The organism is Aquabacter albus (assembly GCF_040049275.1).
In the GTDB taxonomy this organism is placed as follows: domain Bacteria; phylum Pseudomonadota; class Alphaproteobacteria; order Rhizobiales; family Xanthobacteraceae; genus Aquabacter.
This window is the reverse complement of the sequence record NZ_JBDZDT010000006.1, coordinates 225,811-282,575: the sequence shown is the minus strand read 5'-3', so window position 1 is coordinate 282,575 and position 56,765 is coordinate 225,811. Positions and strand designations below refer to the sequence as shown.

Annotated in this window: 52 protein-coding genes (2 of these 52 only partly in view); 38 read left to right on the top strand and 14 right to left on the bottom strand. The window is 66.0% G+C overall.

Features of this window, described 5'->3' with window-relative positions; translation table 11 throughout:
- The 25 genes from ABLE91_RS16925 to ABLE91_RS16805 form a co-directional block, all read left to right on the top strand.
- Nucleotides 1-625: the 3' end of a terminase gpA endonuclease subunit gene (locus ABLE91_RS16925; RefSeq protein WP_348932540.1), read on the top strand. It extends 1,301 nt beyond the left edge of the window; only the last 625 of its 1,926 coding nucleotides appear in the window; its start codon lies off the left edge, out of view; its stop codon occupies nt 623-625.
- A 9-nt stretch (nt 626-634) separates the two neighbouring features.
- Nucleotides 635-2,323, top strand: coding sequence for a phage portal protein (locus tag ABLE91_RS16920; protein WP_348932537.1), 1,689 nt, complete (start codon nt 635-637; stop codon nt 2,321-2,323).
- A 2-nt stretch (nt 2,324-2,325) separates the two neighbouring features.
- The gene (locus ABLE91_RS16915; RefSeq protein ID WP_348932535.1) at nt 2,326-2,601 is read left to right on the top strand and encodes a hypothetical protein; all 276 of its coding nucleotides are present in this window, start codon (nt 2,326-2,328) and stop codon (nt 2,599-2,601) included.
- 10 nt (nt 2,602-2,611) lie between these two features.
- Complete coding sequence (locus ABLE91_RS16910) at nt 2,612-3,661, top strand: head maturation protease, ClpP-related (RefSeq protein ID WP_348932533.1); 1,050 nt, start codon at nt 2,612-2,614, stop codon at nt 3,659-3,661.
- Between the two features lie 3 nt (nt 3,662-3,664).
- Entirely contained in the window at nt 3,665-4,048 is a 384-nt protein-coding gene (locus ABLE91_RS16905) for a head decoration protein (protein ID WP_348932530.1), read from the top strand.
- Between the two features lie 11 nt (nt 4,049-4,059).
- Entirely contained in the window at nt 4,060-5,070 is a 1,011-nt protein-coding gene (locus ABLE91_RS16900; RefSeq protein ID WP_348932528.1) for a major capsid protein, read from the top strand.
- Between the two features lie 8 nt (nt 5,071-5,078).
- Entirely contained in the window at nt 5,079-5,474 is a 396-nt protein-coding gene (locus tag ABLE91_RS16895) for a hypothetical protein (protein ID WP_348932526.1), read from the top strand.
- On the top strand, nt 5,474-6,199 hold the full coding sequence (locus ABLE91_RS16890) for a hypothetical protein (RefSeq protein WP_348932524.1): 726 nt from the start codon (nt 5,474-5,476) through the stop codon (nt 6,197-6,199). The genes ABLE91_RS16895 and ABLE91_RS16890 overlap by 1 nt, the downstream gene beginning before the upstream one ends.
- A gap of 23 nt (nt 6,200-6,222) precedes the next feature.
- Complete coding sequence (locus ABLE91_RS16885; protein WP_348932523.1) at nt 6,223-6,441, top strand: hypothetical protein; 219 nt, start codon at nt 6,223-6,225, stop codon at nt 6,439-6,441.
- Nucleotides 6,441-7,946 carry a hypothetical protein gene (locus ABLE91_RS16880; RefSeq protein WP_348932521.1) on the top strand — a complete coding sequence of 502 codons (1,506 nt, stop codon included), beginning with the start codon at nt 6,441-6,443 and terminating at the stop codon, nt 7,944-7,946. The genes ABLE91_RS16885 and ABLE91_RS16880 overlap by 1 nt, the downstream gene beginning before the upstream one ends.
- A 15-nt stretch (nt 7,947-7,961) precedes the next feature.
- Nucleotides 7,962-8,336, top strand: coding sequence for a phage tail tube protein (locus ABLE91_RS16875; RefSeq protein ID WP_348932518.1), 375 nt, complete (start codon nt 7,962-7,964; stop codon nt 8,334-8,336).
- Complete coding sequence (locus ABLE91_RS16870) at nt 8,333-8,671, top strand: hypothetical protein (RefSeq protein ID WP_348932517.1); 339 nt, start codon at nt 8,333-8,335, stop codon at nt 8,669-8,671. Before ABLE91_RS16875 ends, ABLE91_RS16870 begins: the two co-directional genes overlap by 4 nt.
- Nucleotides 8,672-8,757: 86 nt before the next feature.
- Nucleotides 8,758-10,971, top strand: coding sequence for a phage tail tape measure protein (locus tag ABLE91_RS16865; protein WP_348932515.1), 2,214 nt, complete (start codon nt 8,758-8,760; stop codon nt 10,969-10,971).
- Between the two features lie 510 nt (nt 10,972-11,481).
- Nucleotides 11,482-12,066 (top strand): DNA circularization N-terminal domain-containing protein, encoded by a 585-nt coding sequence (locus ABLE91_RS16860; RefSeq protein ID WP_348932513.1) that lies wholly within the window; start codon nt 11,482-11,484, stop codon nt 12,064-12,066.
- The gene (locus ABLE91_RS16855) at nt 12,063-12,644 is read left to right on the top strand and encodes a hypothetical protein (protein ID WP_348932511.1); all 582 of its coding nucleotides are present in this window, start codon (nt 12,063-12,065) and stop codon (nt 12,642-12,644) included. Before ABLE91_RS16860 ends, ABLE91_RS16855 begins: the two co-directional genes overlap by 4 nt.
- A 3-nt stretch (nt 12,645-12,647) precedes the next feature.
- Nucleotides 12,648-13,697 carry a phage baseplate assembly protein gene (locus tag ABLE91_RS16850; RefSeq protein WP_348932509.1) on the top strand — a complete coding sequence of 350 codons (1,050 nt, stop codon included), beginning with the start codon at nt 12,648-12,650 and terminating at the stop codon, nt 13,695-13,697.
- On the top strand, nt 13,698-14,177 hold the full coding sequence (locus tag ABLE91_RS16845) for a phage baseplate assembly protein domain-containing protein (protein ID WP_348932507.1): 480 nt from the start codon (nt 13,698-13,700) through the stop codon (nt 14,175-14,177). It abuts the gene before it with no gap.
- Complete coding sequence (locus tag ABLE91_RS16840; RefSeq protein WP_348932504.1) at nt 14,177-14,677, top strand: phage GP46 family protein; 501 nt, start codon at nt 14,177-14,179, stop codon at nt 14,675-14,677. Before ABLE91_RS16845 ends, ABLE91_RS16840 begins: the two co-directional genes overlap by 1 nt.
- A complete protein-coding gene (locus ABLE91_RS16835) occupies nt 14,667-15,749 on the top strand; it encodes a baseplate J/gp47 family protein (RefSeq protein ID WP_348932502.1) in 1,083 nt (360 codons plus the stop codon). Before ABLE91_RS16840 ends, ABLE91_RS16835 begins: the two co-directional genes overlap by 11 nt.
- Complete coding sequence (locus tag ABLE91_RS16830) at nt 15,742-16,452, top strand: hypothetical protein (RefSeq protein ID WP_348932501.1); 711 nt, start codon at nt 15,742-15,744, stop codon at nt 16,450-16,452. The genes ABLE91_RS16835 and ABLE91_RS16830 overlap by 8 nt, the downstream gene beginning before the upstream one ends.
- 12 nt (nt 16,453-16,464) lie before the next feature.
- On the top strand, nt 16,465-17,736 hold the full coding sequence (locus tag ABLE91_RS16825) for a hypothetical protein (RefSeq protein ID WP_348932499.1): 1,272 nt from the start codon (nt 16,465-16,467) through the stop codon (nt 17,734-17,736).
- Nucleotides 17,733-18,329, top strand: a complete 597-nt coding sequence (locus tag ABLE91_RS16820) for a DUF4376 domain-containing protein (protein WP_348932497.1) — start codon at nt 17,733-17,735, stop codon at nt 18,327-18,329. The genes ABLE91_RS16825 and ABLE91_RS16820 overlap by 4 nt, the downstream gene beginning before the upstream one ends.
- Nucleotides 18,330-18,431: 102 nt before the next feature.
- Nucleotides 18,432-19,316, top strand: a complete 885-nt coding sequence (locus tag ABLE91_RS16815) for a peptidoglycan-binding protein (protein WP_348932495.1) — start codon at nt 18,432-18,434, stop codon at nt 19,314-19,316.
- 60 nt (nt 19,317-19,376) lie between these two features.
- Entirely contained in the window at nt 19,377-19,748 is a 372-nt protein-coding gene (locus tag ABLE91_RS16810; RefSeq protein WP_348932494.1) for a hypothetical protein, read from the top strand.
- Between the two features lie 92 nt (nt 19,749-19,840).
- Nucleotides 19,841-20,191, top strand: coding sequence for a hypothetical protein (locus tag ABLE91_RS16805; protein WP_348932492.1), 351 nt, complete (start codon nt 19,841-19,843; stop codon nt 20,189-20,191).
- 680 nt (nt 20,192-20,871) lie between these two features.
- On the opposite strand, the gene ABLE91_RS16800 is transcribed toward ABLE91_RS16805, so the two are convergent.
- The 4 genes from ABLE91_RS16800 to ABLE91_RS16785 form a co-directional block, all read right to left on the bottom strand.
- On the bottom strand, nt 20,872-21,111 hold the full coding sequence (locus ABLE91_RS16800) for a CsbD family protein (protein WP_348932490.1): 240 nt from the start codon (nt 21,109-21,111) through the stop codon (nt 20,872-20,874).
- 61 nt (nt 21,112-21,172) lie between these two features.
- Entirely contained in the window at nt 21,173-22,186 is a 1,014-nt protein-coding gene (locus ABLE91_RS16795) for an alpha/beta fold hydrolase (protein ID WP_348932489.1), read from the bottom strand.
- Between the two features lie 1,036 nt (nt 22,187-23,222).
- Nucleotides 23,223-23,444, bottom strand: a complete 222-nt coding sequence (locus ABLE91_RS16790) for a hypothetical protein (RefSeq protein WP_348932488.1) — start codon at nt 23,442-23,444, stop codon at nt 23,223-23,225.
- Nucleotides 23,445-23,637: 193 nt separating this feature from the next.
- A complete protein-coding gene (locus ABLE91_RS16785) occupies nt 23,638-24,021 on the bottom strand; it encodes a MarR family transcriptional regulator (RefSeq protein WP_348932487.1) in 384 nt (127 codons plus the stop codon).
- Between the two features lie 1,115 nt (nt 24,022-25,136).
- Between ABLE91_RS16785 and ABLE91_RS16780 the strand changes: the two genes are divergently transcribed.
- Both ABLE91_RS16780 and ABLE91_RS16775 read left to right on the top strand, forming a co-directional pair.
- Nucleotides 25,137-25,841: an SOS response-associated peptidase gene (locus tag ABLE91_RS16780; protein ID WP_348932485.1), complete on the top strand. Its 705-nt coding sequence runs from the start codon at nt 25,137-25,139 to the stop codon at nt 25,839-25,841.
- A 78-nt stretch (nt 25,842-25,919) separates the two neighbouring features.
- Nucleotides 25,920-26,141, top strand: coding sequence for a hypothetical protein (locus ABLE91_RS16775; protein WP_348932483.1), 222 nt, complete (start codon nt 25,920-25,922; stop codon nt 26,139-26,141).
- 699 nt (nt 26,142-26,840) lie between these two features.
- On the opposite strand, the gene ABLE91_RS16770 is transcribed toward ABLE91_RS16775, so the two are convergent.
- Nucleotides 26,841-27,089, bottom strand: a complete 249-nt coding sequence (locus tag ABLE91_RS16770; protein WP_348932481.1) for a hypothetical protein — start codon at nt 27,087-27,089, stop codon at nt 26,841-26,843.
- Between the two features lie 974 nt (nt 27,090-28,063).
- Here ABLE91_RS16770 and ABLE91_RS16765 point away from each other — a divergent pair.
- Entirely contained in the window at nt 28,064-28,231 is a 168-nt protein-coding gene (locus tag ABLE91_RS16765) for a hypothetical protein (RefSeq protein ID WP_348932480.1), read from the top strand.
- Between the two features lie 35 nt (nt 28,232-28,266).
- Here ABLE91_RS16765 and ABLE91_RS16760 read toward each other — a convergent pair whose 3' ends face one another.
- Entirely contained in the window at nt 28,267-28,482 is a 216-nt protein-coding gene (locus tag ABLE91_RS16760; protein WP_348932478.1) for a hypothetical protein, read from the bottom strand.
- 478 nt (nt 28,483-28,960) lie between these two features.
- Nucleotides 28,961-29,458, bottom strand: a complete 498-nt coding sequence (locus tag ABLE91_RS16755) for a recombinase family protein (RefSeq protein WP_348932477.1) — start codon at nt 29,456-29,458, stop codon at nt 28,961-28,963.
- A gap of 677 nt (nt 29,459-30,135) precedes the next feature.
- Here ABLE91_RS16755 and ABLE91_RS16750 point away from each other — a divergent pair.
- Nucleotides 30,136-37,107, top strand: coding sequence for an autotransporter-associated beta strand repeat-containing protein (locus tag ABLE91_RS16750; RefSeq protein ID WP_348932475.1), 6,972 nt, complete (start codon nt 30,136-30,138; stop codon nt 37,105-37,107).
- A 171-nt stretch (nt 37,108-37,278) separates the two neighbouring features.
- Here the strand turns inward: ABLE91_RS16750 and ABLE91_RS16745 are convergent, their stop codons facing one another.
- Nucleotides 37,279-39,045 carry a thiamine pyrophosphate-binding protein gene (locus tag ABLE91_RS16745; RefSeq protein ID WP_348932473.1) on the bottom strand — a complete coding sequence of 589 codons (1,767 nt, stop codon included), beginning with the start codon at nt 39,043-39,045 and terminating at the stop codon, nt 37,279-37,281.
- 34 nt (nt 39,046-39,079) lie between these two features.
- The gene (locus ABLE91_RS16740; RefSeq protein WP_348932471.1) at nt 39,080-40,057 is read right to left on the bottom strand and encodes a tripartite tricarboxylate transporter substrate binding protein; all 978 of its coding nucleotides are present in this window, start codon (nt 40,055-40,057) and stop codon (nt 39,080-39,082) included.
- A gap of 173 nt (nt 40,058-40,230) precedes the next feature.
- Between ABLE91_RS16740 and ABLE91_RS16735 the strand changes: the two genes are divergently transcribed.
- Nucleotides 40,231-41,028, top strand: coding sequence for an IclR family transcriptional regulator (locus ABLE91_RS16735; RefSeq protein ID WP_348932469.1), 798 nt, complete (start codon nt 40,231-40,233; stop codon nt 41,026-41,028).
- A gap of 339 nt (nt 41,029-41,367) precedes the next feature.
- Here ABLE91_RS16735 and ABLE91_RS16730 read toward each other — a convergent pair whose 3' ends face one another.
- On the bottom strand, nt 41,368-42,840 hold the full coding sequence (locus ABLE91_RS16730) for a protein adenylyltransferase SelO (RefSeq protein WP_348933004.1): 1,473 nt from the start codon (nt 42,838-42,840) through the stop codon (nt 41,368-41,370).
- Nucleotides 42,841-43,815: 975 nt separating this feature from the next.
- Here ABLE91_RS16730 and ABLE91_RS16725 point away from each other — a divergent pair.
- Genes ABLE91_RS16725 through ABLE91_RS16710 form a run of 4 tightly spaced genes read left to right on the top strand, consistent with a single transcriptional unit; the run spans nt 43,816 to nt 49,243 of the window.
- A complete protein-coding gene (locus ABLE91_RS16725) occupies nt 43,816-45,318 on the top strand; it encodes an efflux RND transporter periplasmic adaptor subunit (RefSeq protein ID WP_348932466.1) in 1,503 nt (500 codons plus the stop codon).
- Between the two features lie 15 nt (nt 45,319-45,333).
- A complete protein-coding gene (locus ABLE91_RS16720; protein WP_348932464.1) occupies nt 45,334-45,876 on the top strand; it encodes a hypothetical protein in 543 nt (180 codons plus the stop codon).
- 5 nt (nt 45,877-45,881) lie between these two features.
- Nucleotides 45,882-49,007, top strand: a complete 3,126-nt coding sequence (locus ABLE91_RS16715) for an efflux RND transporter permease subunit (protein ID WP_348932462.1) — start codon at nt 45,882-45,884, stop codon at nt 49,005-49,007.
- Nucleotides 49,008-49,021: 14 nt separating this feature from the next.
- Nucleotides 49,022-49,243 (top strand): RNA-binding protein, encoded by a 222-nt coding sequence (locus tag ABLE91_RS16710; protein ID WP_348932461.1) that lies wholly within the window; start codon nt 49,022-49,024, stop codon nt 49,241-49,243.
- Between the two features lie 97 nt (nt 49,244-49,340).
- Here the strand turns inward: ABLE91_RS16710 and ABLE91_RS16705 are convergent, their stop codons facing one another.
- The 4 genes from ABLE91_RS16705 to ABLE91_RS16690 form a co-directional block, all read right to left on the bottom strand.
- Nucleotides 49,341-49,694, bottom strand: coding sequence for a hypothetical protein (locus tag ABLE91_RS16705; RefSeq protein WP_348932459.1), 354 nt, complete (start codon nt 49,692-49,694; stop codon nt 49,341-49,343).
- Nucleotides 49,695-49,724: 30 nt separating this feature from the next.
- On the bottom strand, nt 49,725-50,714 hold the full coding sequence (locus tag ABLE91_RS16700; RefSeq protein ID WP_348932458.1) for a Bug family tripartite tricarboxylate transporter substrate binding protein: 990 nt from the start codon (nt 50,712-50,714) through the stop codon (nt 49,725-49,727).
- Nucleotides 50,715-50,719: 5 nt separating this feature from the next.
- Entirely contained in the window at nt 50,720-51,853 is a 1,134-nt protein-coding gene (locus tag ABLE91_RS16695) for an LVIVD repeat-containing protein (RefSeq protein WP_348932456.1), read from the bottom strand.
- A gap of 281 nt (nt 51,854-52,134) precedes the next feature.
- Complete coding sequence (locus ABLE91_RS16690; protein ID WP_348932454.1) at nt 52,135-52,683, bottom strand: cupin domain-containing protein; 549 nt, start codon at nt 52,681-52,683, stop codon at nt 52,135-52,137.
- Nucleotides 52,684-52,930: 247 nt separating this feature from the next.
- Here ABLE91_RS16690 and ABLE91_RS16685 point away from each other — a divergent pair, with 247 nt between their 5' ends.
- The 4 genes in view from ABLE91_RS16685 to ABLE91_RS16670 are tightly spaced (at most 37 nt apart) and all read left to right on the top strand, a layout consistent with a single transcriptional unit that may run on beyond the window.
- Nucleotides 52,931-54,052 (top strand): ABC transporter ATP-binding protein, encoded by a 1,122-nt coding sequence (locus ABLE91_RS16685; protein WP_348932452.1) that lies wholly within the window; start codon nt 52,931-52,933, stop codon nt 54,050-54,052.
- A 37-nt stretch (nt 54,053-54,089) separates the two neighbouring features.
- The gene (locus ABLE91_RS16680) at nt 54,090-55,205 is read left to right on the top strand and encodes an ABC transporter substrate-binding protein (RefSeq protein ID WP_348932450.1); all 1,116 of its coding nucleotides are present in this window, start codon (nt 54,090-54,092) and stop codon (nt 55,203-55,205) included.
- Nucleotides 55,192-56,106: an ABC transporter permease gene (locus ABLE91_RS16675; RefSeq protein ID WP_348932449.1), complete on the top strand. Its 915-nt coding sequence runs from the start codon at nt 55,192-55,194 to the stop codon at nt 56,104-56,106. Before ABLE91_RS16680 ends, ABLE91_RS16675 begins: the two co-directional genes overlap by 14 nt.
- Nucleotides 56,106-56,765, top strand: the 5' portion of a protein-coding gene (locus ABLE91_RS16670; protein ID WP_348932447.1) for an ABC transporter permease. The gene runs 138 nt beyond the window's last position; the window shows 660 of its 798 coding nt (coding positions 1-660); it begins with the start codon at nt 56,106-56,108; the stop codon falls past the right edge of the window. Before ABLE91_RS16675 ends, ABLE91_RS16670 begins: the two co-directional genes overlap by 1 nt.

Here is a 56,765-nt window from a genome sequence, read left to right as displayed (position 1 = left end):
GTGGTGCCGGCGCCACGCCAATACCTATGCCATCAGCGGCCAGCCCGGGCGCGGCGTGCCGGCCATTAGCCAGCCGGCGAACCGCTCGGTGAAGAAGAACGGCAAACGGCCGAAGGCCAAGGGCGGAAAGGTCTGGCCGGTCGGCACCTGGTCGCTGAAGGGCGAGTTCTACGGCAATCTGCATAAGGTCGGCCTCGCCGGTGGCGCCGCCACGGACCCTCCCGGCTATTGCCACTTCGGCGACTGGCTGGGTGAAGAGTATTTCCGCCAGATCACGGCGGAATGGTTCGAGCAAAAGATGATTAAAGGCCGCTTCCTTGAAGGCTGGAAGAAGATCAGGAAGGACAATCACTTTCTCGATTGTCACGTCTACGCCATGGCGATGGCCGAGCTGCTTGGCCTCTCGCGGTTGACGCCGGCGGGATGGGCGGCGCTGCGCCGTCGCCACGTGGTGGCTCCGCCGCTCGATCTGTTCGCCAGCGAGGCAGAAAAGCAAGTGGCGGCGGAAGCAGAGTCCTCGCCGGATCCCGCTGCACTCGAAGCGCCAGTGGTTCCGCCGCGGGTCGCCCCATCCGTACCACCTCGCTCGTCCGGCTCCCGGAAGCGTTGGGGTGCTTATTCGTGAGGATTTGACATGGTCGAGGCGAAGCCGCGGTGGCGCGTGAAGGCGGGGACGCGTGCCGTCACCGCCATGCCTGCGCCCGCGGCGTTGCCGGCGCGACCGCACCGCGCGAGCATGCGCTACCTGCGCGATGACCGCGCAGGCACGCTCTCTATGCGGCGGGCGGTGACGCGAGATGCGGCCATCGACGTGCGTCAAGCGGCGGAGCGCGCCTCCGCCCTGGCACTGGATTTCCTGCACAATTGCGGATGGATTTCCGGCATCGCCGATCAGGTGGTGGTGGACACCATCGGCACCGAGCTCAAGCTCAATCTACGGCCAGATCTGTCGGGTCTGGGGTATGACGAGAAAGAGCGTTCCGAGTGGTGCCGGTTGGTGGAGGCGCGCCATCGGCAGTGGTGCTGGAGCCCTGCCGAGTGTGACCTCGAGGGGAAGTCGACCGTCGCCGAGATGCTCGACGCCGACATGCGCTCATACCTCGGCTATGGCGAGTGCTTCGGTGTGCTGTCTTATCTGTCGGGTCCAGATCGTGCCCGCTACGGCGTGAAGACCGGCACCAAGGCTTCCCTCATCCCGCCACATCGCCTGCCGCGACGTACGAGCGAGATGGAGGGGCTTTATGACGGCATCTTCCATGATGCCAATGGCCGGCCGACCCATTACCGGTTCCGGCAGCGTGAAGACGGGATCGAGCGCGATAAGGATATTGCCGCCCGTGATGGTGCCGGCCTGGCGCAGGTGCTGCACGTCATGGACCGAGGGGCAAACCCCGGTGCCTATCGCGGCATCTCACCGATGGCGCCCATCTTCAAGGTGATCGCCCAGTACGACCAGCTCGCTGACGCCACATTGGCGACGGCACTGCTGCAGACCGTCTTTGCCGCCACCATCAAGAGCCCGGAGGCGACAGAACAGGCAATGCAGGCGCTCCAGACCCTTCGGGACACGGAGATGCCGGCGGGATTCGATGGCGGGGAAGCGTCATGGGAGAAGCTTGTTGGCGGCGTGGTGAGCGATCTCGTTGATGTGTGGGGCCAGCGTATCGAGGCGCTGAAAGGCGGCGGTATCGACCTCGCGGACAGCGCCCGTATCGGCCATCTCGGCCCGGGCGAGGAGCTGATGTTCCACACCGCGCAGACGCCCGGGAGTAATTACCAACCCTTCACTGCCAATCTGAAGCGAGAGGCAGCGCGCTGCATCGGCGTCACCGCCACCTCCGCATCCATGGATTTCAACGGCGCCACCTATTCCTCGGTGCGTATGGAGACGGCAACCATCTGGCCGCTTGCCGTCCGCCGCCGGGAACGCCTCGCCGCACCGCTGGCGCAAGGGATCATGGAGGCGTGGCTCGACGAAGAGATCGCGTCCGGCCGAATTCCGTTCAAGGGGGGCTATCGCGCCTTTGCGGCCAACCGTGACCGCGTCTGTTGGTCGGAATGGCAGGGGCCGGCGGCCCCAACGGCGGACGACTACAAGGCGGCGATGGCGGCGAAGATCCGCATGGAGACCGGGCTGTCGTCGCTCTCCGATGAGTGCGCGCTGTACGGGCGCGATTGGGAAGAGACAGCGCGCCAGCGCAAGCGGGAGCGCGATGTGGTGGTGGATGAACTCCACCTGCCGGATCCGTTCCAGCGCATGAGCGGCGGCGCGGGTCCGGATGGTGCGGCTGTGGATGGCCGGCGCGAGCCGGCGGCGGCCTGACCATGCCCAACATGGTGATGATCAACGGCGCCCAGGTGGACGCCGATGACCCATGCGCGCTCTGGCAGGCGCTCTATGCCTTCAAGCTGAAGGTGATCGCCGGCGACAAGGTCGACGAGATGGAGATCCGTTCTCCCGTCACGAACCGGCGCACCCGCTGGGGCGCCGCAAACATAAAGGACCTCGACGCCGAACTGGCCCGGCTCCAGTCCGCCTGCGACGCCAAAAAGGGAAAGCGGCGGCGCTACGCCATCCGCGGCGTTTACCGGCCTTATTGAGGATCAGCACATGGCTGCGATGATTGACGACGGAAGGCTCCGGCTGTCCGGCGATGTCGGTGCGGATTGGTCCGAGGATCATTTCACGGCAGCGGATGTCGCGTTCTGCCTGATGCAGGTCGACCCCAATGTCGACCTCCCGGTGCATCTGAATTCCGGCGGCGGCTACGCCACCGAAGGCGCGGCCATCCACGCGCTCTTCACCGCCCGCCCGGGCGCCATCAACATCGTGGTTGAGGGGATCGCCGCCTCTGCTGCCTCCCTCATCGCCATGGCGGGCGACACGGTCACCATGTCGGCCGGCTCGGTCATGATGATCCATGACCCCAGCGGAATGACTTTCGGCACCGCCGCGGACCACGAGAAGACCGTCGAGCAGCTTGAAACGCTCGCGTCGGGCTATTCGCGGATTTACGCGGCGAAGTCCGGCCAGAGCCTCGCCGCCTGCCGCGCGGTCATGAAGCGCGAGACCTGGATGACGCCCGAACAGGCGGTCGCCTCCGGTTTCGCCGACACGGCATCCGAGACGCCGGCCGAGCCGGTGGCCGCCTTCGACTATCGGCTTTATGCCCACGCGCCCAAGCGCCTCGTCGCGCTGGCGAAGCAGAAGAACTGGTCTTTCGAGGCCAGGGAGCGGGCGAAAGCGCCCACATCACCCCGTCAGCAGCAGGAGCCCACCATGACGGATAAGCCCAACGGCGGGGACACTGCCGCCGAGTTGGACCGTCTCCGCAAGGAGAATGCCGAGATGAAGGCCAAGGATCAGGACCGTGAGCGGCGCGATGCCGTCATGGCCTTGCCCGAGGCGAAGGGATGCGAGGACCTTGCCAAGGCCCTCGCCGATGCCGGTCTCGATGCCGAGAAGGCAAAGACCGCTCTTCTCGCCGCTCCGAAGGCGATGGCGAGTGACGAGGACGCGGGTGAGGAACTGCCGGACCCTGCCTTCTATGCGCAGAGCCGCGCCACCGCTGCCGGCCTCGGCGGGGGCGGCTCCCCCAAGACCAAGGCCAAGATCGACCGCGCCGCGATCTTCGCGATGCGCGCCAAGAATGGAGGCTGATCCATGGACCTCACCACCAAGACGCAGGGCCCGCGCAATCTGGGCTTCGTCCTCTCCGACTTCGGCCGCATCAGCTACGACACCGTCACCATCGTGTCGGGCGCCGGCAAGCTGAAGCCGGGCACCGTGCTCGGCCAGATCGCTGCGTCCAAGAAGTATGCGCCCTCGGCGGTGGCGGAGGTGGCCGGCCGCGAGGGAGCGGAGACCGCCAAGACCGTGCTGGCCTACGCCGTGGACGCCACCGCCGCCGATGTCGAGGTGGTGGTCATGTCCCGCCTCGGCGAGGTGAAGAAGCCGATGCTCGTCTTCGAGGCGAGCGTCGATACCGTCAACGAGATCGCGGCCAAGCATACCCAGCTTGCCGCGGCCATGATAATCGCTCGATAGGAGCTGCCCCCATGCCTCGCGTGAATATTTGGGACGGCGACGGCTTCAGCCTTGAATCCCTCACCGCCGCCGTGAACTCGAAGCCCTATCGGCCGGGCCAGGTCTCCGCCTCCGGCATCTTCGAGGAAGACAGCGTCACCACCACCGTCGTCTCCATTGAGATGCGCGAGGGTCGTCTGGCCCTCGTCGAGCCCACCCAGCGCGGTGGCGCCGGCGAGACAACCGGCAACGAAGAACCCGACCTCCTGCCGTTCATCGTCGACCACTACCAGCGCGACGATTTCATCAAGGCCGACGAAGTGCAGAACGTTCGCGCGTTCGGCACCGAGAGCCAGCTCGAGACGCTGCAGGAGCGGGTGGAGAGCAAGGCGCAGCGCCATGCTGCCGACCTCACTATGACGATCGAGCACCAGCGGGTCGGCGGCATCAAGGGCATTGTCACCTCGAAGAGTGGCAAGGTGCTGCACAACCTGTACACGCGCTTCGGCATCGCGGAGGCGGCCGCTGTGTCGCTCGAACTGGATGTCGAGGCCACCAAAGTCGGATCGCTGTGGCAGGACGTGGTGTATTCGATCGAAGACGCCCTCGACGAGCCCTATGACGGCATCCATGTCTTCACCGGCCGCGACTTCCACCGCGCCCTGTGGACCCACAAGGCGGTGACCGAGACCTTCCTCTACAATGCCGGCGCGGCTGTTCTGCGCCAGGATGTTCCGAACACCTTCGAATTCGGCGGCGCGACCTGGGAGCGGTATCGCACCGGAGCCAAGGCCACCACGGATCTCGGTGCGCCCTACATCGCGGCGGCTGAGGCGCGCGTGGTGGTCAAGGGTGTTCCTGGCCTCTTCATCACCCGGTTCGCCCCGGCGGACTATGAGGAGACGGTGAACACTCCTGGGCTCCCCTTCTACGCCAAGCAGATCCCGTCCTTGAACGGGAAGGGGCGTGCCCTCGAGGTGCAGACGAACCCGATTTCGCTCTGCACTCGCCCGCAGGTGCTGCGCAAGCTGACCCTGACCTGACGCCCGCCATGGGCTGGGATGATGAGCTCGCCGCCGCTGATGCAGCGGTGGCGGGCTATTTCGACACGCTGAGTTTCACGGCAGTCGGCATGACGCGGCCGCCGCGCGCATCGAACGCCGCCGCAATCGTGGATCCCGCGCGCCCGGCTTTCGGCTTCCTCGGCACGCTGGAAAGCGCGCCGGAGTTCACCTCGTTCGCGGACAGCAATCGGCCGACAGCCGGGGATCGCAGCGTGCGTCAGATCACCCGGATCTGCCTGACCGCGCTCACCACCGGATGGCCGTGGGTGCCGCGCCAGGACGACCGCATCCGCAGCGCAGTGGCGCTCTATCAGGTCGCCGCCAACCCAGACTGTGACGGCACGGCGCGCGTAGCGATCTGGCTCAACAAGGTGTCCTCCTGATGCTCGCCGCTGCCGCGCTCCGCCTCGCTGCCATCGAGGCCCTGTGCCCGACCGCCGCCATCGACAGCGGCGAGGGGTTTCCGACGCTGGCGCTCCATCGGGTCTATGACAGTCGGGCGATTTCCAGCGCAGAGCTGGAGGCTGGCTCGCCCTTCACGCCCACGCTCTCGGTCTTCACCGAAGACACGCGGATCGAGCGGCGCGGTGCAGGGGCGACCTCGGCCATCGGCAATGCGAGCACCGACTTGGTCGTCGTCGCAGAACTGGCGGAACTGGCCAGGGATGAGGCGAACGGAAATCTTGATACCGATGCGGTCATCAATGGCGATGCCGAGATGCGCATCGTGCTGGAAGCGCTCACCGCGCAGGCGCGCAGCGTGCTGGTTCGCCAGCCGGCGGGTGACGCCTTCCGGCGCATCATGAAAGCAGCACCGCTCGTGCGCATCGAGCCGTTCGGCCTGCCGCAATATGGCGTCCGCTTCATGCGGAACGTGATGACGTTCACTTTTGAAATCGCCGACGACAAGTTCACCGATGCGGCCGGCCTGCCGGAGCCGATGGCTTCGGTCGCAGCCGCGTTGCCGGACGGTTCCTACGCGAAGCAGCGGCTCGCACAGCTTGCGGCCGCCTTCAGCGCCACGGCCCGCGAGCAGCTCGAGGCCATCGGCATCACCGTGACGGCCAATGACGCGCCCGCCATGCCCTTCGGTTCCGCCGAGCCCTGACCTTCAACCCGAGGATCGGACCCATGAAATACCTCGCCAAGCCGGGGTCGCGCATCCCCATGCCCGACAGCCCGGGACAGTTCGTGCCGGATGGGGGCGATGGCACGACGGTGAATGAACTCCTGCCCTATTACGCGCGGCTCATCGCCGACCAGGACCTGGTGCCGGCAACGCCCGTCACGGCCGCCCCCGCCCCCGAAGCGCCCCTGCCGGAAGACGGCGACGGCGAAGGAGACCAGTGATGTCCATCGGCTTCAATTCCATCCCGGGCAACATCGTCGCCCCCATCATCTCGTTCGAGGTGAATTCCGGCGGGCAGTTCGAGAGCGTCTCGCGCCTCCTCTATATCGGCCACAAGAACACCGGCGCGGCAGCGCTCGACAATGTCCCGTTCCGCTGCAACAGCGTGAATGAGGCCATCGCCCTCACCGGCAAGGGGTCGATGCTGGCCGAGCAGCTCATCGCCGGGCGTGCCAATGCCGAGGCGCAGGACATCTGGCTGCTGCCGGTGCCCGCCATCGGCACCGCCGAGGTGCGCACCATCTCCGTCGCCGTGGTGCCCGCCGGTGGCGGCTTCGGCGTGATCCAGATCGACGGCAAGGAAATCTCGCTCACAGTCGCGCCGGGAACCGCGGCGACGGCGGTGGCGACCGCGCTCGCGGCAGCCATCAACGGCTTCCAGGACCCGCTCACCAAGTCCGCCCTGCCGTTCACGGCGGTGGCGACGGATGACGATGTGGCCCTGACGGCCCGCTGGGCCGGCGAGATCGTCGGCGCGGTGGACATCTATGTGCCGCCGCTCGCCTCCACCAACCTGTTCACGAGCCTCCTGTCCGTGGCCATCACCACGGCCGGCGCCGGCACGCCCAATCTCGCCGCCGGCCTCGCGGCGCTCGGCGACGATCCGTTCGACTGGTGGAGCTCTCCCTGGGCCGACGCCACCAATATGGGGCGTTACCAGTCTGTCCTGGCGGACATCGCTGGCCGCTGGTCGTGGAGCCGCCAGAGCTATGGCCACGTGTTCGTGCCGAAGATCGACAGCACGGCGAACCTCACCACGTTCGGCCTGTCCTACGACACGCGCCACGTCACCACGCTGCCGCGCATTGCCGCCGGCGGCGACGCCACGAACCCGTGGGTGTGGGCGGCGGCCATGACGGCGCGCATCGTTCCGTGGCTTTCGGACGGCGTCACCGGCAACGTCTCGCGCAACCAGACCGGCCTGGTGGTGCAGGGTGTTTCCGCCCCGCGCGATCGCTCCAAGTGGATGAACGATTATGCGACGCGGAATGCGTTCCTCGTCTCCGGCCTCTCCACCTATGGGGTGCGCACCGATGGCGCGGTGACGATCGACAAGATCATCACCATGCAGCGCACGGACGGTGCGGGGAACGTGGACACCACCTTCCGCGATATCCAGAAGATCGGCCAGCTGGTCTACGCGCTGCGCCTGTTCCGCGCCCGGCTCCAGGCCGAACACGGCCAGAAGGCCATCGCCAACGACAATCCCGGCGACCTTCTGGCGCTCACCACCGTGAAGGACATCCGCAACACGGTGGCGGCGGTCTACCGCTCCATGCCCGGCGTGGTGGAAAACGCCCAGGCCTTCGCCGAGCGGCTCGATGTCCGGCGCAACACGGACAATGCGAACCGCGTCGACATCTTTGCCCCGCTCGACATGGTCAACCCGCTCGACGTGTTGGCCGCGAACGCGACCATTTACAGCCAGTTCCAGGCCGCCGCCTGACGAGGAGACACGACCATGGCAGGACGGGATTTCGGCGGAGAGATGCGTCTCCGCCTCGCCGACGGCACCAACCTGACGATGCGCGGGGCCTTCACGCTGGGCCCCTCCGGCGTCTCGGTGGAAGCCGTGACCAACCAGGATCATTCGGTTTCGCGACAGGCGACGCTGAAGCCCTGGACGGCCGAACTGACCCTCGAGGACAGCGGCACCGATGTGAACCTCCTCATGCGTGCGCCACGCCAGGATGTCTACATCACCGAGGACTTCACCGGCGTGAGCCACGTCTTCATGAACGCCTTCTTCTCCGGCGACGCGGCCGTCGACCGCGCGAGCGGCGAATGGACAGGGCTCACCGTCAACGGTGACGCCTATCAGAGGCTCGGCGGATGAAGCCATTTGAATGTTCCAAATCCTACACCTCGGGTAGCGAGACGTTCAGCCAGATCGAGTTCCGCGAGCCGGGCTTTGCGGATTACCGGCAGCTCGGTGCGCCGGTCGATGTGCAGCGGGGGATAGTCATCCGCGACCGCGAGGTGATCTTCGCCTATGTCGACCGGCTGGCGACAAAGCCGTCTCACGGTGCCCTGCAGGTGCTCAACCTCGGTGACACCATGGCGCTCGAGGAGCACGTGATCGCTTTTTTCATCGAGGCCCGCAAATCGCGGGCCTCGCTGATGAGCTCATTTTCCGGCTCCGATGGAGCCCCGAATACGTCGATCGCCTGAGCTTTTCCGAGATCGAGGAATGCTTCGATCGCGCGGTTCGCTGGCACAAAACGGAGGCGCGTCGGCGGCGCTGATGAGGATGACCCATGCCTCCTGCTCGTGAGATAGAGGCACGCCTCAAAATCTCGGCCGTGGACCGTTCGGCGAAGGCGTTCGCCTCCGTCGAGCGGCGCTTGAGCGGTATTCATCGCCAGACGCAGATTATGAACCGCCATATGCAGCAAGTGGCGGCGTTTCAGAAGGCGTCGGCCGCGACCGACCGCGCCATCCTGATGTCTGGCACCGCTTTGGCTGCCATTTGGGGCGCCTCCGGCGGTGTGCGTTCCGGCATTGAAACGCTCTCAACCTTTCAGGACGGCCTTATCGCCGTCCAGAAGAAGGCCGGGCTCACCGAAGACCAGATGAAGGCCGTGGGCGAGGAGGTCAAAGCCCTCGCCACCAGCCCGGATCTTGCCGTCCCCATCGAGGAGATCCTCAAGGCCTATGAACGGGGCGCCGCCGCCGGCCTGCCGCTGGAAGAGCTCCGCGAGTTCGCCGCCCTCTCCGCCAAGGCGGCCGACGCCTTCGAGATGTCGGCCGAGGATGTGGGCAATGCCGCCGCCGGCTTCCAGGTCGGCCTCGGCATTCCGATCAAGGAAATGGAAAAGTTCTTCGACCTTATCAACTCGCTCGCCGACAGCGGCATCAGCGATGAGAAGGACATCATCAACTTCCTCGACCGCGCCGGCGCCGGGCTGAAGAATTTCGGGATCAATGCCAAGCAGGCGGCGGCCTATGGCGCGACGCTGCTCAACCTGAAGCTGGCACCCGAGGTGGGCGCGCGGATGATGGGCGCGCTGACCTCCAAGCTGATCGCGCCGGAGAATCTCGGCAAGAAGGGTCAGTCGGCGCTCACCGAGGTGGTGGGCGACATCAAGACCTTCAAGAAGGAATTGAAGGGCGACGCCAATGCCGCGCTCATCAAGTTCCTCGGGCAGCTCGGCAAACTCGACAAATTCAACCGTGCCCGCATCATCGGCTCGATCTTCGGCCAGGAATGGTCCGACGAGATCATGCGCATGGTGGACGGTGTCGATGAGCTGCAGCGCAATCTGAAACAGGCCGGCGACGAGAGCAGCTGGCTTGGCTCGCTGGATAAGTCCTACAAGCTGAAGCTCGCGTCGCTCTCCTCGCAGTGGCAGCAGTTCAAGAACCAGGTGGGGGTGCTGACCATCAATGTCGGCACTGCCAGCATGCCTGCCCTGGAACAGGGTCTCATCCGGGCCAAAGAGCTCGTGAAGGAGATAGACGAGGGCTTCAAGGGCTTCGCCCCGCAGCTCGATATGAAGGAGATCAACGCCGCCGGCCAAGCCATCGACCGGATGCTCGGCGGAATGCAGTCCCTCCTCGGGATGGACGCTTCCGAATCCGAGGTGAAGAAGTTCTTTGCCGACCTCGCGACTGTGGTGAACGAAGTGGCGAAGGCCATTCAGGTGGTGGAGGGCAGCGTCAATGCCGTCCTTCATCCGGAGGCCGGAATCCAGAAGAAGACGCCGGACCAGGTCGCCCAGGCGCAGGCCGAGCACGCGGCCAAGCAGGGCGCAGAGGGGCAGTCCTGGTACGAGTGGGCCCAGTCCGGGATGAACGCCCTCGGCGACGCGATCGTGGGCGAGAACGAGAAACCTGTCCGTCGTCGCGTCCCAGCCGGCGCCGCGCGCACCGGGCTTCCCGGCGCAATTGACGACGCGGCCCTAGGGGTGACTGAATTCCACGATTGGATGAACGACGTGCACGCGGGCCGCGAGCCGTGGTTTCCGGCGGGGGCCTCCTTCATGCCTCCCACACCGCCGAAGGGTGCATCAGGATCATGGGCATCCTCGGGGACATCCGGAGAATGGCAAGCGCCTCCGGTGATGCCCAGTGTCAACGATGAAGCGCTGCGTCAGGCACCGGGCAGCGGCCAAAGGTCAAGCTTGAATGACGAGATCCTGCGGTCGATGCCGCAGATATCTCCGCCCGCGAGCCCCGTGTCCGGCCCCATCATGGTGCAGATCGAGGACACGTCTACGGACGCGCTCCGGGTCGCCATGGAGGCGGCCGGCACGCCTATCACGGTGGCGGGCCAGGATGCGGGCACCGCTATCGAGGCGGCGGCGGGGCGGCTCGCCGAGGCCGCGACGCGGATCGGCGAAGAAGGTCAGCGGGCGGCCGATGCCATCTCCTCGGCGAGGATCTCGGTGCCTTCGATGCCAACGGCGCCAAGGGCTCCGAATGCCAACCTCGGGCAGTCTATGCCAAATGTCGGGACGCCAGGAGGGTAATTACTTCGTAAATCCGTAGGATTTTGCCAACCTTTGCACTTGAGTGCATCGCGCGACCTTTTCGGCCGGAGACATTTTTTCGTTTAAGTGTCGTTCACCGTACGTCGCTGAAGAAAGGAAACCAAGAAATCTCGCATCGTTTGCGGAGACATTGCGTTCGATAAACGACTTGACCGCTGTTTCATCGAACGAGAGGCCGCAAAAGCTTTCGGAAGCTAGAACAATGCCGAGGGAGTTAGCTGTCACCACTGATTTCGCAAGAGCGCTCGATTCCTGCGCCGCTGCAGGTCCCGCGCACATAACAAACAATAGCGCGAGCCAATTCCATTCCTTGAACCGGCTCGCTTTGCAATTTCGCACCATCTTGCGGTTCCGGGATCTGCTGAGGCTTCGGATTGGATCCCGATGCATGGTCGCGCATCGCAGTTCTCAGGTCTACCGCGCCGCCGACGGATACGGCTGTCGCCCCTATTGATCTGACCCCGTCCTGCCACCTCAAGAGGAAACACCATGCGAGCCTGGGATCGGGCCTTCCGCCGTGCGTCCTTTCGGGGCGCGCGGTTCTGGGTCGAGGAGGATGGCCCGGAGAAGGGGAGGCGCGTCGGCGTCCACCAGATTTCCGGTGGCGAGGCGATCGTCACGCAGGATATGGGGCGCCGGGCGCTCGAGGTGCGCGTCTCGGCCTATGTGGCGAGCGACCTTGCGGACGTGGAGGGCCTCGCGCTCGAGGCGGCATGCGACGCACCGGAGGCGTCCATGCTGGTGCTGCCCATGGACCCGGGGCAGCGCATGCACTGCACCGGATGCCGGCGCAACCGGAACAAGGACCGGAACGGCTACATCGCCTATGACCTGTCCTTCGTGGTGTCGGGCACCATGGGAATGGCCGGCATGTCCGGCCTGGGCGCCATTCGCTCGGTGTTTGCGGGCACGCCCCTCGGCCAGGTGGCTGGAACGGTCGGGGCCGTCGCCGGCGCGGCGGGCAACATTGCCGGCATGGCCGGAAGCCTCGGAAGCTTTGCCGGGGGCAATGTGCCCGGCGCCATTGCCGGCGTGTCCAGCGTGGCCAATGCGCTGGCGGGAGCCTTTCGATGACATGGCTCGAGGATCTCATCGCGCGGTTTGTCAGCGACGCGGACGATCTGGCGCTTGCGCAGGTGCGATCGCTGGCCGCCGGCGGCGTCGGGGCGCCCGCGGCGGAGGCCTATCTGGAGCTGTGCCGGCTGGTGGGGGAGAGCGCGCAGGACAGCGCCGGGCTGCTGGCCGCCCTCGATGACATGCCATTGCCGCAGGTGATCGACCGGATCGGAGCACTGGTGGTCGCGTGCTTTGCGGCTGTGCGGGCGGACTATCCCGCGCGGCCCGATGCCCAGGCCGCGCGCGCCGCGCTCTCCGCGCGGGGAGACGGCGTCATAGATCAGGCCGGCGCTGCCTATGGCGCTGAGGTTTTCGGCTGGCTCAACCGGCTGGTGGGGGAGGCGGTGGTGCAGGTCTCGCAGATCGCCGCCACCCGCGCGCCGCTGGTGCGGGTGGAAACGGGCCTCTCGCTGCCCTCCTCGCTCATCGCCTACGACCTCTATGGCGATCCCTCGCGTGGGGCCGACCTGGTGGCGCGAAACCGCACCGGCACGCCCATGGCCATGCCGGTGGTGCTGGAAGCGCTGGCGGTCTGACCCATGAATGATGCGATCGTGCTCACGGTGGCGGGCCGCCCGCTGCCGCATACGAGCTGTCGGCTGGAGGCATCGGCCGAGCAGGCCGTGCGGCGGGCGAGCTTCGAGGTGCCGTGGAGCGGCGCCGGCCTGCCGTGCGGAGAGGATGAACCCTGCACGATCACAGTCGGCAAGGACCTGTTCCTCACCGGCTATACGCGGGACGTGAACTGGTCCCACGACGAAGGCAATCGCATCTACAGCATCTCCGTGGTTTCGCGCACGGTGGATGCGACGGAGACCTCCGTCGACCATCCGACGGGGTTTCTGGAGAATTGCGACCTGAAGGCCATCGGCAAGGCGTTCGACACCGCCAAGGTCGGGCTGGAATGCACCCTCGACACGGGCAAGAAGGCGCTCCACCAGATCAACCCGGGCGAGACCTTATTCCAGGTCCTGGAGCGGGAGGCGCGCTCCCACGGCGCGCTGCTCTACGACACGCCGAAGGGCAAGCTGAAGATCACCGACAAGCCAGAGGGCCGCCACACCGGATCTCTGGTGCGCGGCGTCAACATCAAGCGGGCGAGCGGCACCCTGTCCGGCCGGTACAACTATTCCGAGGTGAAGGTGCGCGGACAGGCCTCGTTCGGGAAACGCGGCTCTGCGCTCTCCCCGGAGGCCGAGGCGAAGGGAACCGCCGACCGCAAGCGCACTCTCATCATCTATCACGAGGGCGAGGTCACCTCGGACCGCATGAAGAAGCGGGCGTCCTCGGAGGCGCGGCGCGCGGCCGGGCAGGGCAAGTCGGTGCGCATCACGACGCCCGGTTGCCGCGACGAGGCCGGCCGGCTCTGGGCACCCAACATGCTGGTGCCGGTGTCCGATGACTGGGGCGCGCTGGATCAGGACATGGTCACCGCCACGGTCGTGATCCAGGACGACGGGGGCAGCGGCCGGGAAACCGAACTCACCCTCAAGGATCCCCGCGCCCTCGGCGGTGAAAATCCTCGGGGCAAGAGCGCCAAGGGGTGGGCGGGCCCCGGCGGCGCCGATCCCACCTTCCGGGAGGCATGAATGGGTTTCGACGCGAATGTCACGCGCATGCTGCTGGACGGCGGCGTGCAGCATAAGGACGGCCAGCAATTCCTGTCCGGCAAGGGGCTGGCCGGCGAGCGCTTTCCGCGGGTTCATCGGGTGGAGCAGCACGGCTTCACCTCCTGGCCGGTGCAGGGCGGCATCGCCACCATCGTGCAGGCGCGTTCCAACCGGGACAGCGTCTATGCCATGGGCGGGGCGAACCCGGATCTCATCCCGCAGCTCGGGATGGGAGGCACGGCGATCTATGACGCCCACGGGGGCATCGCCTCGCTGGTTCAGAAGAAGATGCGGGTGGTGGCGGATGAATTTCACGTAACCGCCGGCAGCATCATCCTCGAAGGCAATGTGAAGCTGGGCAGCCCGGGTGCCTCCCGGCCAGCCTCCGCGCAAGGCACGGTGGACAGCGCCGGCGCGTCCGACCAGAGCAACTTCGCCACCAAGGTGTGGGTGGTATAATGCGCGTCCTCCCGCTGCCGGAGGCAGCCGAGCCGCTCCTGACGCCGGACCTGGTGTGGAACGGCACGGTGGGCGATCTCGCCATCGACCCGGCACGCGGCGACCTGCAATGCCGGCAGGCGCTGGCGACCGCCGTGCTCATCTGCCTTCAGACCGACCGAAGGGTGGACCCCACCGAGCTGCCGGAGTGCGAGACGAACCGCGGCTGGCCGGGCGACGCCTTCGACCTGCAGCCCGGCGACGTGCCGCTCGGCTCCAAGCTCTGGCTGCTGCGCCGGCGCGCCCTGACCGAGGACATCACCCTCGAGGCGGAGGATCACGCTCGCGAGGCGCTCCAGACGCTCATTGACCAGGGCGCCTGCGTGCGGGTGGACGTGACCGCCGTGCGGACCCCCGAGCGCGCCCGGCTCGACCTCGATATCGCGCTCTATGGCCGCGACGGCTCGGCCGTTTGCCAGCAGAGCTTCGCCGTCCTGTGGGATCAGATGAATGCCCTATAATCCGCGGTCCCTGGACGAACTCGGCGCCAGCGTGCGCGGCGCAATCCGACGCTATTTGACCGGCACCGACGCCACGCTGAAGCAGGCGTTCGTGTGGGTAAGCGGGAAGGTCTGGGCGCTGAAGGCGCGCGAGTACGAGCTGCGGCTCGAATGGATTTTCAAGCAGCTGTTCACCCGCACCACCACGGATCTCGCCGTGCTGCGCATGCAGGGCGCTGATCTCGTCGTCTACCAGAAGGGCGCCGCGGCGGCGGGCGGGACCATCGTGGGCACGGGCCAGGCGGGCCTTACCTATCCCGCCGGCGTGCGGTGGCTTTCCGCCGGCGCCACCTATGTGAGCACGGCGCCGTTCACCGCCGCCGGCGACGGCAGCTTCTCGGCCGCGGTGCAGGCGGAGACCATCGGCGCCGTCACGAACCGCGATGCCGGGGCGGTGATGACGCTCGCCGACCCCTCCCTTTACCCGACGCTCTCGCAGGAGGCCGAGGTGGGGGTGGGCGGCATCGGCGGCGGAGCGGACGTCGAAGGCGTGGAGAGCCTGAAGGGCCGCATTCTTCGGCGGAAGGCGCAGCCACCCCAGGGCGGCGCCCTGCCGGACTATGAGCGCTTCGCGCTGGAAGTGCCCGGGGTGCTGAAGGCCTGGGCTTTTCAGTTCGTCGGCGGCCTCGGTTCCATCTCAGTCTTCTTCCTCTTCGCCGGGCGGACGAACCTCATTCCGGAACCGGGCGATGTGGCCGCCGTGCAGGCCCATATCGACAGCCTGCGGATGATCCGGGTGGATGACACCGTCGCGCAGGCGCCCATTGCCGACCCGGTGAACATCACCATCGCCGACCTGGTGACCGATACCCCTGAAGTACGCGCCGCCATCGAGGCGAACGTCGACGCCATGTTTCTCGCCCGGGTGAAGCCCGGGGTGACGGCCGAGCCCTTCACGCTGGATCGGTCGTGGATCGGGGAGGCGATCTCGACGGCGGCGGGGGAGGACAGCCACACCCTCGTGCTCCCGGCCACGAACCTGACCTTCACCGGCGGCCATCTGGCGGTGCGCGGGACCGTCACCTATGCGTGACAGCGGCTTGAACACCTGGACCTATTACGAGCCGCCCGCCGAGGGAGAAGAGGTGCTCCCGCCGGCGCCGTGGGATGCGTTGGCGGATCCGAGCGTCGAGGACCTGTTGCCCGGCGGGCTCGCCCTTTGGCCGCGCGGCGCGGCCTGGGGCACGCCGGATGGCATGGCAGCCTCCACGGACAGCCTCCTTGCCGACTTCACCCGCGCCATGCTCGCGCCCTTCGCCGACCTCTACCGGCGCGCCTATGGGATCACGCAGGAGAGCCGGGTCCTCACCCTGTCGTACAGCCTAGCCGACTGGGAGGCGGATTATGGCCTGCCCGACGAATGCGCGGCGCCGGGCGGGGGCTTCGCGGCCCGTCTGCGGGCGGTCCTCACCCGATACCGCGCGGTCGCCGTCATCAGGCCGCAGGACTTCATCCGGCTCGCCCGGCAGGAGGGCTTCAACACCGCGATCGAGGAGCCGGCGCAGTTCGAATGCGGCTTCTCCGAATGCGGCGGCGAGCACACGCTCGGCGACGTGAAGCAGGAGGTCTATTGGATCGTCCACGTCTACGACCTGGCGGTGGACTATTTCCGCGTCGGCGAGAGCGAGTGCGGGTTCGACCCGCTCTTCGAGATCATCGGCATCGAGCGGCTGCAGTGCATCTTCCGCCGCCTTTATCCCGGCTGGACCCAGCCGGTCTATGTCATTCACGAATAGCCCGAGGCTCCCATGGAATATAAAGCCCCGTACGGGTCCCCCGACCCGGACGCGTCTTATGTCGACCGCGATACCCCCGGCGCCGTGCGCGGCTCCGTTCCTCCGGCGGCGGCCATCGAGGACCCGCAGCGGGAGTTGGTGAATCTCATCACTTCCGCAGGTCTTGTGCCGAGCGGTAATGATCTGTTCCAGGCCGCCATCGCTGTTCAAGGCGGCGCGCTGACCTATGCAGCGGCGAGCGCCTCACCCACGGCATTGACCGCCGCGCTCACGCCGCCGCTCACCGCGCAGCGCGTGGGCATGCGGGTCACCATCAAGATCACGTCTGCAAACGCCGCGGCCGCCACGCTGAACGCTGGGCCGGGTCCGCTTCCCATTGTCACCATGCGGGGCGGGGCTATTTCGCTCGGGGACCTGCCGCTCGGGTCCTTTCAGACCTTCGTCAACACCGGCACGGCGTGGATGCTGGCCGGGCTTGCCTACAGCGAAGTTCCGCGCGTGGCCCCGACGGGCGTCATCCTCTATGTGCGGCCGGATGGGAATGACAACAACGACGGCCTGACCAATTCGGCGTCGGGGGCATTCCTCACCATCCAGGGAGCCGTCACCTCCGGCTTGTCCAGGTTTAGCCTTCCGCCCGGACAGGCCGCGCGCATCCAGCTCGGCGTTGCAGGGACGTATGCTGGACCTGGTTCGCTTCCGTACATCAGCTCTCCGATTGAAATTCGCGGAGACCCGGCAAATCAGGCCGGCTACGTCATCTCCGGTGCCGGTCCCGCCGGAGGAAATGTGGGCCTGATCGGTGCGGGGGCTGGTCAGGTCACCCTCAATGGCGCGACCATCAGCAACACGGGTGCCATAAACCACAGTATTAACGCCGACAATTCAGGATACGTGCTGCTTCAGAACGTTACGTTCCTGACCTCCCTCTCGACCACCTATGGTCTCATGGCGGCCACCGGCAATGGCGTGATCCGCCTCGGCGCGGGTTGCATCGTCAATGCTTCGGCGGGGTACATGTGGCTGGCGGACGGCGGGACCATCATCATGGGGGCCAATGTTGCGCTTCAGTCGACCCCCTCTTTCACGACGGCTACTGCGCAAGCCTTGAACGGCGGAAAGATCCTCCGGGGAGGCACCTCGACCGCGTTCACCGGCACGGGGGCGGTCGGGCTTAGATACAACGCCACGCTCAACGGCATCATCAACATGCTCTTCGGCGGCGCGAACTTTATTCCCGGGAACTCCGCTGGAACGACGGCGACAGGAGGGCAGTATCAATGACCCCCGACATCCGGAACTACTATTGGCGTGGCGACGACGGGCGCATTTTCTCCTCCGCGGCCGGTATGATCGTCTCCGAAGCGGACGCGGGCTATCTCTCCTTTGTGGATGCGTTCGGTGGGCCTTGCCCTTGGCCGCGTGATGAGGCGGGAGAGCCGAGTGACGCCGCGCTGGAGGAGGTGTTGGCGCAACATGGCCTGTCGCTTTACCCACCGTCTCCAGCCCCGGCAAAGGTGGAGGAACTCACGGCAGCCTGTGCGGCGAGCATCGTGGGAGGCTTCAGCTCGGAGGCCCTGGGCTCGCCTCACCGTTACCCCAGCGCAATCACCGATCAGATCAACCTGATGGGCTCGGTGACTGACAGCCTGTTGCCGGGTTTGCTTCCCGAGTGGTCGACACCCTTTTGGTGCCAGGACCTCGCGGGTATCTGGGCCATGAGGGAGCACTCGGCTGCGCAGATCCAGCAGGCCGGCCGAGACGGAAAGACCCATGTGCTGGCGCGGCAACAGCATCTCGACCAGCTGAATTCCGCCGCCGCCCAGGCCGCCTCACCGGAAGCGCTGGCTGCCATCGTGTGGAGCGAGCCGGGATAGGCACCGGCGGCGAACCCACGTCGCGGGCTGAAGCCTGCAAACCTGACCCTCCACGCCGCCCTCCGAGGCGGCTTTTTCATATCCAGCACAGGATGACCGATCATGATCCGCGCTATCGACGTGGTGCGCCGCATCGCGCCCAAGGCCCTGTCGAACTATGTCCAGGCGTTCGAGCAGGGAGACCGCCATTTCGAGAAATACGAAGTGACGACGCCGCTCCGGCTCGCTCACTTCCTCGGCCAGACGCCGCACGAGACGGGCGGCTTCACCATCCTGCGCGAGAGCGGCGCCTACTCGGCCGCGCGCATCCTCGAGATTTTCGGCGTCGGTGAGCATAGCGCGGCCGTGACGGCAGCGGAGGCGAAGCGGTTGGCGGGGGACGGCCCGGCCCTGTTCGAGCGGGTCTATGGGCTCGGCAACCCTCGCAAGGCCACTGAACTCGGGAACGCCCGCTCGGGGGACGGCTGGATGTATCGCGGCAATGGCGGCATGCAGACCACTGGCCGGGGCAATCATCGCGCCATGGGAAAACTCTGCGGCCTGGGGGACCTGTTCGAACTGAGCCCGGAGGCCGTGACGGCGCCGGAATATGCGCTCCTCCCGGCGCTCGCCGAATGGAAGCAGTCCGGCTGCAACGAGTTGGCGGACAAGAACGACATCCGCACGATCACGCGCCGGATCAATGGCGGCTACAACGGGTATGACGACCGCGTCGCCTGGTTCAACAAGGCCTGGAAGATCCTCGGCGCCGAGGCTGCGCCCTGGAAGGTGGCGGACAACGACAACGACGTGGCCGATCTCCAGGCGGCGCTCAACGTGCTCGGCTACGGTCTCATGGTGGATGGCCGGTTCGGTCCCAGGAGCGAAAATGCTGTCCGCGACTTCCAGAAGCGTTCCGGCCTGAAGGTCGACGGCATCGCCGGGCCCGCCACGTGGGCCGTGCTGGAGCTGCGCATCGGCGCCGTGAAAGCGCCCCGCGCCGCGTGACTTCCCGCGCCCGGCCGGGATCTGCCGGGCACCTCCAACTCCATTCTATCGAGGATCACCATGACCGATCGGCTCACCGACGCCCTCACGGGGGCGGCGACCGCTGTTGCGCGCGACCCCGACAACTCTCTCACCATTGCCGACGCCGGCAAGGTGGCGAACGCCATGGCACAGCAGATGCCGGCGCCACGGGCCTTGGAATCCTTGTGGCCGCAGCTCATGCGTTACGGCATCTCCGGTCTCGGCGTCGCCCTGGCCAGCCGCGGCATCGGGCCCGAACTCGACTGGCAGGCGGCGGCCACCGCGATCGTCGATGTCGTCACCGGCCAGGGCGACGCTGCTGATTGGAAGGTGACGCTCGGGAGCGCAATTGCCATCGCCCCGCCCCTTTGGCGGACGGCTACGACCTGGTGGTCGCGCCGCCTGGCCTGAGGCGAGGCCTTTCCGCCCGCGCCATCCTGCGCGGGCGGCCTGTCGCGAAGCGGAGGGGCTTCGCCTCGTTTCCGAGACTTGGGGGATATTGCGTGCCCGATTTGCCTCCCGACCCGGCATTGCTCGGCGTCAAGCTTGCCCACCTCATCGCCGGCGCGGCCGGTGGCATCGTCCGTTCCCTCACACGCCCGGGGACGTCGTGGCGGGTCACCCTGGCGACGGCGGCGGTGGGCGGTATCGTGGCTGGCTATGCCACGCCGCTCGGCGCCCATTACGCCGTGCGCTACCTCGGCACGCCGGAGGTTCCGCTGGCCAGCATCGAGGGTGTGACGGGCTTCGCCCTCGGCCTCATCGGCATGTCGCTGTGTGAGGCCCTGATCCGCTGGGCCCGCCGCTGGCGCGACGGCATCCCTCCGCTTCCGCCGCTGCCGCCTGCGCGATGAAGGTGACGGCGCGCTTCGTGGTGGAGGAGGGCAGGGAGGCGCTTCACATCCTCCGGCCCGGCAAGCCGCCCGAGGTGATTCCGATGTCCATCGAGGAGATAGGGATCGTCATCGAGACCGGCGGTCAGGCGCTACGTGCCGGTTTGCGACGGTCAAAAACTCACTGTCGGCTCCAGAATGAAGAAGCCCGCCGTGAGCGGTGCGCGAACTCACCTAGGACGTGCGTGGAGGGGGGAACCGCAACAGCAGCTGGCTCGTGCGGACATGGCTGGGCTGCTTTGACAGATTGCGGAGGCGCTGGATCGCCTCGCTTGAGTAAGTGAGACCTTGGGAGGGCCCGGCCTACTGGGATCGCTTATTCGACCACCACATCCAGGCGACTACAGTCACTGCAAAGGCAGTGACCAGGGCAACGAAAGTCAGAACTTCCAACCTATCCCCCCATTCGTCGCGATCGCCCCCCGGCGAAATTCAAGCCGGCCGAGAAAGCGCCCCCGCCAGTACATCCGTGGTCGGTTAGTGGGCGGTTTCTTCAGCCGGTTTGCGCATAAAACCCTCGATCTCGGTCGCGGTTCCTGCGACTGGCTGCCGCGTTCCCGCATGGCCGCCCGGTTGACGAGGCGAAACGCTAAAGACCGTTGGCCGTCATCCCAACGAAAGGGCCTGGGCCGCAGCATGGTTCATCTCCTCGCAGCCCAGATGCCGAGAATGAAGCCGAGGAAGCCCGCAGCCAGCACCGCATTCATCGGCTTGTCTGACACGTAGTCCTTGATCTGTCCGAGCGTGTTTTCGGCGCGCCCTTCGGCCTGGTCATAGTAACCCTCGGTGCGAAGCCTGCTGCTGCCGGTGAATGCCCCAGCTGCTTCCTTGACCTTGCCGCCGAACTCAGTGGCCGCGCTGGTGATGCGATCGCTATCCATTGTCTGCTCCTTTGCCGTCGCCGGTGCGCAACGTAGTGGTGGTCGGTGCTGTTCCGAGTTCTCACTCTGCGGCTCGATCGGCTCCGCGCCGCGCCGCCGGGAGGGGCTTATTCTCATTGCTGACAGAGAGGGCGGCCTGCCTGATTGCGCCCATGACCGCGGCGGTGTGCGTTTGATGGATCATGTGCCCGGCGCCGCGAAGGCGATGCAACGTGCTGCCTTGGATCTCCCGGTGTAGACGCTTGGACTGAGAAAAACTCACCACGCGATCTGCATCGCCAGCGATGATCGCTACAGGCATGGACAGGCTTTGGTACTCGTCGCGAGCGGCGAATGCGTAAGGGATCATCATTCCAGTTTCCGCCGCTGCCGCCCGAAGCTGAGAGGGCCTCACGGCCATCTCCACCGGAAAGCCCGAGAATTTCTCAGGCGGCTGCGATGGGCCGAAGACTTTCCGCAGCACCAGCGGCCACATGGCTCTGCTCAGCAGCGGTGCCAACGTGTAGCGGATGATGTCCCCGAGGCCTGGAACGGCAGGCATGGCGAGGCCAACAAATCCCGGCTGAAGCGTCGGATAAAAGTACCCCGAAGCAAGCACCAGGCTCGTCACCATCTCAGGATGCCGGAGAGCCATCTGAACGGCCACGCATGTCCCCCATGAATGACCCAGAATGACTGCCTCGGATACCCCGAGTTGCTTCAAGGCTGCGTGGAAAAGATCGGCCTGGGCTGCCGGCGTCCAGAGATGGGAGCGAGGCCGCCCGCTGTGTCCGAAGCCGGGACGATCGAACACGATGACCCGGTTCGTCTGCGATGCCTGATCGATCAACCCACTCGACTCGAAGTCCTGGATCATCGCTCCATTGCCATGAAACATCACGAGCGGAGGGCCTTCGCCACGTTCCACGACATGCAGCAAAACACCATCGATTTCGATGAAGCTTCCGGCTGGGGGATTGGCGCGCTCGGCCTTGCGAGCAAGCTTGGCATTGATGATGGCGGTTGCGGTCAGGGCGCCGATGGCGGCAGCAATCGCATATGCAGTGTTGGAATTTGAGAACTTCACGTCGCGCATCCTTCAAAGGTGCGCGTCACTCGGAGGCTCAGAGAAAGGCTGCACGGTAGGAGAACAAGCTCGAGACACTCCAGTTCCGAGGATTCTCCGTTCTCGCGGCGGCGCTCTGCGTCGAGAAGGCTGGGAGGCCCGGCCGTGCCGCAGACATGCCCGGATCACAGCCGGGCATGCTCCTATTCGGGCGGAGGATCGACGTCACCTGGCCGCCCGGTGGGCTGGTCCTCGCCCCTCTTCGCTATGCCAACCATGGCGGCTTCTTTTGTCGGGTACGGGCCGGAGATGGGTTCTCCGCTCTCGGTCAAGGCCCACCAGCCTTCCTGGATGCCGCGACTACGGCCCTCGGCGGTGTCGATAAATGTCGGGACAAGCATGGGAGATTTCCTTCGCCTGTCTCGAAAACTCCTTCGCAGAAGCAGTGTTCCGTTCGGCTCTGGTGACGGGCGTTTCGCTTTTGCGAGCTTCTAGAGGTACCCAGCGAAACCATCTCCGTTCGTCGTGTGGGTGCGCAGTTGCTGCAGGGGCGTTATTCACCGCCTATGTGGCTGTCGAGCGGGATGCAATTCTACGCTTGGGGCGCTAGTCGCTACCGTTGCTCGCGCGATTGTAGGGCTTGTTTCGCGACGACGACCGTGAGTGCCGAGACAACCGCGATGAAGACCCAGCCGAAGATAGTCATCATCCACCTCATAAGGCCCCCTTACGCAGGTTAAGCGGAATGCGCTTACCGTGGGGAACAAGGATGCGTGATGCATGCCGATCCTGCGCTGAAGGCCGGCCGCTTCTAATAGAACCATACGCGCTGCGGTGACCGGAGATATCCGAACCGCCGCGGTGAGCGCTAAGGAAGTGGCAACCACCTCGCCGATGAGGCCAAGGATGAATCCGCCCGCGTCAAGCCACGGTTATGAGGCGGAAGTGAGCACGGTCGTGGTGGTGCCGTGGGCATCACGGCCATGATCCATGCGGCGAAGAAGCGGCCGGAGATCACAGGCGCGCGCATCGCTCAACCCTACGGGACATGTCATCGGCGTGCCGATTAGGGGCCAACCGAAATCAGTCCATCCTTCACTTGTGATGTTACGTCCAGGGTTTTTCCGGCGTTTGGGAAGGTGTTCTCGGCCGGGATGCTGGCAGGTGTGCGAAGCTGATATTGCCCGTCTGAACTTTTCTCTCCTGCGTAGGCCGTACCTTCGCTGAGACGAACGCCTCCGACTGTGCAGGATTTCTTGGTGAATAGGGTCACATGCTCCACGCTCATTATCGCCTCCCTAGGTCAAATGCTTGAGCACTGGATGTGCCGCAACAATCCATCATGAAGGATATTGCTTGGCTGATAGTGGTAATACGGCGCTCACCGTCTTCTTGGATTAAAAAGCCGCGAGCGAGGGGCGCATTCCATTGCTTGGTCATCGCAGCGTATCACTCCGTTTCACGGCGGTACTTTGCCGGGTTCAAGCAGGACCAGAGGAGCAATGAACACCGCCGTCAGCCTTTAAGTTTCGCAGCCTTTCGAATATCCCACGAGCGATATTGAACTCGCGGGCTCGACCGCGCCCCATGGAGTTGGTCGTAAGAGTCTCTGTGAGAATTTTCCGCCTGATTAACTGGTCGATCGTTTCAGTCACTCCACCACGTGTCAGGCCGGTAAACTCACTGATATTGGTGAGCGTCAGTCGCTGATTGCTCAGGTGCAAATGATGCAGGACGACCATCATGCCGATCTGCTTGACGCGAGACTGAGGCGTCTCATTGTCAAGCGGGTTGTCCAGGATTTCGCGCGAGACTAAGGCACCGAAAGTGAGGCCGCGCCATTCGGCGCCCTGTGCTTTTCGCATCGTTCAATCGTGCGTGCGCAGGCCTTAAGATCCGGTAGCGTTATCTGCCAATGCGCTCGTGGTCTCCAAGGGGGGGCGAGCTAGTAGTGGTCACCATGCGCACTTAGCGTCGCGAACCGGACCACGCAGCTAAAACAGCAAGGACCGTGCCCACGCAGACGATGAAAATGCAAATACTTACAATAAAGGCGAGCGTTTCCATGACGATACCCCGCATACGCGGCAGGCTGGAGGTACATCACTCTCAATCGTGGGCGCCTGGAAATCCGAGCTGACGACTGCGATCTTATCAAGGAAGTCTTTTTCTTGCCCGAAAATTAATTTGCACAACGTTTGTTTAATACCATGCGTTAATTGTTCGCTTGCTAATTAGCAAAGCCCAAAATCTGGGGAGACGAGCCGCCCGCCGGTGATCATTTGTAGTTTCCGAGGATCAGCCAAAGCGACGCGGCGCAGAGCAGAAGCAGCGCGATAAGTACCGTCAGTGAGGATGCCGCGCCCATGTGTGCCTTTGATTGTACGGATAACCCGCCGGACAGCTTGGCAGTTTCACCTCCAGCTCGGCTAGGAGCACTGCAGCCGCAGTTCATGCACACGCGCTCGGGGTGGACCTGTATCCCCGACATGATCCGGCCGGTCGAGCAAGCTGAAGTCGTTCGTAACACGGCTTCGCCTCATTTCTCGCGCCGACGGCTGGACGCGTCGTTCTTCGCCCGGATCAGCTGATCAAGAGACCAAAGCCTCATAAGCTTTCTGATCCATCTTAAGGCGGGCGACGAATGGCGAAAGGCATCATCTGCCCGCACGTAAGCAGCTTGACGCTCCCGCACCTGGTTGGCGCGCGATGCCCGGTCCTCCGCGAGGAATTCGGAACGACGGGACTTTGACCCCGAATCTGGATCGTTCGACATGACCCCACTCACATCGGTTTGGATTGCAGGCCTCGAAAACGTCACCGCAGATCTAGGGTTCCATCGCGTGCGCCGCTCGGAACCTGATGCCCTCCGATAGATTGTATGCCCGGCGGGTTTCCCCGCCGCCCAATCCGACTGCCCCGCCGCTCCTACGAGCGCGCGGGGCTTTTCGTTCCCGCACCCGTCCGCCAATATCCCTGCATGTGCGGACGTGTCATAGCCAAGAGCCCGGCCGAGGTCCTGGTGGCCCTCTTCGGCGTCGAGCGCCGGCAGGGCGACATGCCGGAGCCGTTGCCCCGCCGTTACAACGGCGCGCCCGGGCTGGAATACCCCCTGATCATCCGCGAGCCGGACATGCCCGGCAGCACCTTCATGATGGCAAAATGGGGGTTCGTCCCGGCGTGGTGGACCCCAGACAAGGGCCTGCCGCGGCGGCCCGTGAATGCCATGGCTGAAACCGTCGCCACCAACGGCATGTTCAGAGGGGCTTACCGCTCCCACCGAGCGCTTATGCCGGTCGATGGATATTTCGAGTGGAAGGCGATCAAGGAGAAGGTCAAGCAACCCTATGCCATCGCGCTCACCCACGGGCGCCCGTTCGCACTGGCGGCGATATGGGACCGCTATCGGGACGCGGGCGGCGTCGAGTGGAAGACCTTCTGCGTCATCACGTGTGCCGCCAACGAGCTGATGTCACGGATCCATGACCGCATGCCGGTGATCCTGGCGCCGGAAGATTATGATCGGTGGCTTGGCGAAGAACCGGACCCGCGGGAGTTGCTGCGCCCCTTCCCGTCCGTCCACATGACCATGTGGCCGGTGTCGACGAGGGTGAACTCGGTCGCGAACGATGACCCTTCGCTCATCGATCCGATCGAGCCTGAAGACGGCGAGCCCGAGGCATAATCCCCACAACCTCCGATCGTCTTGTTCTTTTTTTGTTCTCGTGGAATCCATAGGGCCATCGAGCCGATGGAGAGTGCCATGACGGAAAGCGTAGCGCCCGCCGAACGGGAACCTATGGACGATAAGTTGAGCGCCGCCGTCGGTGAAATCATCGAGCTGTGTGACGGCGATGCGGTTACCGCTGTGGGGACTGTGTATGTCGCGTACTGCCTTCTCGAGGAAGAGCATAAGAAGCTGCAGAGGCGGGTGTCGGCCGGGTTCGGACGCACTCTGCCCAGCGCGCGCCTGGCGGACCTTTAATGGCTGGGCGCCATCGAAAGCGCGTCTGGACGCCGGCTCATTCGGAGAGGGCTGTGGCGCTGCTGCACCGCTTCCGTACCGACTTGGTGGCGCTTAACGCAGACGCCCCTTTTGGCTCGCCGGAGTACAGGGCCCTCGGTGAGATGATGCACGTCACCGCGGCTGCGCTCGAGACGTTCGGGTATCCAGTCTACATCCCGCCGGCGAGGGGGTGAGGCAAGAGTACGTGTGCCTGGCGCTTTTGTGGGTCGTTGGGCGCGCTCGAAAGCGGGTCTGGGACCGGGCAAGCGGTAGGCTACTCGTCCTCATCTGGGCCTGCTTTAAGTCGCCTGCACCAAAGCACCGATAACGACGACCGCTAGACCTTCCTATGCTTAGGTCTCGATACTCAGATCAAGCTCAGCGGGCTCGGGGAGGGGTTGCCAGTGGGTCGGAGGCGTTACGTTCGCCCATGCCTTTCCGTGAAAGTGTGCATCATACCCAGCCCAGAATGGGATCGGCTTATCTTCATGTCGATCATGGCTCCACCAAGCAATGTTCACCATACCATTGCGGGAAACCAAAATTCTCCTGCCATCCTTCGGCGCGCTCTCTATGGATTTCCACTCCGACCCCATCTCAACCTCCGCTGTCTTGGACGAGCGGACAAAGCTATCCCCTTTTGTTTGCCTTGTGCTGCATTCTTTTTGGCCCCAAGGCTCACCTCATTCGCTGCGTCGTCAGGAAGCTTTCAAGCTGGGCCGTCGCCCGTTCGATATCATCAGATGTTCCGCTTTGTGCTGCTAGGAGAAGAAGTTCCATCGTGTAGATGAGGGCTTCATTGGTCGTGACGTCTTTAAACCGCATCAGCAAGAACTCTGCAGCTTCCTTGAGGGTCGCCAGCGTTCCCGATGCGCGCCCTTTGAGCGCAACCACGTGATGAAGGCCGTCGTTCCAATGATGTGGCATGACGGCGAAATGCTTTAAGTTTTCGGCGTGCCAGAGTGTGGAACGACGCGAAGGGACAGCACGTAACTTTTACCCCGGGATCGTCCCACCTGAGACGATTACCCGTCCGCAGACTCCGCAGGTGCCACGGACGGAGCGCCAGCCGCCGCCTCGCTCACCACGCGCACAAAGTCCTCTCGCGAGAGCTTGCCGTTTGCATAATTTGTATAGGCATTGACGAGGCTGATGAGCGTCGGCCTCAGGTTATCCATCTTGCCCACGCATAAGGGCGCAGAAGCGTGTTTCACCTTAGGTTGTCGGGGCCCGACGCGCCGTCATTCGATGAAGCGCCGCGTCGCTCTTGGCACGCCCAAGACGCGATCGGTCGATAGAAAGCTTTGCCTTCCCAAACCAGTTGTTGAAAAGGCCTGGTCCACCCATCCTGAGGGTGTCCTTGGAAACGATGGCCTGAAGCACCCGCACTTTATTCGCTAAAGCGGCACGTGCGATCATAACGTCACCTCGAAGCGACCGGAGCGAGAAGTTTCGCGCTCGCTAGTTGCGCCAGCACCATAGCTCTGTTTCCGGTTGAAAAGGAAATATTTGTAGGGGCTGAGCATACCGGACATGATTTCCACTAAGGCTTGGTCGGCAGGCTTCGTGGGGGTGACGGAGGCCGGCCTACTATGAATGAGCCGCCGCTGCCAAGCCGATGAGAGCGCTATGACGTTTGATGCCTTTGGGTTTTTGCCGTTTTCAATCGCATTCTTCGTGGCGCTGGGGGCGGCTTGTCTGGTCTACGTGGCGCCGCCGATGAATATATTGGCCTTTTGGTAAAATAAAAGTCCACGAATATCATGTAATTATATGGTTTATTAAACAAATCAGTTTATCTACGGTGCCGAATTACCTTTAAGCATAGCAAAAGGCGTGTGAGCTATAGATTTTTCTTGTGGAGAATTGGACCATATCCCCCTCAAGAACGGGGGTTAGTGATGTCGAAGCAGGATGCAGTACATTATCTGATGGCGTTCGTCCCAGGGCTTCTCACCCTCGCCCGGGCGGCACGGCTCGAAACCTCGGCCTATCTCCTTGCTATGCTTCTGGAAGACCTATCGGCGGAGGCGGGCGCACGCGATGAGCCCGACCGGCGTGCCGAATAAGTTGCACTGAGGGTGTCGATGGGGCGGGCAGGCGGTCAAGCGCCCAACGCCCGCAGGAGCCATACCGCTGGCTGCGCGAACATCGCGGCCAGAAGCACCACGCTCACGCCGCCAATCACCGACCAGGCAAGGATCCGCTTCCAGGCCGGCGCGTCGGGCGATGTCCAAGGCACCACATCACGTCGGTTGTCATTGGCCGACTGCATCCTTGACGCACTTAGGTGTGAAATTTGTCCGGGCAGCGCCGACAAGCTTTTTGTCCCTGACCTTCGTATCGCACGTTGCTTGAGCATCTTTCTGGCACTTCGTCATGAAGGAGTTTTTCGCCGCCTTGGCGCGGTTCTAGCGGGCAGAGCTGGCCGTGAAGGTATCCGATCATCCTCCTCTTCATCACGCGGCGATAGGTGCCGACGTGGCAGAGTCGGTCAGGTGCGCTTGCGCAAGTCCCAAGGCGGTATGAATTCATAGGCCCACATGCCGACACGTGCCTTCCGCGCTCCGGCCTCGCACAGCTATATGCCACATAAGCGAGCGCCGACCCGGCATGGCCGCTGCGATGTCCTTGCCGGCGGCCCTGCACCGCGCCAGCACCAGCGTGTAGCGGTCGCGGCCCTTCTACTCACAGCTCACGACGCGCGCCTCGAACCATTCTGCCTCATGGTCGCCTCCCTCACCGGGAACGAAGGGGGATTGCGACGGGGCTCAGAGGCGTATGGGATTGGTAAAATCCTATCCCCGCAACCATCTCTCAGAGAGGTGCGCCGCCGGGGAAATTGCGTAACATTTTGCGTAACATAATCTGCATATTGAGCGACTAACCATTTGATAATAAACAACACTAGGTCTGGTGCAAATCCCTCCCTCTCCGCCAGTCTCTTCAGATAAGCCGTTGATATCTATTGCCGTTCGAGACGGGCGGTATTGCTGCCCCTGCATCTGCCCATCCCGATGGTTTCCCGACTGCACCAGACCGGCCGGGATGAAGGCACTGACGGCCTGCTGGCGCGCGACATAGGCTTGTTGATCCGCCGATAGCTTGGGCTTGCGGCCAAAGCGGATGCCTCGTGCCTTTGCCCGAATCTGTCCCTCGCCTGTGCGGGAGCGGATCAAGTCTCGCTCGAACTCGGCGAGCCCACCTGAGATGGCAAGCATCAAGCGGCCTCCTTCCTGACGTCCAGAACGTCGGCTTGCGGGCGTGTGAGGCAGGGCACAGCCATGTGTCCGCACGCCGTTTTGCGTGGGTCACGTTTCCGGTCTTCATGCCGCTATTCCGGACGCGCGCTGACAGCGAGGTCAACACCATGCTCAGGGGCAGATTGGGGCCAATGGTCTGAGCGCGGCGCCGTCATTGTCTCAGCCTCCGCGGCCACCCATGCGCGACGAGCATCTTCCCGCAAGTTCGGCGCCCTCGGCCGTGCCGAACAGATGGGCCTTTGGCTCAACGGCGCCGGATGATCCGGCCCTTTCGCTTGGTGCTTTCGTCGGGAGCATCCTCACATCTACCAGCCCGCGCCGGGCAATGTCCCGCTGCGCGCAAAACGGAGATTTTTGCGCGCAGAAGGACGGACTTTTCCCGATCAGCGCTTGTCCCACGGTAAGCGATTTTATAGCCATTGAAGCTGGGACAGGGCTATGCGGCGGCGGGCGTCGGGGTGGGGTGGGGGACTTCGGAAATGGGACGGATTGGGTCTCGGTGTGATTGCGCTCCGCGTCGTGCAGATGCCGCCGCTTCCGTCAGCCTTCTCCGCAAGCGCGCCGTGCATATGTGCTCCGCGACCCTGCCGCCGCGGGTGGTGGGGGGATCGGCGCCGCTTCCCGCCCTGCGACGCCGGGCACATGCGTTCATTCTTGCGGGCACGGTGGCCGTGGGTGGAGCGGTCGCAGCCCTCCCGCCGGCTTTGGTCATGGCGTTGCTCGCTTCCGGGTCGGCCCTGGCCGACGGCGGTGCCGGCAGCGCCGGTGCCCCCGGGGGCGGTGCGGGCGGCATTGACAGCGTCGATGACGTCGGCGGCGCCGGCGGCCCCGGCTCTTCTGCCGGTGGCGGCGGCGGCGCGGGTGTCTCTGGCGGGGATGGTGGGACTGGCAGCAACGGCTTTACGGCTGGCGGCACTGGCGGAACGGGCCCTGGTGGAGCGGGGGGCACCGGCGGCAGCAGCCCCCTTAGTTTTGCAATGGGCGGCGGCGGTGGCGGTGGTGCTCACGGCTATTTCGGGGCCGCATTGCCGGTAGGCAATACGACGGGGGGAGCCGGCGGAACCGGGGGTGATGGGCTGAACCAAGCGGAGGGCGGCGGCGGTGGTGCCGGCGGCTATGGCGCGGTTGTTTCCGGCAGCGGTGCTCTCGGCACGCTTTCCAATACCCTGACCGGCGGGGCCGGCGGCAACGGCGGGGTCGGATATTGGAGAGGCGGTAACGGCGGAAGTGGTGGTGCGGGGCTTGTTTTCTCCAGCGCGAGCGGTGCCACGGTCACGATCGATGCACAGGTGCAAGGCGGTACCGGCGGGGTTTACGCGCAGCCTTCGATCTTTACCTCAAGCAACGGTGCAGGCGGAGCGGGCATCGTGGGCCAGAACCTCGCCATCACCATGGGGGCGAACGGCAGCGTGGCCGGCGGCCTTGCGGGCGGCGGCGGCCTGCGGGCCAATGCCATCACCTTCACAGGCGGCGCGAACAGCCTGACATTCACAAATCCCACCTCCGGTCTCACGGGCAATATCGGCCTTGAGAACGGGGCGTCCCTCACCTTCGACCAGCCTGCCAATGTGAGCGTGACGAATCTGATCACCGGAAACGGCTCGATCACCAAGCAGGGCGCCGGCATTCTCACCCTGTCTACCGCCAGCACCCATACCGGCACGACGACCATCAATGCCGGCACGCTACGCGCCGGCGTGGCCAATGTGATCGCCTCCAGCTCCGCCTTGACCCTGGCCGACACAAGCGGCGCCCTCTTCGACCTCAACAATTTGAACCAATCCATCGGCACGCTGAGCGGTGGCGGCTTCAATGGTGGCAACATCGGACTGGGGAATGCCACGCTGACGGTGAACCAGGCGGCAGATGCCACCTATGCGGGCGTGATTTCCGGTAACGGCGGGGTGACCAAGTCCGGCGATGGTGTTCTGACACTGTCCGGCCTCAACACTTATGGGGGCGTGACACGGATCAATGCCGGTGTCCTCAGAGCCAGCAATCATTCGGCCCTCGGCGACCCCACCGGCGGCACCGTGGTCGCCTCAGGCGCCGCGCTGGAACTCGAGGGCGGTATTGACCTGGGCACCGAGGCGCTGGAGCTTAACGGCACCGGCGTTTCGAACGGCGGCGCCCTGCGCTCACTCTCCTCGTCCTCCCAGGCGGATGGGGTCATCACGCTGGGCTCCGATGCGCGCATCAACACCGATGCCGGCAGCCTGACGCTGGGAGGGGGGATTTCGGGTGCGGGTTTTGGCCTGACGGTGGGCGGGGGCGGCAATACGGAGATCTCGGGTGTCGTCGGCACCACCGCCGGCACCTTGACCAAGGACGGCACCGGCATGCTCACCTTGAGGGCGGCCAATACCTATACTGGCGCAACGACGATCAATGCCGGCACGCTGAAACTGTCCGGCGCAGGCAGCATCGCTGGCTCGTCCAACGTGGTGGTGGACGGCACCCTGGACCTTTCCGACATGACCTCCGGCGCCACCATCAACACCCTGTCGGGCAGCTCGGCGGGCGCTATCGTGGGCGGACAGCAGCTCACCGTGATCCAGAACGCCGACGGGACCTTCGCCGGCAGCCCCCTTTTCGTGTGGCTGGTGAAACAGGGAACCGCGACGCTGACCTTGAGCGGCAACGCCAACTTGGCGCGGGCAAACGTAGAAAATGGAACGCTGCGCATCACCGGACAATTCGCCTCCCAAGGCGGCAGTCCACAGTTCGGCTCCCTCGTCATAGGCACCAATGCCGGTACGAATGGGACCGTGCTGGTGACGGGCGCGGGCGCGAGCTGGTCGACGGTCACCACTATTACGGTGGGCGCGGGCGGCGCCGGCACGCTCACCGTTGATGCCGGCGGCGTCGCAGATGTCGGGGATACCATTTTAGCCTACGACGGAGGCTCCAGCGGTACGATCAACCTCAAGGGCAACGCCACCGACGGGCGCGGTGTGTTTGCCCCGTACACAGTGTCAAAGGGGGTCGGGGCGGGGCAGCTGGTCTTCGACGGGGGCATTCTGCGGGCAAAGGGCACCTGGCCCGGAAGCATCCTGTCCGGCTTCGCGGCAGGCGAGATCGATATCCAAGCGGGCGGAGCTTTCATCGACAGCAACGGCGGCGACTATTTTATCGACGCGCCTTTCTCGGGTGTGGGGGGCCTCACCAAGCAGGGCGCCGGCTCGTTCTCCCTGAGCGGGACCAATACCTATCAGGGCGCGACCACCATCGAAGCCGGCACGCTGGCTCTGTACAACGCGGATAGCATAGCCGCATCGTCCAACGTGGTGGTGAACGGCACGCTGGACGTTTCCGCCGTCGGCGCGACCATCAACACTTTGTCGGGCACATCGGCGAGCGGTGTGGTGGCGCTGGGGGGCGGGCCCCTCACCGTGACGCAGACCGCCGACGCCACCTTCGCCGGCAGCTTCACGGGGACCGGCGCCTTGATGAAGGAGGGGACGGGAATACTGACCCTTTCCGGTGACAGCTCCGCCTACGCAGGGGTAACGAACGTAAATAACGGGATGCTGCGCATCACCGGGCAGCTGGGTGGTGGGCGCGATGATCAAACCATAGGCCTCGGTGGCGGCATGACCGGGGCCGTGCTGGTGACGGGCGCGGGCGCGAGCTGGAACGTCGGACACCAGACTCTTTTCGTGGGCAAGGATGGTAGCGGCACGCTCACCATCGATGCCGGCGGCACTGTCACGACCGTGATCGCCTACACCGGCTTCACCTCCCCGTCTTCTTCCGGCACGATCAACCTCAAGGGCAGCGCCAGCGACGGGCGCGGCATGCTCGAGGCGGAACAGATTCTGCGGATCTCGGGAACCGCGCAACTCGTCTTCGACGGCGGCGGGCTGCGGGCGCGCCGTGACATCTCTGAATTTCTGTCCGGCTTGAGGTCGAACGAGATCGACATCCGGGCGGGCGGGGCCTTCATCGACACCAACGGCTTTGCCATCGGCATCAGCCCGGTCCTGTCGGGCGTGGGCGGGCTGACCAAGCAGGGCACCGGCACCCTCACCCTGACCGCAGCCAATATCTATCAGGGTTTGACCACCATCGAAGCCGGCACGCTGGCCTTGTCCGGCACGGGCGGGATCGCGGCCTCATCGGGTGTCGTGGTGAGCGGGACCCTGGACATTTCCGGCACCACCTCCGGGGCGACCGTCAACAATCTTTCGGGCACCTCGGCGGGCGGTGTTGTGGCGCTGGCGGACAAGACCCTGACGATGGTGGCGCAGACCGGCTTCCTCGACTATGCCGGGTCGCTTTCAGGCACCGGTACCTTCATCAAGCAGGGCACGGAATCCTTCACGCTCGGCGGCAACAGCAGCGCCTTTGCCGGCACCACGCAGGTGAACGAGGGCATCCTCTTCGTCAGCAACCACGGCGGCACCTCCGCGGGCGTGCTGGGCGGCAATGTCACCGTCGCCTCGGGAGCGACGCTGGAAGGGGTGGGCGGCACCATCACCGGGGCGGTGAGCGTGGCCGCGGGCGGCGCGCTGGGCTGGACCACGCAAGGGTCCAACATCGGCGGGCTCACCATGGGCGCGCTGATGATGGGTGCCGGGGCCATCACCACCATCAATCTGCTGTCGCCCGTGCCCGCGGGCAGCATCTTCACCGTCACCGGAAACGCCACGGTCAACGGCACCCTGAACCTGGAAGGTGGGCTGGGGAACGGGGTGGGCGTCTACCGGGTGTTCTCCACCGGCGGAACGCTGACCAATAACGGCCTGGTCCTCGGCCAGACGCCCTCCGGCGGCTACGTCTTCCAGATCGACACTGAGACGACGAGCCTGGACGTGGTGGTGACGACGCCGGACACCAGCCTCCAATATTGGAGCGCGGACGGCACGACGCGCGGCGGCAGCGGCACCTGGACGTCGAGCAATCCCTGGCTGGGCGTGAACGGCGGCTACGCCCCCTGGGCCGGCCAGGTGGGCGTGTTCGACGGCGCACCGGGCATCGTCATGGTGGACGGGACCCAAGGCTTCGGCACGCTGGAGTTCATGACCGCGGGCTTTACGGTCCAGGCGGGGACGGCGGGCGTGCTGGACCTCGGCGCGGGCGGCCTGCTCTGGGCGGAAGGCGAGGACACCACTGCCACCGTCTCGGCGCCCATCACCGGCACGGGGGCGCTGACCAAGACCGGCGCCGGCACCATCATCCTGTCCGGGGACAACACCTACCAGGGCGGCACGGTGCTCCAGGCGGGCACGCTGATCGTGTCCTCCGACGTCAATCTCGGCGCCGCCTTCGGGGCGCTCACCTTCGCCGGCGGCGATCTGGAGACCACCGCGAGCTTGACCAGCACCCGCAACGTGGTGCTGGCCTCCAACGGCATGATCAATCCGGGCGAGGACACGACGCTCACCCTCACCGGTACCGTCTCCGGCGCCGGTGGCATCATCCTCGGCTCCGGCACGCTGGTGCTCGCCGGCACCAACACCTATCAGGGCGGCACGACGCTCTATGGCAGCACGGTGCAGGTCTCGAGCGACGCCAATCTCGGCGCGGCCTCGGGCGGGCTGACCTTTAACGGCGGCACGCTGGCCACCACGGCGAGCTTTTCGAGCGCCCGGAATGCCGTCCTCAACGCGCCGACGACCACGAACGGCGCGAGCATCCCCGGCAACGGCGTCTTCGACACGGCAGGCGGCACCGCGCTCACCTTGTCCGGGGTGGTCTCTGGCACCGGCGCGCTCACCAAGACCGGGGGCGGCACCCTCATCCTCGCCGGCGCCAACACCTATGGCGGGGGCACCACGGTGTCCTCTGGCACGCTCGTTCTCGGATCATCCACGGCGGCGGGCACCGGGGCCATCGCCATGGCCGGCGGCACCACCTTGGGCTTCGCCAATGGGGTCAATGTCGCCAATGCCATCGCGCTGGGTGGCAATGTCACCTTCGATCTCGCTTCGGGCAGCGCAACAGCCTCCGGCCCGCTCTCGGGCGCGGGCAACATCGCCTTCACCGGCGGCGGCATCATCGGGCTGACCGGGGATAGCTCCGCCTTTACCGGCACCACCACGGTCACCGGCACCTTGTCCATCAACGGCACGCTGGGCGGCAGCATCACCGTGGCCTCCGGCGGCACCCTGAAGGGCAACGGCACGACCGGTGCGATCACCCTCAATGGCGGCAGCATCATCGCGCCGGGCAACTCGCCTGGCACCATCCATGCCAACGGCCCCGTCGTCTTCGGGGCCGGCTCCATCTACCAGGTGGACGTGACGCCGCAGGGCCAGCACGACCTCATCACCTCAACCGGGGCGGTGACCATCAATAACGGGGCTGGGGTCCAGGTGATCGCGGTACCCGGCGTCTACGCCCCCAACGCTACCTACGCCATCCTCACCACCTCGGGGCTGGTGAGCGGCACCTTCGGGTCGGTGACCTCCGACTTCGCCTTCCTCACCCCGACGCTCAGCTACGACAGCCAGAACGCCTATCTGACCCTCACCTACAATGACGGAAGCGGCGGCGGTGGTGGCGGAGGAGGCGGTGGTGGTGGCGGCTCCAGCCCGCGCTTCGCGTCCTATGCGACCTCCGCCAACACGTTCGCCGTGGCCAACGCCGCCCAGGCGCTGGGGGTGGGCAACCCGCTGTTCAACGCCATCGTCACCTTGCCGGTGTCCGGGGTGCCCGGCACGTTCAACGCGCTCTCCGGCGAGGTCTATCCCTCGGCCATGTCGGTGTTCCAGGATGAAAGCCTGATCCTGCGCCGGGCGGTGCTCGATCGCGCAAGGGTGCCGGTTCGGGCGCCGTCGAGCGCGCCGCTGGCCTATGCCACCACGGCGCCCTCCGGCACCGATGTGATCGAGGTGCCCGGCACCCCCAACGCCTTCTGGGCCCAGGGCTTCGGCGCCTGGAGCCGGATCGACGGCAACGGCAATGCCGCAACCATCTCCGGCGATGTCTCCGGCCTCTTCGTCGGCTATGACCGGACCTTCTCGACGGGGACGAGCGACTGGCGCCTCGGCTTCGCGGCGGGGTATTCGTCGTCCAACTACCAGGTGGATGCCCGCTCCTCGTCCTTCTCCAGCGACAATGCCCATGTGGCGGTCTATGGCGGCGGCAGCTTCGGCTCGCTCGGAGTGCGGTTCGGCGGGGCCTATAGCTGGGCGGACATCAGCGCCAATCGCGCCGTCATCTTCCCCGGCTTCTATAACGCCCTCACCGCCGACACCTCGGCCCGCACGGGTCAGGTGTTCGGAGAGGTGGGCTACGGCCTCTCCTTCACCACGGTGAATGTCGAGCCGTTCGCCGGGCTCGCCTACGTCAACGTGAACCTTTCCGACTTCACCGAGATCGGGGGGCCAGCGGCGCTCACGGGCTACGGCGGCAGCGAGGGGGTGACCTATTCCACCCTGGGCGCCCGCATCTCCGTGCCGTTCGCCTTCGGGACCATCCCCACGGCCTTCAAGGGGACGCTGGCCTGGCAGCATGCCTTCGGCGACACCACGCCCGAGGCGTTGTTCGCCTTCGGCCCGGCTGCCCAGCCCTTCGCCATCTCCGGCGTGCCCATCGCCACCGATGCGGCGCTGATCGAGGCGGGGCTCGACATGGCGGTCACCGCCAATGCCTCGCTGTCCATCTTCTATGCCGGCCAGCTCGCCGAGACAGACACCAACAACATGCTCAAGGGCAGCTTCACACTGAGGTTCTGAGGACGGGCTAGTGCGGTCCATCCAGAGCATTTTTGAGCTCCGGCAACGTGACAGGCTCGAAGCCTAGCCGCTCGGCTGGCCAAGATCGACAGCCGATGTCGAGAGCCAGATCGGCGGTCGACGCCGCGCTTCGCGAGCGGCCGGAGGGAAGCAGCCCTCCGGCCGCCCCCGTCACGCGATGCGATCGCCGGGCTTGATCTGCACGGTGCGGCTGTCCACGCCCGGCAGCATCTTGGACGGATCGCGCGTCACCACCACGTCGAGCACGGTCGGGACGCCGCACCGCTCCATGGACTGGCGCAAGGCGCCGGCGACGTCCTCCGGCCGCTCCACGCGGATGCCGCGGCAGCCCATGGCGTTCGCGACGGCGGCATAGTCGATCTCGCTGAGGTCAGAGGACTGGTAGGCGCCCTGGCCATACATGAGGTGCTGGAGCGCCTTCACATAGCCGGAGGCGGCGTTGTTGATGACGATGACGGTGAAGTCGAGCTTCAGCCGGCGCGCCGTCTCCAGCTCGCCCAGCATCATGTTGAAGCCGCCATCGCCGGTCAGAGCGAAGACCGGCGCGTCCGGCGCCGCCAGCGCGGCACCCATGGCGCCGGGCAGGCCGTAGCCGATGGACGCCGAGCCACGATCCGGCACGAAGGCGCGCCCCGCGCGCGGGGAGTTGAACAAAAGGCCACCCCAATGGGCCGCGAAGCCGCCATCCGCGACGAGATAGCCGTTCTCCGGCAGCGTCCCGTTGATCTCGGTGAGGAGGCGCGCGATGTCGATGGGCGTCTCGCTGGAATTCAGCCGCTCGCCCACCTTTTCCCGCCATGCCGCCATGCGGGCCGAGATGTCGGCGGGCCGGCCGGCCCAGCGCGCGGAAAGCTCCGCCTGCCGGGTGCGCAGGGCGGCCTCAAGATCCTCGAGGCCGAGCCGCGCATCGCCCCACAGCTTCACGGCGGCGGGCACGGTGCGGTCGAATTCCTCGGCGACGCAGTCCAGATGGATCAGCGTCTTGCCGAGGGAGGGGATGGTGTAGCGCTTGGTGGCGATCTCGCCGAGCTTGCAGCCCACCACGATCAGAAGGTCGGATTCCTCGATCAGCGGGTTGGCGATGCGGTCATAGCGGCCAAACAGGCCGGCATTCAGCGCATCCGCGCAGGGAATGGCCCCCTTGCCGCTCAGCGTGTGGGCGACCGGAATGTTGAGCCCGCGCGCAAAGGCGGTGAGCGTTTCCGCTGCGCCCGAAATATGCACGCCGCCGCCCGCGAGGATGACGGGGGACTTGGCCTTGGTGATCAGGTCCGCCGCCCGGGCGATGCTCGCGCCGTCGGGGCGCGTGCGCAAGGCCGGCACGCTCGCGAAGGCCGTGTCGACCTCGAACTCGCTGACCGGGAAGGCATAGACGGCGTGGGAGATGTCCTCCGGGATGTCGATCACCACCGGGCCGGGCCGGCCCGAGGTCGCCACCGTGAAGGCGCGCCGCACGATCTCGGGAATGCGGTTCACCATCTCGACGCGGATCAGCTCCTTGCAGACCGGGCGGAGCAGGTCCACCTGCCGGCATTCCTGGGTCATGTTCTTCCAGGAATGGGCACGGTGGGTGTCGCCGGCGAGGATCACCATGGGCGTGCCGGCATTCAGCGCTTCCATGAGACCGGTGACGAGATTGGTGGCGCCAGGCCCGAGCGTCGCGTCGCAGAGGCCCACGCGGCCGGAGACCTTGGCATAGGCATCGGCGGCGAAGATGCCGGCGCGCTCGTCATTCACCAGGAAGTGCCTGAGGCCAAGGCGGCGGGCCGCATCATAGAAGGGCAGGAGCTGGAAGCCGCCCATGCCGAAGATGGGGCCCGCGCCATAGGCGAGGAACATGCGGGCGATGGCTTCACCGCCTGTGATGGACAGAACCTCGGGGCCGGAGCCGGCCTGAAGCTCGACATGCTGATTCATGGGATAAAATCTCTTCGTGCAGGGAAATGGAGGGTCAGTCGGTGGTCGCGCCCGAGGCTTGGACCACCTTCGCCCATTTGGCGGTCTCGGAGCCGATCAAGGTGGCGAGCTCGGCGGGGGTGCTGGAGACCGGATCGGCGCCCAGCGTGTCAAACTGCTGCTTGGTGGCGGGATCGTTCAGCACCTTCACGGTCGCGGCGTTCAGGCGGTCGACGATGGATTGTGGCGTCTTGGCCGGGGCGACGAGCGCGAACCAGGAGAGGACCTCGCAATCCGGCAGGCCCTCTTCCGCCATGGTGGGAATGTCGGGCGCGGCGGGCGAGCGCTTGGCGCTCGTGACGGCGAGCGCGCGCAGCTTGCCGGACTTGATATAGGGCAAAGAGGTGGAGAGGTTGTCGAACATGGCCTGGATCTGGCCGCTCATCAGGTCGACGGTCGCGGGGGCGCTGCCCTTGTAGGGAACGTGGGTGAGCTTGGTGCCGGCCACCATGTTGAACAGCTCGCCGCTGAGATGGACCGAGGAGCCGCTGCCCGAGGAGCCGAAATAGATCTCGCCGGGCCTGCTCTTCGCGAGCGCGATGAATTCCTTCACCGTCTTGGCCGGGACGTTCGGATTGACCACGAGAACGTTCGGCACCGTGGCAACCAGCGAGACGGGCGCGAAGTCCCGCTCGAAATCGAAGGGCAGGCGCTTGTAGAGCGTCGTGTTGATCGTGTTGGCGATCGTGCTCATGAACAGCGTGTAGCCGTCCGGCGCGGACTTCGCGACGAATTCGGAGGCGATGGTCGCGCCGGCGCCGGGCTTGTTGTCCACGATCACGGGCTGTCCGAGCTCCTCCGAAAGCCTCTGGCCGAGGATGCGCGCGATCTGGTCGGTCGAACCGCCGGCCGCATAGCCGACCACGAGACGGATCGGCTTGGAGGGATAGGTCTGCGCCCAGGTCTCGATCGGCGCGGCCGCGAGCGCGGCGGCGCAGACCAGCGAGGACAGCAACAGGCTTCTGCGGTTCATGACGTTCCTCCCTTGACTTCCCCATGAAGTCCATAATATGGACTATTTGTGTTTCACTCGATTTTCGGAAAAATATCTCCAGACATAATCCTGTCAATGAAAAGATTTCATGGCGGATTTCTAGATCTTTAGAAGTCCATATTATGGACTATATGAAACCAAAAGAGGCAAGCATGAGCGGGTCCAGCGACGCGGCGGGGGTTCAGAGCATCCGGCGGGCGGCGAGCGTGCTGCGAGCGCTCGCACAGCGCAGCCAGTCGGGTGCGCGCATGGTGGACATCACCCGCGAGACCGGCCTCATCCACGCGACCGCCCACCGCATTCTCCAGGGCCTCATCGCGGAGGGGCTCGCGAGCCAGAACCCAGCGACGCGGCGCTATCATCTCGGCCCTTATGTCTATGAACTGGGGCTGCTCGCCGAGCCGCGCCTCGCCTTGAGCGGGGTCGTCGAGCAGTCCGTGGATCTGCTGGCGGAGCGCACGGGCGATACCGTCTTCGCCGCCGTGCGCGCGGGCGGGGATGCGCTGTGCATCAGGCGCAAGGCGGGCAGCTTCCCCATCCAGGCTTTTACGATCGATGTCGGCGCGCGAATTCCGCTCGGGGTCGGCTGCGGCGGCCTCGCCATGCTCTCGGCGCTGCCGGAGGAGGAGGCCGACAGCATCATGGCGGCGAACGCGCCGCGCCTCGCGAGCTTCACCAGCCTCGAGCCGCAGGTGCTCGTGCGCCTCGTCGGGGAGGCGCGCGTGCGCGGTTATGCGGTGAATGTGAGCCGCGCGCCCGGCGTGGTTGCCGTCGGGGTCGCGGTGCGGGGGGCGGATGGCGTGCTCGCGGGCGCTCTCAGCGTCGCCGCCATCGAAAGCCGGCTGCCGCCGGAGCGCATCGAGCAGGTCGCCCGCCTGCTGCGCGCCGAGGTGCGCCGCATCGAGAAGGCGCAGCAGCCGGCGCGCAAGCCCGAGGCGGAAGAGGAGTGAAGTGCCGTTCGGGTCATGGACTCATAAACTCTGAGCCAAAGGCGGGTTGAGGCGAGCAAGACCGCGGCGAGGAAGTTCCTGGCGAGCCGTCGAAGCACGGGCGGATCATGGCGCTGCGCATCGCCATAGCCCTGGGCTGCACGCCGATCGGGGCGCCCATCCTCGGATGGGTGGCCGACACTTCGGCCCGCGCTGGGCGCCGGGCGCGGGCGCGGCGGCCGCTGTTTTTCTGGCCCGATCCTCCCACCAGAAGGCCCCGCGCCATGTCGCGGAGAGCTCCGGAAGCGCTTAGGCCGACCCTCCGCCGACGCCCCGTCTCCTCGCAGGCGGGAGATGGCCTTACGTGCCACAGAACGTCCGCAGGACCTCTTCATCCGGACGCGGCGGCGCTTCGTAAACCGCGTCGCCGGGCTGGTCCGAAAAGGGCGTGGCCAGGACGCGGACGAGGTCATGAAATGGCGCATAGTCGCCCTCATCCACAGCCGCGCGGATGACGGATTCGATCTGGTGATTGCGCGGGATGAAGCGCGGATTGACCTGAAGCATGGCGCGCGCCCTCTCCTGCGGGGAGACGGGATCCCGCAGCAGGCGGGTCTTGTACCGGTCGTACCAGGCCTCGAGACGCTTCGGATCGGCGAACAGGTCGGCCAGCCCGGCAGGAGCGCTTTCACCTGCGGGCAGCCGTGACAGGCTTCGGAACGTGAGGGTGAAGTCCGCCTGTCCCTCGCGCATGGCCTCCAGGAGGTCCTCGACAAGCCCGGCGTCCTCGGGCTTTTCGGTGGTGAGCCCGAGCTTCGCCCGCATCCGGCGCAAGTGGGCCGTTTCGAACAGGCCCTTGAAACCGCCGAGCACCTCTTGCGCAGCCGCGACCGCCCGCTCCGGGTTCTCATCGATCAGGGGTAGCAGGGCCTCGGCCAGCCGCGCCAGGTTCCAGGCTGCGACGCGGGGCTGGTTGCCGAAGGCGTAGCGGCCGAACTCGTCGATCGAACTGAACACCTTTGCCGGATCGTAGGTGTCCAGGAAGGCACAGGGCCCGTAATCGATGGTCTCGCCCGAAATCGCCATGTTGTCGGTGTTCATCACGCCGTGGATGAAGCCCAGCGACATCCAGTGCGCGACGAGGCTCGCCTGCGCGCGGACCACATGATCGAACAAAGCAAGGTATCGATTGTCCGCATCGGCAGCATCGGGGAAATGCCGTGCGATGATATAGTCCGCGAGGCTTCGGAGAGCCTCGGCGTCACCGCGTGTGGCCGCATACTGAAACGTCCCCACCCGGATGTGGCTCGCGGCGACACGGGTGAGAACAGCCCCCGGAAGCCCGGTCTCGCGCTGCACCCGGTCGCCGGTGGCAACGGCCGCCAGCGCGCGCGTGGTGGGAACGCCAAGGGCGGCCATCGCCTCGCTGACGATGTACTCGCGCAGGACCGGCCCCAGGGCTGCGCGCCCGTCGCCCCGTCGCGAATAGGGCGTGCGCCCCGCGCCTTTCAGCTGGATGTCGCGCCGCGTGCCGCTCCGGTCCACGACCTCTCCCAGGAGGACGGCGCGACCGTCTCCGAGCTGGGGAACGAAATTGCCGAACTGATGTCCGGCATAGGCGAGCGCGATCGGCATGGACGCGCTCACGACCGCATTTCCGGAGAGCATCGCGAGGCCGTCCGCGCTCCGCAGCCACTGCGTGTCCAGGCCCAGTTCCTCGGCCAGCCCGTCATTCAGCCGGATCAGGACCGGCTGCCGGACGGCGGTCGGGTTCACGGCGGAATAGAGGCTCTCTGGAAGCGAGCTGAACGTGCTCTCGAACGCAATCGCCATTACCGGACCAGTCTGATGTGGCTTTCGTATCCCCGGATAGATGGGTACGGGCGGCAAACCGGACAACCGCCGGCGCTGCCTCGCCGCCGGCGGGGTCCTTCGGCACCGGGGACACCACCCGCACAAAAGCGAAGGGCCGACCCTTTCGGGACGGCCCTTCCATTGTCCTGCCTGGAATGGGCAGCTCAGGCGAGCGCGACCCCCGAGGCGGAGGTCTTGCTCATGAGGACTGCCACGCGCGGCAAGTGACAATGAGACATCTGACCACCTCCTTTCAGTTGTTGAACGATCCGCAGGATGTGGCGACGCGCTTTCCGATGTCAATGGCCGCTCCTCGGAGGCTCATCGTCGGAGGTCGCACGACCGGCGGTCACTCAAGCATGGGCCCCCGCGCTGCGAATGATGCTGATGGCATCGCGCGAGCTCGTTCGCAGCTCACGATGACCGGCCCTTGCTGTCGCCCCGCCTATCCCGGACCTCATCGAGCTCACCCGAGACGCTGGGCTTGTGTTTTCGAGCAGCCCTTGCGCGCACAGCCTTTGAATGTAGCCGCAGCCCCGCAGTCGGGGAATCTGCAAGCTTCTTAAATAACACTGAGATGACGAACTTGCGTCTTCACCATAAAATATAGCTCGAGCGGGCGATCGGCCAACGTTCCACTTTCACTTTGATGCTGAATATTAGTCGACTTATAAAACAAAGTTGACTCTTCCGGCTCCGCATCCTACGGCCTGATCCTGTGCGCTGCGGTGGTGGGGACCGCGTCTAAGCTTACGCAGCGCTAGGTTTCTTCTAGAAACCAATGCAGTCGGGGGTTTTTCAAAAAGCATCGCGAACTATCCGTTCGGTGGAGCGAGCATCGCTTTACTTAACGTAAGCACTCGGGCTGCGGCCCGATTGTGACGAAGTTTTGTCTTTGGGGCCGAGTTTGGCGCGGTTGAGCGCGGCGGTTCTTCTGCTTCTTACGAGGGTGGCATGCGGGGGCGAGCAGCGGTGATGGCGGTGGGGGTTCTCGGCGCAATGATGCTCCAGGGGCCGGCGCGGGCGATGCCGCCCGACCCAACCGTCGATGATCCGCCCGCGGCGGCGGCCCCCTCCTGGAACACGATTGCGCGGCTGGAGCCGGCGCCCGAGCCCCCGCCTGCCGGGGCCTGGTCGGTGTGGTCGGCCGCCGCGCGGGCGGCGTCCTCGGCGACGCAGGCGGTGAGCCAGTTCGGCTGGGAGCTGTCCTACGCGCTCGGCGTCAACGGCACGTCGGTGAGCGCAGGCACGCCGGCGACCGCACCGGTCATCCCGCTGGTCGAGCCCGAGCCGCCGCAGCCCGTTCCGGTCCTGGTGCTGCAGCAGCGATTCGTCGAACCGGTGCCGCTGACCCCGCTTCCCACGCCGCCCGTCGAGGTGGCAACCGAGCCGCCGGCCGACGAGGCGAGGGTGGCCGCACTTCCGCGCATCCTGGCGCCCTTGCTGGGCGACCTGCCACAGCGCGAGGCCGACGGCAGCTTCTTCGTGCCCAAGGCGATGCAGCGCCTGCTCGACATCCGCACCGCGGCGGCCGAGGGCGGCGCGCATGCGGTCACCGTCAAGCTTCCCGGCCGCATCATCGCCGATCCCAACGCGCAGGGGTTGGTCGAGGCCAGCGTCCCGGGCCGGGTCGAGGCGACCGATGCCGGCCTGCCGGCGCTGGGCCAGCGGGTCCGCCGCGGCGACGTGCTGGCCTATGTGGTGCCGGCCATCGGCGTGGTCGACCGCACCCAGATCCGCCGCGACGTGGCGCGCCTCACCAACGATATCCGCGCCGCCACCGAGAACCTGGAGATCCTGCAGAAGTTCTGGTTCGTGCCCTTCCGCGACGGCAAGGTGGTGCAGGAGCGGCGGCACCTGGAAGGCTTGCGCCGCGAGCGCGCCGCCTTGCTGCCGCTGATCGATACCCGCGAGACGCTGCGGGCGCCGACCGACGGCGTGGTGTCGTCGGTCACCGTCGTCGCCGGCCAGGTGATCCAGCCCGGACAGATCGCGTTCGAGATCGTCAACCCCGGCCATCTCTGGATCGAGGCTTCGGCCTCCGACCCGGCGGCAGCGGCGGCGGCGGCGGTGGCGCCGTCGGCCTCCGCGGTGACGTCGGAGGGCAAGCCGCTCGGCGTCCGCTTCGTCGGCACCGGGCTCGCCACCCAGCAGCAGGCGGCGGTGCTCCAATATGTCATCGACACGCCGGTGGAGGGCCTGCGCGTCGGCCGGCCGGTCACCCTGTTCGTCACCACAGGCGGCACCGCCGGCCACGGCGTCGCCGTGCCGCACGAGAGCATCGTCAGCGGTCCCGGTGGCATCGACGAGGTGTGGGAGCACATCGATGCCGAACATTTCCGTGCCCGCCCGGTGCGGGCCGAGCCGCTGGACGCCCGCACCATGCTGGTGGACGGGCTCGACCCCGGCGCCCGCGTGGTGGTCCGCAGCGCGCGCCTGCTGGCGCAATACCAATAAGCGGAGCCTTTCCCCGTGACCTTGATCCGCACGCTCGCCCTTCTGGCTCTGCTCTTCCTTCCGGTCGGCGCCGCCCTGTCCGGTGCCGCCTCGGCCGGTCCGCCGGCTGCCGCCGCCCTTGCCGGTCCGCTGCCGCGGGTGGTGACCAGCGTCGACGGGCTCGACATCGTCCTGGTGCTGTCGGGTGACGATCTGTTCGCCTTCGTCGACCGCGCCGAAGACAACGCGCCGGCCTCTGTCGGCGAGCTGACCGTAGAAATCGGCAAAACGCGCTGGATCCTGCAGCCGGTATCCAACGGCCTCTTCGAGGCGGCGCACGTGGCGCTCGCCGCCGGCCACTGGCCGCTGACCGTGTCGCTGGGGCTGGGGGGCGGCACCGCCCGCATCGAGACGGCGATCGACATCGTCAGCGCCCCGGCGTCCGCCCCGGCCTCGCACCGCTGGGTGTGGTGGCTGGTCGCCGTCGTCGCGGCGCTCGCCGGTGCGGGCATCCTGTACGGCGAGCGGCTGGCCCGGCTGGCGTCGCTCCAGCTCACCGGCATGGTTGGGGGCCGCTGAGCGCCATGTTCTGGGCCATCGTGCGCTTCAGCCTGGAAAAGCGGCTGTTCCTGCTCGCCGTCACGGCGGCCATGGTGATCTACGGGTTGCTGGTCGCCCGCAACATGCCGATCGACCTGCTGCCGGAGCTGCGCCCGCCCATGGTCACCGTGACCGTGGAGGCGAACGGCCTGGCGCCGGAGGAGGTCGAGCAGCTCATCACCGTCCCGGTGGAGATGGTGATGAACGGCATGCCCGGCGTCCGCCGGGTGCGCAGCACCTCAGCCCCCGGCTTTGCCGCCGTCTACGTCGAGTTCGAGTGGGGCACCGACCCGTTTCGCAACCGCATCCTGGTCGGCGAGAGGCTGGCGCTGGCGCGGGACCGCCTGCCCGCCGGGGTGGTGCCGCAGATCGCCCCGCCGGCCTCGGTCATGGGGCTGGTGATGCAGGTGGCGGTGGAGGGGCAGCCGGTCGACGGTGTTGCCGCCGACCCCATGGTGATCCGCGACGCCGCCGACTGGGTGGTGCGCCCGCGCCTGCTCGCGGTGCCCGGGGTGAGCCAGGTCTATGTCGTCGGCGGCTCGGCCCGGCAGTTCTCCATCCTGCCCAACCCGACCGCCATGCGGCAGCTCGACATCACGCTGGAGCAGATCGAGGGCGCGGTCGGCCAGTTCGGCACCAACAGCTCGGGCGGTTTCATCGATCTCGGGGCGACCGAGTTCATCATCCGCAATGTCGGCCGCTCCACCAGCCTGGACGATCTGCGCGATGTGGTGGTCGCCTTCCGCAACAGCCGCCCGGTGTCGCTGTCCCAGGTGGCCGACGTGGCGGTGATGCCGCGGGTCAAGCGCGGCGAGGGCAGCGTCGACGGCCACACGGCGGCCCTCTTGTCTATCGTCAAGCACCCCGATGCCAACACGGTGGAGGTGGCACGGCTGGTGGCGGAGGCGGTGGCCGGCCTCAAGGAGGCGCTCCCTCCGGGCATCATCGTGGGCAAGGTCACCTACAATCAGGCCGACCTGATCAACAATTCGGTGTCCAACGTCGAGCATGCGCTGCGCGACGCCATCATCATCGTCGCCGTGGTGCTGATGGCGTTCCTCATGAACCTGCGCAGCACCGCGATCTCGCTGGCGGCGATCCCGGTGTCGCTGCTGGTCACGGTGCTGGTGTTCCACCTGGTCGGGCTGTCCATCAACACCATGACCCTGGGCGGCATCGCCATCGCCATCGGCCAGCTGGTCGACGACGCGGTGGTGAACGTGGAGAACATCCTGCGCCGGCTGGACGAGAACCGCCGCGCCGGCATGCCGCACAGCGCGCTCCAGGTGATCGCCCGGGCGCTGAACGAGGTGCGCTCAGGCATCGTCTACGCCACGCTCATCATCCTGCTGGTGTTCCTGCCGTTGTTCGCCTTGCCCGGCGAGCAGGGACGGCTGTTCGCCCCGCTCGGCATCGCCTACGTGGTGTCGATCCTGGTCAGCCTGCTGGTGTCGATCACGGTGACCCCGGCCTTGTGCGCCTATGCCTTCTCCGGCTCGGTGGTCAGCGCCCATGACGCGCCGGGCGCGCTGGTGCGCACGATGCTGCGCCTCAACGCACGGGCGCTCGCCTGGGCGCTCGACAGGCCGCGCACGCTGATCGCCGGAACAGCGGTGCTGTTCGTGGCCACCATGGGATCGGTGGCGCTGCTGCCGGCCACCTTCCTGCCGCCGTTCAACGAGGGCACGCTCTACGTCCAGGTGCTCAACAAGCCCGGTTTGTCGCTCAGCGAGTCCTCCCGCATCGGCGCGCTGGCCGAGAGCATCCTCCGGGAGGTGCCGGAGGTGGTGACGGTCGCCCGCCGCACCGGCCGCAATGACGGCGACGAGGACGCCGACCCGATCACCAGCAGCGAGCTGCCGGTGACCATCCGCACCGACGGCCGCCCCCGGCCCGTCATCATCGAAGACATCCGCCACCGCCTCGCCGGGCTGCCCGTGGACGTGACGGTGACCCAGTTCCTCACCTCTCGCATGGAGGTCGCGGCCAACGGGGTGCGCGGCTCCATCGTGCTGAAGATCTACGGCGAGGACCTGGAGACGCTGCGCACGCTGGCCGGCCGCTTCCGCCAGTCCTTCGCCGCGGTGCCCGGCATGGTCGACGTGCTCGCCGAGCAGCAGGCGCGTGTGCCGCAGATCCGCATCACGGTGGACTATGCCCGCGCCAAGCTGTTCGGCATCACGCCGGCTGCGGTGACGCGCACGCTGGAGAGCCTGTCCAACGGCCACATCGTCTCGCAGGTGATCGACGGCAGCCGCCGCATCGACGTGGTGATGCGCCTGTCCGACGCCGATCGCACCACCGGGGCGCTGGCCGCGCTGGAGGTGGAGACCCCGGCCGGCCGGGTGCCGCTGTCCTCCATCGCGACCGTGCTGGAGACCGCCGGCCCCAACCAGATCATGCACGAGGACGGCAAGCGCCGCATCGTGGTCAGCGCCAATGTCGAAGGGGCCGACACCGGCCATGTGGTGGAGCAGCTTCGCGCCATCGTCGCCTCAACGCCGCTGCCACAGGGCTACCGTACCAGCCTGGAGGGCAGCTTCCGCCAGCAGGAGCAGGCGCAGGTGCTGATCCCGGCGCTGTCGGTGCTCTCGCTGGTGCTGATCTTCGCCGTGCTGCGCCAGCGCTACCGCTCGGCCGCGCTCAGCCTCGTCATCATGGGCAACGTGCCGCTGGCCCTGATCGGCAGTGTGCTGGCCATGTGGCTGTGGGGGGTGGATCTCGGGCTCGCCAGCATGATCGGCATGGTGGCGGTGGCCGGCGTCGCCGTGCGCAACGGCGTCCTGAAGATCAGCCATTTCCTGAACCTCGCGCTGGAGGGCATGCCCTTCGGCCGCGGCCTGATCGAGCGCGGCTGCGCCGAGCGGCTGATGCCGGTGCTGATGACGGCATTGTCGGCCGGGCTGGCGCTGATCCCGCTGCTCTACGACAGCGACCTGCCGGGGATGGAGATCCTGCACCCGGTGGCGGTCGCCATCTTCGGCGGGCTGGTCAGCGCCACCGCGCTCGACACCCTCACCACCCCGGTCCTGTTCCGCATCTTCGGCGAAAAGCCGGTAGAGCGGCTGCTGGTCGGGCGCGACGCCACCCGCCTTGTCGAAACCTTCTGAAAGGAGAACGCCCGATGTTGGACCCGGTGACCGCTTTCCTCCTCTTCGGCGCCGTGCTCGGCACGGTGACCGTCGACGTCGGCATGAACACGATGCAGAACTATTACGACACCTTCTACGCCGACGCCTTCTGGGAGCACGCCGGCCAGAACGCTGAGGTCGAACGCCGCTTGGCGGATGAGGAGCGCCAGATCGATCTGATGTTCCAGAAGTCGGACTTTACGAGCAGGAAGTGATGGTGGGGCTTTTTCGGTCAGATTCTGTGGTCGCCGGCACCTCGGCACTGCATCGACGGTCTTCAAGGATGATCGATCCTGCTGCCGCCTGCTCTTGTTAAGAGCGGGCCGATAGCAGGCATGGCCTATACGCTTGGCCCAAGTTATCGGCCCGTGAGTATGCGGTCGCCTCCGTCGGCACGTTGAACGCGATGGCGTAAAGCACTGGGGCATTCACTGCAGCATCAACATCGCCCTTGGCGCGTACCGAGGTCTCGTTCGCCAGATACCGGGTGAAGCCCGTGACGTTCTTCGGCATCCAAGTGATCTGCTCGGAGGGCTGGGTGTTCACCTTTGTGGCGGCCTGCACGGTCATCGTGCCGAGGTCGTCTATCTCATAGACGGCCAGATAGTCGGAGCCCTCATGGCGATGATAACGCTGCCCGCTCACGAAGCCGGGGTCCGGCGTCATTTTCGAGAACAATATCGACCTTGGCTGGGCCTATTGCGCGGTGACCCCGGCGTCTTTCGCCACCTGGGTCCAGCGCTGCACCTCCGAACGGAAGAAGGTGGTGAAAGCGGCCGGGTCGCTGGGCGCGGGCACCACCGAGAGGGCTTCCACCCGCTGCAGGGTCTCGGGCATGGCCATCACCTTCACGATCGCCCGGTGAAGCGTGTCGATGATGGGCTGCGGCGTGCCGGCCTTCACCAGAACGCCCTGCCAGGCTTCCACCACCAGCCCGTCGCCGAGCCCCGCCTCGCTGATGGCCGGCACATCCGGGTAGTTGGGCAGGCGGGCCGAGGCCATCACGGTCAGCGCCTTCATCTTCCTGCTGTCGAGGAAGCTGTGCGTGGCGTTCTGCGGGGTGTCGAACAGGAGCTGCACATCGCCGGCCAGCAGCGCCTGGAGCGCCGCTCCGCCGCTGGTATAGGGCACGTGCACGAGGCTGATGCCCGCCCGGCGCTGGAGCAGCTCGCCCGCCAGATGGGCCGACGAGCCGATGCCGCCTGAGGCATAGGTGATGGTACCGGGCGCCGCCTTTGCGGCGGCGATCAGTCCCTTGAGGTCGCTGAAGGGGGTGCGCGGCGCGGCGAACAGGAACACCGGAACCTTCACCACCTCCGATACGCCCACGAGGTCGGCCGTGGTGTCGTAGGGCAATTTCATCAGCGCGGGGGCGACGGCGTGGGAAAACACGCCGTAGAGCAGGCTGTAGCCGTCGGCTGGTCCGCGCGCGACCGCGCTGGCCGCGATGCTGGCGCCGGCACCGGGGCGGTTGTCCACGATCACCTGCTGGCCCAGCAGGGGGCTGAGCCCCTGGGCCAGGATGCGTGCCATGGTGTCGACCGTCCCGCCGGGGCCGAAGCCGATGACCAGCTTTATGGGCCGGTCGGGCCAGTCCGCCAGCGCCGGGGCGCTGCGGAAGAAAGTGCCAAGGGCGGTGGCGGCAAGGCCGGCGGTCAAGGTCCGGCGGGTGATCTCCAGCGTCATGGCCCTCAGCCCCCTGGCTTGTGCTCGATGATATGAACGCCGCGCTGGCGGTCGGTCAGGTAGATCAGCCCGCGCGCATCCATGGTGACGTCGTTGGAGGAGGCGCGCTCGCAATCCGGCGGCGGATCGGGCTGGTAGAAGCCGATTTCCTGCGGCCGGAACGGGTCGCTCACATCCATCAGGCGCAGGCCCTGTGCGAACCAAGCGAAGGGGATGACCGGCTGCGTGAAGACCTCGGAGGGTTGATGGCACCCGGTCATGGTCGGCTGCGGGGCGCCGTCGGGATCGATCCCGGGCACATCGATGGTCGCGATCGGCAACGGCTGGGTTTCATCCGTGATGTCGTAGACCCAGGCGAAGGCGGGCGGGGAGGGCCGCAGCTTCGAGACGTCCTCATCCGCCGCCACCATGATCTTCCGGCCGCGGATCGGTTCCGGCAGCACGAGGCAGGTGTGGGTGGGGTGGGGATGCGCGGGGCTGGTGTTGAGGGCGGAAACCAGCTTCGGCCGGGACATGTCGGCGATGTCGAGGATGAAGAAGCCGTGGTGCCAGTAGGACACGTAGAGCCGGTCCCCCTGCCGCAGCGGATGATGACAGCGCGGCTTGGGATAATCGTCAGCCCAGGGGTAGGTCTCGCCGGCACCGGCGTTCTGGCCGGGGATCCACCAGCGGCCCGTCTCGACCGGGCGGGCGGGGTCGGCGAGGTCGAGGATTAGCACGAAGTTGCCGACCATTCCGTCCGCGGTCGGCGAGAGATAGGCGTAGCGGCCGTCGAAATCGTAGCGGTGCACCCCGGTGCCGCCCGTGCGCCATTTATGGATCAGCTTCGGCGTGGCCGGGTTCGAGACATCATAGATGCCGACGCCACCGCCGAAACTCATGTCCGCGTCTGGCTTCTGGCGCTCGTGATTGACGATCATCAGCCCATCCTTGACCCGCACCTTGTGCGAGTGCCAGCCGGCGGGGATCTCCACCTGGGCAAGCAGGCGCGGATGCTTCGGATCGGCGATGTCGTAGATGGACGTGCCAGCCGGCGCCGACATGTGGGCGACGTACAACGTCTGGCCATCGATCCAGACCTGGCCGCCGCCGGGGCAGTCGATCCAGGAAACGAGTTCGGTGTTCCGCGACAAGGGCATGCGGCGTCCTCGGCTGGCAGCAACAGGTGACCGGGCTGCGCCGGGGCGGGTGGCGGGGCCTGGGGAGGGACCGGCCGGGCAGCGCCGACGCGGCACGCAAAGCCAAACATGGTCTGCCGCGAGCGTCAATTCTCATGGCGGGGATACAAGCCGTGTTGACGTAACGTACGGTCCTTCGAAGCTCGTCCGCCTGTCGCGTGAGAATGGCTTCAGTTGATCGCACGGCGAATGCTTGCTTCTTTCCTGGCTACCGGCCTTTACAATGCCTCAGGTGGGGCGCCTCAGAAGGTCGGCGGCGTGCAGGCGCTTATGACTTCGCACGCGACGGCGCCCACGCACCGGAAGCGATGCGGCCGGCGGCTGTCGAAATAGTAGGCGTCGCCCGGGCCGAGAACCTTGCGCTCGTCGTCGACGGTGACTTCGAGCCGCCCGGACAGAACGATCCCGCCTTCCTCGCCTTCATGGGTGAGCGGCACCTTGCCGGTGTCGGAGCCCGGCAGGTAGCATTCCTTCAGGATCTGGAGGGAGCGGCCGAAATGGTGCTCGCCGATCTGGCGATAGGAGATCTTGCCCTTGCCGATCTCAACCAGCTCGTCGGACTGGAAGAAGATCTTGCCCTCCTTTTCCGGTTCGAGCGCGAAGAATTCGGCAAGGCCGATTGGTATCCCGTCGAGGATGCGCTTGAGGGCACCCACCGACGGATTCATCTGGTTCGATTCGATCAGCGAGATCGTCGCATTGGTCACCTTTGCCCGCTTGGCGAGCTCTCGCTGCGAAATCTGGCAGCGCAGGCGCAGATAGCGGAGCCTGCCTCCCACATCGATGCTCATGCGGCGTCCCTTGGTGTTTAGGTTGTTCAGTATCGAATAACAGCGTCAGAAATATATAGAGATTTCAACCTCTTATAGAGGCTCTATAAACGGGCTTGTCTAGAAATGGATACCGTGTGTTGCTTAGAACAGCACGGAGAAAATGAACCATGAATGCTCGTGCCGGGGTGGGAGCGCACGACTTGGCTTGCTGCTGGACGTCCATGGCCGCGAACCGGCCAGTCAAGGCACCGGCAGCATGCTCCAGATGACCATACGGAATGACGAGGGGGCGGGAAGGGCGCCCGGCCGAAGCACCCGCCTTCTGGTGCAGTCCCTCACCAAGCGCTATGGCGATCTGCTCGCCCTCGACGATCTCTCCCTCACCGTGGAGCCCGGCGCATTCCAGGCCCTTCTCGGCCCATCGGGATCCGGCAAGACCTCGCTGCTCATGAGCATCGCCGGCTTCCTGCGGCCGGACAGCGGGCAGATCCTGGTCAACGGCGCCGACGTGGTGCACCTGCCGCCGGAACGGCGGAATTTCGGCATGGTGTTCCAGGGATACGCGCTCTTCCCCCACCTCTCTGTTCTGGACAACGTGGCGTTCGCCCTGCGCGCCCGGGGGATCGGCCTTCAGGAGCGCCGCAAGCGGGCGGGCGCCGCCATCGACCTCGTCCGCCTGACCGGCCGTGAGGATCACTATCCGCGCCAGCTCTCCGGCGGCCAGCAGCAGCGCGTCGCGCTCGCCCGCGCCATCGCCTTCCAGCCCGATCTGCTGCTGCTCGACGAGCCGCTCTCCGCTCTCGACCGCGCCTTGCGCAGCGAGCTGCAGACCGAGCTCCGAAGCCTGCAGAAGACCACCGGCCTCACCTGCGTCTACGTCACCCACGACCAGGACGAGGCGCTCTCCATGGCGGACGTGGTGGCGGTGCTCACCGCGGGGCGTATCGTGCAGATCGGCAGCCCGGTCGATCTCTACGAACGCCCGGCCTCGCGTTTCGTGGCGAGCTTCCTCGGCAAGAGCAACTTCCTGGAGCTCGAGCGGGCGGGGCGGGACGGCGACGTGGTCGTCGGCAGGCGCGGTGACACGGTCGTGCGCCACCGCGGCGTCAGTGATGGTGACACGGAGGGCTCCCTGCTGCTGACGCTCCGGCCCGAGAAGATCGCCCTCGCCGACGCGCCTGAAATGCCGGGGCACAACGTGGTCCGCGCTCGCGTGCTCGATGTCAGCTATCTCGGCAGCGCCATCGAGATGATCGCCGATGCGGGGCCGCTCGGCCGGATGATCGTCCGCGCGCCGGCCTCGGACATCGCCCGTGTGGACCAGGGCCGCGATATCGGCCTCGCCTGGCGGGAGGATGCCACCGTCGCCATCAAACCGGACGCTTGACGGCCGGGTGAACCATACTCTCCAGAGGGATAACAAGATGACCGACCAGATCCACGCCGCATACATCCGCGACATCCTCGAGATCGCGCAGGAGCGCGTGAAGAGCGGCGCGCTGGACCGGCGCACCTTCCTCAAGGGCGCCGCGATGATGGGGCTCGTCCCCGTGGTGTCGGGCCTCGGCGGCCCCGCCGAGGCGGCCTCCGGCGAACTGGTGGTGGTGAATTTCGGCGGCGTGGCCGCGAAGACCTACAAGGAGGCCTACGGCCCCGGCTGCGAGAAGGCGACCGGCCTCAAGCTGGTGATCGACGGCACGGGCGCCTCGCCGGCCAAGATCCGCGCCATGGTGGATGCCGGCCAGGTGGTCTGGGATGTGTGCGACTTCGCCCCTTCCATCGGCGTCCAGCTCGGCGGCAAGTACCTGTCGGAGATCGACTATTCCATCGTCGACAAGAACAAGATCCTGCCCGGCTGCACCTGGCAGTATGGCTGCGCGGCCTACACCTTCTCCTTCATCATCGCTTATAACAAGGCGCTGCTGCCGCAGGCGCCCACCACCTGGAAGGACTTCTGGGACCTGAAGCGCTTCCCCGGCAAGCGCACCATGTTCAAGTCGCCCCTCGGCCAGATGGAGGCGGCCTTGCTGGCGGCGGGCGTCGAGCCCGACAAGCTTTACCCGCTGAACGTCGATCTCGCGCTGAGCAAGATCAAGGAGATCAAGAGCGAGATCGTCTGGTGGGAGACCGGCGCCCAGTCCCAGCAGTATTTCCGGGACCGCGAGGTCTCCATGGGGAACATCTGGCAGTCCCGCGCCACCATCCTGCGCGACGAATCCAAGGGCGCCATCGACCTCACCTTCAACCAGGGCGTCTTCGTGGTGGGTGGCTGGTGCATCCCGAAGGGCAATCCGGCGGGCCTTGCGAACGCCAACAAGTTCATCGCCTCGGCCCAGGACCCGCAGGCCCAGCTCAAGGTCTTCCTCAACATGTTCAACGGTCCGGCCAATCCCGCGACCTCGGCGCTGATCCCGGCGGACATGAAGGCGCTGAACCCCAGCGACCCGGCGAACATGAAGCTCCAGGCCATGGCCGACCCGATATACTGGGGAGAGAACATCAACCGCGTCCAGGACCTGTGGCTCGATGCCATCTCCTGAGGGCACGTCGACCCTTGAGGGCGCATCCACTGTCGGGGGCGTGCCGGTGCTGGCGCGGGTGAGACGGGCGTGGCGGTCCTCGCCGGCATTGGTGCTCGTCCTGCCGGCGGTGCTGCTGGTGATCCTGTTCTGCCTGGTTCCGGTCTGCCGGGTCCTGTGGCTCAGCGTCACCGACCCGGCGCCGGGCCTCGGCAACTATTCCCAGCTCGTCTCCAACGCGACCTTGATGCGCATCGTCGGCACCACGGTGACGCTGAGCATCGTCTCCACGCTCATCACGGTGGTGCTCGGCTATCTCGTCTCCTACGCCATGGTGCATGTGAGCGGCCGCGAGGTGCGGCTGATGTTCTTCTTCATCCTGCTCACCTTCTGGCTATCCGTCCTGGCGCGCAGTTTCGCCTGGATCGTGCTGCTCAGCCGCGACGGGCCGGTGAACCAGGTGCTGATCATGTGGGGCGTCGTCGACCAGCCTCTCCAGTTGGTGCGCAACACGTTCGGCGTGCTGCTCGGCATGGTCCACGTCATGCTGCCGCTCGCCATCCTGCCGCTCTATTCGGCGCTGTCGGGGATCGACCAGAAGCTGACCTCCGCCGCCCGCGGGCTCGGTTGCGGCCCGGTGCGCGCCTTCCTGTGGGTGTTCCTTCCCCTGTCGGGGCCGGGCCTTGCGGCGGCGACCGTCCTCGTCTTCGTGTTCTCGCTCGGCTTCTTCATCACCCCCACCATCCTCGGCGGCGGGCGCGTGATCATGATCGCGGAATATATCCGCACCCAGTTCGAGGTGACCCTGCGCTGGGGGTATGCCGCCATGCTGGCGACGACGCTCCTGTTCAGCGTGTTCGCGACGCTCGCCATCGCCGCGCGCTTCATCAACCTGCGCAACGTCGTCGGCAGGACCCACTGATGCCCGCCCAGTCCCTCGCATGGCCCGTCCGCCTGTCCGCCTGGATCATGGTGGGCTTCATCTTCCTTCCGTTCCTCATCGTCATCCCGGTCTCCTTCACCGACCGGACCTACCTGTCGCTGCCGCAGCACGCGCTGTCGCTCACCCATTACGAGGACCTGCTGCACGATCACGACTGGATGCTGGCGCTCGGGCGCAGCGCCATCATCGCGATCGCCTCCACCATCTGCGCGGTGCTGCTGGGCTCGCTCTGCGCCTTCGGCACCTGGCGCCTGCCGCCGGGGCGCGCGCGGTGGGTCCAGTCGATCATGCTGCTGCCGCTGATCATCCCGACCGTCGTGCTCGGGCTCGCCTTCTACCGAAGCTGGGTCGATCTCGGCATCTCCAACAGCTATTTCGGCGTCGTGCTGGCGCACACCATCACCTCGCTGCCATATGTTTTCATCACCGTCTCGGCCGCCCTGTCCCACGTGGACCCCCGGCTGGAGATGGCAGCGCAGAACCTCGGGGCCTCGGTGCGCCAGACCCTGACATGGGTCCTCGTGCCGGTGGTCATGCCCGGCATCCTCTCGGGCGCCCTGTTCGCCTTCGTGCATTCGTTCGACGAATTGATCATCGTCCTGTTCATCACCTCCCGCGGCCTCGATACGCTGCCGAAG

What these genes read in the sequence shown, in the direction of transcription:
- ABLE91_RS16920 (WP_348932537.1), top strand. Translation starts at nt 635, where the DNA reads ATGGTCGAGGCGAAGCCGCGGTGGCGCGTGAAGGCGGGGACGCGTGCC.
- ABLE91_RS16915 (WP_348932535.1), top strand. Translation starts at nt 2,326, where the DNA reads ATGCCCAACATGGTGATGATCAACGGCGCCCAGGTGGACGCCGATGAC.
- ABLE91_RS16910 (WP_348932533.1), top strand. Translation starts at nt 2,612, where the DNA reads ATGGCTGCGATGATTGACGACGGAAGGCTCCGGCTGTCCGGCGATGTC.
- ABLE91_RS16905 (WP_348932530.1), top strand. Translation starts at nt 3,665, where the DNA reads ATGGACCTCACCACCAAGACGCAGGGCCCGCGCAATCTGGGCTTCGTC.
- ABLE91_RS16900 (WP_348932528.1), top strand. Translation starts at nt 4,060, where the DNA reads ATGCCTCGCGTGAATATTTGGGACGGCGACGGCTTCAGCCTTGAATCC.
- ABLE91_RS16895 (WP_348932526.1), top strand. Translation starts at nt 5,079, where the DNA reads ATGGGCTGGGATGATGAGCTCGCCGCCGCTGATGCAGCGGTGGCGGGC.
- ABLE91_RS16890 (WP_348932524.1), top strand. Translation starts at nt 5,474, where the DNA reads ATGCTCGCCGCTGCCGCGCTCCGCCTCGCTGCCATCGAGGCCCTGTGC.
- ABLE91_RS16885 (WP_348932523.1), top strand. Translation starts at nt 6,223, where the DNA reads ATGAAATACCTCGCCAAGCCGGGGTCGCGCATCCCCATGCCCGACAGC.
- ABLE91_RS16880 (WP_348932521.1), top strand. Translation starts at nt 6,441, where the DNA reads ATGTCCATCGGCTTCAATTCCATCCCGGGCAACATCGTCGCCCCCATC.
- ABLE91_RS16875 (WP_348932518.1), top strand. Translation starts at nt 7,962, where the DNA reads ATGGCAGGACGGGATTTCGGCGGAGAGATGCGTCTCCGCCTCGCCGAC.
- ABLE91_RS16870 (WP_348932517.1), top strand. Translation starts at nt 8,333, where the DNA reads ATGAAGCCATTTGAATGTTCCAAATCCTACACCTCGGGTAGCGAGACG.
- ABLE91_RS16865 (WP_348932515.1), top strand. Translation starts at nt 8,758, where the DNA reads ATGCCTCCTGCTCGTGAGATAGAGGCACGCCTCAAAATCTCGGCCGTG.
- ABLE91_RS16860 (WP_348932513.1), top strand. Translation starts at nt 11,482, where the DNA reads ATGCGAGCCTGGGATCGGGCCTTCCGCCGTGCGTCCTTTCGGGGCGCG.
- ABLE91_RS16855 (WP_348932511.1), top strand. Translation starts at nt 12,063, where the DNA reads ATGACATGGCTCGAGGATCTCATCGCGCGGTTTGTCAGCGACGCGGAC.
- ABLE91_RS16850 (WP_348932509.1), top strand. Translation starts at nt 12,648, where the DNA reads ATGAATGATGCGATCGTGCTCACGGTGGCGGGCCGCCCGCTGCCGCAT.
- ABLE91_RS16845 (WP_348932507.1), top strand. Translation starts at nt 13,698, where the DNA reads ATGGGTTTCGACGCGAATGTCACGCGCATGCTGCTGGACGGCGGCGTG.
- ABLE91_RS16840 (WP_348932504.1), top strand. Translation starts at nt 14,177, where the DNA reads ATGCGCGTCCTCCCGCTGCCGGAGGCAGCCGAGCCGCTCCTGACGCCG.
- ABLE91_RS16835 (WP_348932502.1), top strand. Translation starts at nt 14,667, where the DNA reads ATGCCCTATAATCCGCGGTCCCTGGACGAACTCGGCGCCAGCGTGCGC.
- ABLE91_RS16830 (WP_348932501.1), top strand. Translation starts at nt 15,742, where the DNA reads ATGCGTGACAGCGGCTTGAACACCTGGACCTATTACGAGCCGCCCGCC.
- ABLE91_RS16825 (WP_348932499.1), top strand. Translation starts at nt 16,465, where the DNA reads ATGGAATATAAAGCCCCGTACGGGTCCCCCGACCCGGACGCGTCTTAT.
- ABLE91_RS16820 (WP_348932497.1), top strand. Translation starts at nt 17,733, where the DNA reads ATGACCCCCGACATCCGGAACTACTATTGGCGTGGCGACGACGGGCGC.
- ABLE91_RS16815 (WP_348932495.1), top strand. Translation starts at nt 18,432, where the DNA reads ATGATCCGCGCTATCGACGTGGTGCGCCGCATCGCGCCCAAGGCCCTG.
- ABLE91_RS16810 (WP_348932494.1), top strand. Translation starts at nt 19,377, where the DNA reads ATGACCGATCGGCTCACCGACGCCCTCACGGGGGCGGCGACCGCTGTT.
- ABLE91_RS16800 (WP_348932490.1), bottom strand. Translation starts at nt 21,111, where the DNA reads ATGGATAGCGATCGCATCACCAGCGCGGCCACTGAGTTCGGCGGCAAG.
- ABLE91_RS16795 (WP_348932489.1), bottom strand. Translation starts at nt 22,186, where the DNA reads ATGCGCGACGTGAAGTTCTCAAATTCCAACACTGCATATGCGATTGCT.
- ABLE91_RS16790 (WP_348932488.1), bottom strand. Translation starts at nt 23,444, where the DNA reads ATGAGCGTGGAGCATGTGACCCTATTCACCAAGAAATCCTGCACAGTC.
- ABLE91_RS16785 (WP_348932487.1), bottom strand. Translation starts at nt 24,021, where the DNA reads ATGCGAAAAGCACAGGGCGCCGAATGGCGCGGCCTCACTTTCGGTGCC.
- ABLE91_RS16780 (WP_348932485.1), top strand. Translation starts at nt 25,137, where the DNA reads ATGTGCGGACGTGTCATAGCCAAGAGCCCGGCCGAGGTCCTGGTGGCC.
- ABLE91_RS16775 (WP_348932483.1), top strand. Translation starts at nt 25,920, where the DNA reads ATGACGGAAAGCGTAGCGCCCGCCGAACGGGAACCTATGGACGATAAG.
- ABLE91_RS16770 (WP_348932481.1), bottom strand. Translation starts at nt 27,089, where the DNA reads ATGCCACATCATTGGAACGACGGCCTTCATCACGTGGTTGCGCTCAAA.
- ABLE91_RS16765 (WP_348932480.1), top strand. Translation starts at nt 28,064, where the DNA reads ATGTCGAAGCAGGATGCAGTACATTATCTGATGGCGTTCGTCCCAGGG.
- ABLE91_RS16750 (WP_348932475.1), top strand. Translation starts at nt 30,136, where the DNA reads ATGGCGTTGCTCGCTTCCGGGTCGGCCCTGGCCGACGGCGGTGCCGGC.
- ABLE91_RS16745 (WP_348932473.1), bottom strand. Translation starts at nt 39,045, where the DNA reads ATGAATCAGCATGTCGAGCTTCAGGCCGGCTCCGGCCCCGAGGTTCTG.
- ABLE91_RS16740 (WP_348932471.1), bottom strand. Translation starts at nt 40,057, where the DNA reads ATGAACCGCAGAAGCCTGTTGCTGTCCTCGCTGGTCTGCGCCGCCGCG.
- ABLE91_RS16735 (WP_348932469.1), top strand. Translation starts at nt 40,231, where the DNA reads ATGAGCGGGTCCAGCGACGCGGCGGGGGTTCAGAGCATCCGGCGGGCG.
- ABLE91_RS16730 (WP_348933004.1), bottom strand. Translation starts at nt 42,840, where the DNA reads ATGGCGATTGCGTTCGAGAGCACGTTCAGCTCGCTTCCAGAGAGCCTC.
- ABLE91_RS16725 (WP_348932466.1), top strand. Translation starts at nt 43,816, where the DNA reads ATGCGGGGGCGAGCAGCGGTGATGGCGGTGGGGGTTCTCGGCGCAATG.
- ABLE91_RS16715 (WP_348932462.1), top strand. Translation starts at nt 45,882, where the DNA reads ATGTTCTGGGCCATCGTGCGCTTCAGCCTGGAAAAGCGGCTGTTCCTG.
- ABLE91_RS16710 (WP_348932461.1), top strand. Translation starts at nt 49,022, where the DNA reads ATGTTGGACCCGGTGACCGCTTTCCTCCTCTTCGGCGCCGTGCTCGGC.
- ABLE91_RS16705 (WP_348932459.1), bottom strand. Translation starts at nt 49,694, where the DNA reads ATGACGCCGGACCCCGGCTTCGTGAGCGGGCAGCGTTATCATCGCCAT.
- ABLE91_RS16700 (WP_348932458.1), bottom strand. Translation starts at nt 50,714, where the DNA reads ATGACGCTGGAGATCACCCGCCGGACCTTGACCGCCGGCCTTGCCGCC.
- ABLE91_RS16695 (WP_348932456.1), bottom strand. Translation starts at nt 51,853, where the DNA reads ATGCCCTTGTCGCGGAACACCGAACTCGTTTCCTGGATCGACTGCCCC.
- ABLE91_RS16690 (WP_348932454.1), bottom strand. Translation starts at nt 52,683, where the DNA reads ATGAGCATCGATGTGGGAGGCAGGCTCCGCTATCTGCGCCTGCGCTGC.
- ABLE91_RS16685 (WP_348932452.1), top strand. Translation starts at nt 52,931, where the DNA reads ATGACCATACGGAATGACGAGGGGGCGGGAAGGGCGCCCGGCCGAAGC.
- ABLE91_RS16680 (WP_348932450.1), top strand. Translation starts at nt 54,090, where the DNA reads ATGACCGACCAGATCCACGCCGCATACATCCGCGACATCCTCGAGATC.
- ABLE91_RS16675 (WP_348932449.1), top strand. Translation starts at nt 55,192, where the DNA reads ATGCCATCTCCTGAGGGCACGTCGACCCTTGAGGGCGCATCCACTGTC.